The following is a 55,816-nucleotide window of genomic DNA, read 5'->3' as shown; positions in this document are numbered from 1 at the left end:
GTCGCCACCTGGGACGCTGTTGCCCAGTGCGAGTCCGGTGGCAACTGGTCCATCAACACCGGCAACGGCTACTACGGCGGCCTGCAGTTCTCGCAGTCCAGCTGGGCCGCCGCCGGTGGCCTCCAGTACGCCTCGCGCGCCGACCTGGCCACCAAGGCCCAGCAGATCGCCACCGCCGAGCGCCTCCTCGACATGCAGGGCCCCGGTGCCTGGGGCTGTGCCGGTGCCGGCGGCCTGACCAACGACGGTGTCGACCCGGGTGTCGACACCGGTTCGTCCTCGAACTCCTCCTCCGGCTCGACCGCCGGTTCCGGCGCCTCCGAGCAGCAGAGCGCCGCCCCGAAGAAGCAGGCGCAGCCGAAGCCGGCCGAGCGCACCGAGGCCCCCGCCGCCTCCCGCTCGGACCGCACCGAGGCCCCGCGTGCCGAGTCGAAGAAGACCGTCACCACCCCGACCGGCGAGAAGGTCAAGAGGGGTGACGGCGAGTACAAGGTCGTCACCGGCGACTCGCTGAGCAAGATCGCCGCCGAGAACGGCGTCAAGGGCGGCTGGCAGCGGCTGTTCGAGCTGAACGAGGACATCGTCAAGGACGCCGACCTGATCTACCCGGGTCAGCAGCTGCACCTGACGAAGTAACAGGGACTCTCTCCTCCCCGGCCGCCCCGGTCCGGCGCGCATCCCCCCGTGCGCACCGGACCGGGGCGCCCTCCTTTCCGGCCTCCCTCCGCTCGGTGGAGCGGGAAGGCGTTCAAGTGTTGTAGTTACCGGCCGGTAGGTTTTGGGCGGAATGCCCGGCAATGCGGTCTCTCGGGTCGTTTTTCGTCCCAGGGGTCGGGCGGTCGTGGGGACGGGCGGGCCGGGCCGGTTAGGCTCTTGTCGCAAGGCCAAAGCGACCCTGCGCCAACAGCGTCATATCCCAGAAGGAGATGCCACGTGCCGTCCATCGACGTCGTCGTAGCCCGGGAAATCCTCGACTCCCGCGGAAACCCCACGGTCGAGGTCGAGGTCGGCCTCGACGACGGCAGCACGGGCCGTGCTGCCGTTCCGTCCGGCGCCTCCACCGGCCAGTTCGAGGCCGTCGAGCTCCGTGACGGCGACCCCAACCGCTACCAGGGCAAGGGCGTCGAGAAGGCCGTCCTCGCCGTGATCGAGCAGATCGGCCCGGAGCTCGTCGGCTACGACGCCACCGAGCAGCGGCTGATCGACCAGGCGATGTTCGACCTGGACGCCACGGAGAACAAGGGCTCGCTCGGCGCCAACGCCATCCTGGGCGTCTCGCTGGCCGTCGCCCACGCCGCCTCCGAGGCCTCGGACCTGCCGCTCTTCCGCTACCTCGGCGGCCCGAACGCGCACCTGCTGCCCGTTCCGATGATGAACATCCTGAACGGCGGCTCGCACGCCGACTCCAACGTGGACATCCAGGAGTTCATGATCGCCCCGATCGGCGCGGAGTCCTTCTCCGAGGCCCTGCGCTGGGGCGCCGAGGTCTACCACACGCTGAAGAAGGTCCTGAAGGCCAAGGGCCTGTCCACCGGCCTCGGCGACGAGGGCGGCTTCGCGCCGAACCTGGACTCCAACCGCGCCGCCCTCGACCTCATCCTGGAGGCCATCAAGGAGGCCGGTTACGTCCCGGGCAAGGACATCGCGCTCGCGCTCGACGTCGCCGCGTCCGAGTTCTACAAGGACGGCGCGTACGAGTTCGAGGGCAAGTCCCGCTCGGCCGTCGAGATGACCGAGTACTACGAGGAGCTCGTCGCCGCGTACCCGCTGGTCTCCCTTGAGGACCCGCTGTTCGAGGACGACTGGGACGGCTGGAAGGTCATCACCGACAAGCTCGGCGCCAAGGTGCAGATCGTCGGCGACGACCTCTTCGTCACCAACCCGGAGCGCCTGGCCCGCGGCATCGAGGAGGGCTCCGCCAACGCCCTGCTCGTCAAGGTCAACCAGATCGGTTCGCTGACCGAGACCCTGGACGCCGTCGAGCTGGCCCAGCGCAACGGCTTCAAGTGCATGATGTCGCACCGCTCCGGCGAGACCGAGGACGTCACCATCGCCGACCTCGCCGTCGCCGTGAACTGCGGCCAGATCAAGACCGGTGCCCCGGCCCGCTCGGACCGCGTCGCGAAGTACAACCAGCTGCTGCGCATCGAGGAGATCCTCGACGACGCCGCGGTGTACGCCGGCCGCTCCGCCTTCCCCCGGTTCCGCTCCGCGGACCAGTAGGCACAGCGCTCCGCGGACCACTGGTCACGGCGCTCCGCGGAGCGGCAGGGCAGCGCTCCGCGGAGCGGTAGGCGCCGCGAACGGCCACGGCCTCCGTCCGTCCCCGCACTCGGTCCCGTACCGTGTGCGGGGACGGATGTGCGTAATGGGGAGGCGGAGAGATGGCCGCGAAGGACCGGGACCGGTTCTCCACCGCGACCCGGCTGCGGCTGCTCGGTGAGCAGACCGCCGCCCGCGTCTACCGTTCGCAGAGCCGCCGTCAGGCCCGCCGCTCGCGTCTCACCGGCCGGGCGGCCTTCCTGGCGCTCGTCGTCTGCTCCCTGGTGGTCGCGCTCGCGTACCCGATGCGCAGCTACGTCTCGCAGCAGGACGAGATCGCCGACCAGGAGCGCCTGGCGCAGCAGGCCAGGGCCCGTACCGAGGAACTGCGCGACGAGAAGGCGCGGCTCCAGGACGACGCGTACATCAGGCGGCTGGCCCGTACGCATCTGCACTACCTTCTTCCCGGGGAGACCGGTTATACGGTGATCGACCCGGACGCGGTCAAGGAGCGCGAGGGCAGGGCGGACGGGTCCGGCCGGCCGTGGCACTCCAATCTGTGGGACGGCGTCGACAGCGCCGACCGCGACTGACCTCCCTCGATCCAGCAGCACCGCATTTCGAGCAGACCCGATCAGAACCTAGGCAGGCATGGACACCCCCCCTCCCCAGACCGAGCCCACCGCGCCCACCGAGGCGGACATCGCCGCGTTCCAGCAGCAGCTGGGCCGCCCGCCGCGCGGTCTGCGCGCGATCGCGCACCGCTGCCCCTGCGGCAACCCGGACGTGGTCGAGACGCAGCCCCGGCTGGAGGACGGCACGCCGTTCCCGACGACGTACTACCTGACGTGCCCGCGTGCCGCCTCCGCGATCGGCACGCTGGAGGCGAACGGGGTCATGAAGGAGATGACCGAGCGCCTCGCCACCGACCCCGAACTGGCCTCCGCCTACCGGGCCGCCCACGAGGACTACATCGCCCGGCGCGACGCCATCGAGGTGCTGGAGGGGTTCCCGAGCGCGGGCGGCATGCCGGACCGGGTGAAGTGCCTGCACGTCCTGGTCGGCCACTCGCTGGCCGCCGGACCGGGCGTGAACCCGCTGGGCGACGAGGCGATCGCGATGCTGCCGGAGTGGTGGCGCAAGGGGCCGTGCGTCACGCCATGCGACGCGCCGGACGAGGGCTGACCGTCCTTCGAGGTCCCCATCCCGCTCCTCGTCCGCCGGAGGGGCCCGATTCCACAGGAGCAGCACCATGACCCGCGTGGCCGCCATCGACTGCGGTACCAACTCCATCCGCCTGCTCGTCGCCGACGCCGACCCGTCCACCGGTGAACTCGGTGAGCTGGACCGGCGGATGGAGATCGTCCGCCTCGGCCAGGGCGTCGACCGCACCGGCCGGCTGGCCCCCGAGGCCCTGGAGCGTACGTTCGCGGCGTGCCGCCAGTACGCGGCGGTGATCAAGGAGCACGGTGCGCAGCGGCTCCGCTTCGTCGCCACCTCCGCCTCCCGGGACGCGGAGAACCGCGACGACTTCGTCCGCGGGGTGGTCGGCATCCTGGGCGTCGAGCCCGAGGTGATCAGCGGTGACCAGGAGGCCGAGTTCTCCTTCACCGGGGCCACCCGGGAGCTCGCGGGCCACGAGCACCTGCCGAAGCCGTATCTGGTGGTCGACATCGGCGGCGGCTCCACCGAGTTCGTCGTCGGCGACGACCGGGTGAGCGCCGCGCGTTCCGTGGACATCGGCTGTGTGCGGATGACCGAGCGGCACCTGGTGCGCGACGGTGTCCTGACCGACCCGCCGACCGCCGGGCAGGCCGAGGCCGTCCGGGCCGATATCGAGGCCGCCCTCGACCTCGCGGGCCGGAGCGTCCCGCTCACCGGGGCCGCCACCCTGGTCGGCCTGGCCGGTACGGTCACCACGGTCGCCGCGATCGCCCTGGGGCTGGAGGCGTACGACTCGTCGGCGATCCACCACTCCCGGATCTCCTTCGAGCAGGTCGAGGAGATCACCGCCCGGCTGCTCGGTTCGACCCACGCCGAGCGGGCCGCGATCGGCGCGATGCACCCGGGACGGGCCGACGTGATCGTCTCCGGCGCGCTGATCCTGCTCGCCGTGATGAAGCGGACCGGGGCCCGGGAGGTCGTGGTCAGCGAGCACGACATCCTCGACGGCATCGCCTGGTCGATCGCGTAGCTCCGCCGGTTCTGGCGGTTCGGCACACCCAGGCACCCCCCGGCACCCACCCCCGGCGCCCCCGGCAGCTCCGGCGGATTCGCCCCCGGCCCTTCGAACACACCGCTCACGCGTACCTTGGCCTGCACCTTTGAGCCCTGAAGGGCCGTCCGGGCGGTGGTTCGAAGGGGGAGGGACGACGAAGTTCGTGAACTTCTTCACAAGGAATTCGGTCCCCGGAAGGGCCGTTCGGCCCCTTGCGGGTGTCCGGGGTCGCTCGCGAGGGTGTTGCACCTCCGCGCCGATGCTTTCCGGGCCGGCTTTCACGGGGTGTTCCGGGGGAGTGGTTCACCCGGAAAAAAGGGCCAAGAGCCAGCTCACAGGCGGTTCATAACGTCTGCGGCCGGGTCGTGGTTCCCCTGTGGCGCCATGACCTCGGTCACGTGGGCGGCGCAGTGTAACAGAGGGGCGCTCATACCTTGTGAAGGGGCGCACTAACCCACCCGCGCGCAGGGGTGGATACTCGATGCCATGAGCACCACGGAGCGTCCCAGGATCCTCGTTGTAGGCGGTGGGTACGTAGGCCTGTACGCAGCTCGACGCATTCTCAAGAAGATGCGCTACGGCGAAGCGACCGTCACGGTCGTGGACCCGCGCTCGTACATGACCTACCAGCCCTTCCTTCCCGAAGCTGCTGCAGGCAGCATCTCTCCCCGGCATGTCGTCGTCCCGCTGCGGCGCGTCCTGCCGAAGGCCGAGGTGCTCACCGGTCGCGTCACCACCATTGATCAGGACCGCAAGGTCGCCACGGTCGCGCCGCTCGTCGGCGAGGCTTACGAGCTGCCCTTCGACTACCTGGTCATCGCGATGGGCGCGGTCTCCCGCACCTTCCCGATCCCCGGCCTCGCCGAGCAGGGCATCGGCATGAAGGGCATCGAGGAGGCCATCGGCCTGCGCAACCACGTCCTGGAGCAGCTGGACAAGGCCGACTCGACGACCGACGAGGAAGTCCGCCGCAAGGCGCTGACCTTCGTCTTCGTGGGCGGTGGCTTCGCCGGTGCCGAGACCATCGGCGAGGTCGAGGACATGGCCCGCGACGCGGCCAAGTACTACACCAACGTGAAGCGCGAGGACATGCGCTTCATCCTGGTCGACGCCGCCGACAAGATCCTTCCCGAGGTCGGCCCGAAGCTGGGTGCCTGGGGCCGTGAGCACCTGGAGTCCCGTGGCGTCGAGGTCTTCCTCTCGACCTCCATGGACTCCTGCGTCGACGGTCACGTCGTCCTGAAGAACGGTCTGGAGGTCGACTCCAACACGATCGTGTGGACGGCCGGTGTGAAGCCGAACCCGGCGCTGGCCCGCTTCGGCCTGCCGCTCGGCCCGCGCGGTCACGTGGACACCTCCGAGAAGCTCCAGGTGCAGGGCACCGACTACATCTGGGCCGCGGGCGACAACGCCCAGGTCCCGGACATGGTCGGCCGCCGCGCCGGCAACCCGAACGCCTGGTGCCCGCCCAACGCCCAGCACGCGCTGCGGCAGGCCAAGGTCCTCGGCGACAACGTGATCTCCGGTATGCGGGGCTTCCCGCAGAAGGAGTACAGCCACGCCAACAAGGGTGCGGTCGCCGGTCTGGGGCTGCACAAGGGCGTCGCGATGATCGTCATGGGCAAGATGAAGATCAAGTTCAAGGGACGCCTCGCCTGGTACATGCACCGTGGTTACCACGGTCTGGCGATGCCGACCTGGAACCGCAAGATCCGCATCTTCGCCGACTGGACGCTCGCGATGTTCCTCAAGCGCGAGGTCGTCTCGCTCGGCGCCATGGAGACGCCGCGCGAGGAGTTCTACGAGGCCGCCAAGCCGGCCCCGGCCCCGGCCGCCGCGAAGGCCGAGGGCGAGAAGGCCAAGGCCTCCTAGCCCGCCCGCGGGCCCACTCGCCCGTGTCCTGCCCGAAGGGGCCGTCCGCCATCCGTGGTGCGGACGGCCCCTTCGGGCATTTCCAGATGCGTGTAGCGGGCAGCCTTTTTTGCCGTTCCGTTGCGTAGTGGCGGGATGACCGTGGCGGCATGGACTGTTGAGGGGTACGGACCTCGCCGAGGCGCACAGGTGTCCGGCGTGGTTGCATGCACGTTCGACCAGGTTTGGGCACATTGGAACCACCATCACGGAGGTGTGCGCCATGGCAGACGCCGCATTGCGGCTGACCGCTCTTGCCGAGGAATTTCTGGGAGAGAAGCTGCCGGTCCGTATCCGGGCCTGGGACGGCAGCCGGTCGGGTCCGCCCGGCGCCCCCGAACTGGTGATCCGGCACCGTCGCGCGCTGCGCCGGCTGCTCTGGAAACCGGGCGAACTGGGCCTGGCCCGCGCCTGGGTGGCCGGTGACCTCGATGTCGAGGGCGATCTCTACGAGGCCCTGGACCTGCTGGGCTCACTGATCTGGGAGCGGGAGCCGGGCGCCGGGGGCGCCAGGCTTCTGGACCCGGTCCGCGACCCGAAGGTACGGGCCTTCGCCAGGGGACTGCTGCGCCTGGCCGGGCCCTGGACCCCGCCGCCCCCGCCGGCCGAGGAGGTGCGCCGCCGCACCGGCCCGCTCCACACCAAGGGCCGCGACAAGGCCGCCATCAGCCACCACTACGACGTCGGAAACGACTTCTACGCCCTGGTCCTCGGCCCCTCCATGGTCTACTCCTGCGCCTACTGGGAGGACGACGGCACCCTGGAGGACGCCCAGCGCGACAAGCTCGACCTGGTCTGCCGCAAGCTCGGGCTGAAGGAGGGCGACCGGCTGCTCGACGTCGGCTGCGGCTGGGGCTCCATGGCCATCCACGCCGCCCGCGAGTACGGCGCCCACGTCACCGGAGTCACCCTCTCCGTCGAGCAGGCCGCCTTCGCCAGGAAGCGCGTCGCGGAGGAGGGCCTGTCCGACCGCGTCGAGATCCGCGTCCAGGACTACCGGGACGTCAGGGACGGCCCGTACGACGCGATCTCGTCGATCGGCATGGCGGAGCACGTCGGCTCGGTCCGCTTCCGTGAGTACGCCGACGACCTCTACGCCCTCCTGAAGCCGGGCGGCCGTCTCCTCAACCACCAGATCGCCCGCCGCCCGGAGCCGGACGAGGGCACGTACCACGTGGACGCGTTCATCGACGCCTACGTCTTCCCGGACGGCGAACTGGCCCCGCTGGGCCGGACCGTGGGCACCCTCGAAGAAGCCGGGTTCGAGGCCCGGGACGTCGAGTCGCTCCGCGAGCACTACGCGCTGACCCTGCGCCGCTGGGTCGCCAACCTGGAGCGGCACTGGGACCGGGCGGTACGGATGACCTCGCCCGGCCGGGCGAGGGTCTGGCGCCTCTACATGGCCGCCTGCGTCCTCTCCTTCGAGCACAACAGGATCGGCGTCAACCAGATCCTCGCGGTGCGCCCGGCGGCGGGAGGGGACTCCGGGCTGCCGCTGCGGGCCCGCGCCTGGACGGCCCCCGCGAACGGCTGACCCTCCCTTCCGGCTGCCCCGCGACGCGAAGGGGGTGCGGTGACGCGAACGGGGGCCGGTGCGCGCAGCGTACGTACGACTGCGCGCACCGGCCCCCGGCCGTGTTCCGCGGAACCCCGCGGGCCCGCTACTCGGTCTTGATCGCCGTCAGCATGTTGAGCTTCGCGGCATTGCGGGCCGGCCAGAGCGCGGCCAGCACGCCCACCGCCGCCGCCAGCGCCAGGAAGATCCCGATCCGGCCCCACGGGAGGACCAGCACGTACCCCGGGATCTCCGAGGAGAGGGTCTGTCCGATCGCCCAGCCGAGGAACACCCCGAGCCCGATGCCGACCACCGCGCCGAAGAGCGAGATGACCACGGCCTCCAGCCGGATCATGCGCTTCACCCGGCGGCGGTCCAGGCCGATGGCCCGCAGCATGCCGATCTCCTGCTGGCGCTCGAAGACCGACATCGCCAGGGTGTTGACGACCCCGAGGACCGCGATGATCAGGGCCATCGCCAGCAGTCCGTACATGATGTTCATCGCGAGGTTGACCGAGCCGCCGAACATGTTGCGGATGTCCTGGCGGTCCATGATGCTCATCGCCGGGTTGTTGCCCAGCGCGTCGACCACGGCCTGCTCGTTGGCGTCGGTCGCGCCGCCGTCCGTCGTCAGCCAGATCTCGCGGATGTTGGCGAGGCTGCCGTGCTGGTCCGCGATGTCCGTCGGGACCAGGACCGGCGAGAGGAAGGTGTTCTCCTCGAAGACGGCGCCGACCTTCAGCTCACCGCTCTTGTCGTCCTCGAACTTCACCCGCAGGGTGTCGCCGGTCTTCCAGCCGTTGGACTTCGCGGTCTTGTCGGAGACGGCGATCTCACCCTTGCCGAGCGAGTCGAGCGAACCGGAGACGGTCGTCAGCGCGAAGACCTGCTGCACGTCGCCGGGGGTGACGGCGGAGGCGGACTGGTACTCACCCCTGACCTCGAAGCCGGTGGCCTGCTGCGGCGAGACCGCGGAGATCTTGCCGCTCTTCTCCAGCGCGGTGAGCGCCGACTCGTCGAGGGCGTGGCCGTTCGCCATCGTCACCATGTAGTCGGCCTTGATGTTGTCCGTCGTCGCCCGGTCGACCGCCTGGCCGAGGGTGACGCCGAGCACCGAGATGCCGGTGACCAGGGTGAGGCCGATCGCCAGCGCGGAGGCGGTGGTGCCGGTACGGCGCGGGTTGCGGACCGCGTTCTGCGCGGCCAGCTTCCCGGCGACCCCGAACACCTTGCGCAGCAGCGGGCGGACCAGGGCGATCACCGGCCGCGAGAGCAGCGGGATCAGCACGATGACGCCGATCAGCGTGAGGAAGGCGCCCACGGCGATGACGGTCCGTCCGGTCGAGCCGGACTTGGCCGCGCCGCCCACGATGGCCGCCGCGCCCAGCAGGGTGATCACCGAACCGATCGAGTTGCGCAGCACCAGGGACTTCACGGTGGCCGTCGCGTGGACGCTGTTCATCGCGGCGACCGGCGGGATCTTGGCGGCCCGGCGGGCGGGCAGCCAGGCGGCCAGCAGGGTGACCACGACACCGACGGCGAAGGAGGCGCCGACCGCGGTGGGCGAGACGACCAGCGGACCGGCCGGGACCTTGGCGCCGAAGGCACCCATCGCGGAGCGCAGCGCGACCGCGAGGCCGAGTCCGAGGACGAAGCCGATGACCGAGGCGATCAGGCCGACGAAGGCCGCTTCGAGCAGCACCGAGCGCTTGACCTGGCGGCGGGAGGCGCCGACGGCGCGCATCAGGGCCAGTTCCTTCGTGCGCTGGGCGACCAGCATCGTGAAGGTGTTGGCGATGAGGAAGACGCCGACGAACAGGGCGATGCCCGCGAAGGCCAGCAGCATCGTGTTGAGGCCGCTGAGGCCCTCGGTGATGTCCTTGGCCTGCTCGTCCGCCAGCGCCTTGCCGGTCTTGGCCTCGGCGTCCTTGGGAAGCAGCGGCTTCACCTCGGCGAGCAGCTTGTCGGCGGAGGCGCCGGGGGCCGCCGAGACGGTGGCCTCGCGGAACACGCCGGGCCGCAGGTAGAGCTTCTGGGCGACCTCGGTGTCGAAGAGCACCAGGCTGCCGCCCGCGTTGACGGCGCCGTCCTCGGTGGTGAAGACGCCGGAGAGGGTGTACTCCTTCACCGGCCCGTTGGTGGCGACCCGGACCCGGTCACCGACGCGGTACTCGCCCTTCCGGGCGGTCTCCTCGTCGAGCGCGATCCGGTCGGCCGCGGTCGGCCCGTCACCGTCGCTGAAGGTGTACGCGGCGTCCTTGCCGTCCTTGCCGGGGAAGTAGTTCGCCCCGGTGTTCGACCAGCCGTTGCCGATCAGCTTGCCTTCGGGGTCGGCGACCCCGGCGAAGCCGGAGACCCGGCCGGTGGCGGTGCCGACGCCGTCCAGGCCCTGGATCTTCTCCAGGGTGGCGGTGGTGATGCCGGGGGTCTTCTCGTCGGTCTGGTCGGCATAGGTGGTGACGGCGACGGCGACGTTGTCGTAGCTCTTCGCCGACTGGTTGCGCAGGGCGTTGCCGAGGGTGTCGGTGAAGACCAGGGTGCCGGAGACGAAGGCCACGCCGAGCATCACGGCGAGGACGGTCATCAGCAGCCTGGCCTTGTGCGCGAGCACATTGCGCAGGGCGGTACGGAACATGTCTGTCAGTCCTGGGATCGGGAGGAAGTCCTGGGGTCGCGGGGAAGGGCGGACCTCAGCTGGTGCGGCCCTTGGCGTCGAACGCCTTCATCCGGTCCAGGACCCCGTCCGCGGTGGGGTGCATCATCTGGTCGACGATCCGGCCGTCCGCGAGGAAGATGACCCGGTCCGCGTAGGAGGCGGCGGCGGGGTCGTGGGTCACCATCACCACGGTCTGGCCCATCTCGCGCACCGAGTTGCGCAGGAAGCCCAGGACCTCGGCGCCGGAGCGGGAGTCCAGGTTCCCGGTCGGTTCGTCACCGAAGATGATCTCCGGCCGCGAGGCCAGGGCACGGGCCACCGCGACGCGCTGCTGCTGGCCGCCGGAGAGCTCCGTGGGCCGGTGGGTCAGCCGGTCGGAGAGCCCCACCATGTCGATGACCTGGCGCACCCACTCGGCGTCGGGCTTGCGGCCCGCGATGTCCATGGGGAGGGTGATGTTCTCGTACGCGGTCAGCGTCGGCAGCAGGTTGAACGCCTGGAAGATGAAGCCGATCTTGTCCCGGCGGAGCTGGGTGAGCTGCTTGTCCTTGAGCGCGCCGAGCTCCGTGTCGCCGATCCGCACCGAGCCGCTGCTGAAGCTGTCGAGACCGGCCACGCAGTGCATCAGCGTGGACTTGCCGGAGCCGGACGGGCCCATGATCGCGGTGAACTCGCCGCGCGGGAAGTCCACGGTGACGTGGTCCAGGGCCGTGACCCTGGTCTCGCCCTCCCCGTAGACCTTCGACAGGTCCGTGGCGCGTGCGGCCACCGTGGTGACGCTGGGTGCGGTGGAAAGGGTGGTCACGGGACTCTCCTGATTCGGGCTCCGGCCGAGCCTCGTCCGCATGTGTTCGGACGTGTTCGGGGACTGTTCGGTACCCCTCAATCCTCCTGGCCGTCACGGAGCCGATCGTCAGTCCGCATGCCCGTTCCTCGGGTCGTCTTGAGTCGCATAGGCGGCGCCGGGTGTCATCCTGCGGTATGACACCGTCCCCGAGGCGTGTCACTCGGGAGGGCTACTGCGCGGCGGGGTGGACGGGGCCCTTACCCGGTCGGGCGGCGCGCACGTGGCGAGAGCAGGCGCACGCCCGGCGGCTGCGCCGTCCAGGTGCGGCGACTTTACGTCAATTCGGAGAGCCCGCCGCCGTGTCCCATACCCTGGCCGGGCATGTGACGATGCCCTTTTCGGAGTGCTGACGACTCCTCAAACGGTCAATAAAATAAGACAACATCGCCCGAGAGATCCGCTGTTCGGGGGAGGTACCCCGATAGGGTCATGTGCCAACGCGGAGCCGCGCGCCAGCCTGGATGGTGGAATGCAGACACGGCGAGCTTAAACCTCGCTGCCCCTCGGGGGCGTACCGGTTCGAGTCCGGTTCCAGGCACCACTTCTCACCGGGCGGCCGGGCCGGCCGCCGCTTCTGCCACCCCTGTTCGGTTCCGCGTTCCCGTCTGTCGGTTCGCCCGTCCCGTCGACTCCATCCCGTGCGACTTTTGTTCGAGTGTGAACACGCCGTACCGGTTGGTCGGAACGTTACTGGACTGCGGGCCCGAGGGTAAGGGGCGATCCGGAATTCCGGGCGCGGGGAAGTGGGTGCGGCAGAGCTGCGACATCTATAAATTGCAAAATTATGCAATTAACTACATGCTTTGTTTTGAAGTGTCCGCCGCTGGCTGCGGGCGCGTCCGTGCCGAGCCGTGCCCCGGGGAGCTCCGGGGGTGAAGGGGGTCCGTGGTCGTGCCGGTTCCGGGAAGCCCAGGTCGTGACGGAGTACGTACTCCTCCTCTTTCCGCACTGCTCGCAGCGCGGGTGCGCGCACTGCTGCCCCGCCGCTCCGACATCGAGGCCATGCGCCGCGACCCGCGCCGCGATCTGCTGGCCGGGCTCACCGTCGCCATCGTGGCGCTGCCGCTCGCCCTCGGCTTCGGGGTCTCCTCCGGGCTCGGCGCCGAGGCGGGGCTCGCCACCGCGGTGGTGGCCGGTGCGCTGGCCGCGCTGTTCGGCGGCTCCAACCTCCAGGTCTCCGGACCGACCGGGGCGATGACGGTCGTGCTCGTACCGATCGTCGCCGAGTACGGGCCCGGCGGCGTGCTGACCGTGGGACTGATGGCGGGGGTCCTGCTGATCGGGCTGGCCCTGCTGCGGGCGGGCCGGTACATGCGGTACGTGCCGGCGCCGGTGGTCGAGGGCTTCACCCTGGGCATCGCCTGTGTCATCGCGCTCCAGCAGGTCCCGAGCGCGCTCGGCGTGCCCAAGCCCGAGGGCGAGAAGGTGCTGGTGGTGGCCTGGCGGGCGGCCGGGGAGTTCGCGACGGCGCCGAACTGGACCGCCGCGGGCCTCGCGGCCGGGGTGGCCGCCGTGATGCTGCTGGGCGCCCGGCTGCGGCCCACCGTCCCGTTCTCGATCGTCGCGGTGATCGCCGCGACCGTGGTCGTCGAGGTGTTCCGGCCGTCCGGGGCGCGGCCGATCGGCGCTCTCCCGTCCGGGCTGCCCGTCCCCTCGCTGGACTTCCTGGACACGGCGGCGCTGGGCACGCTGCTGGCGCCCGCCGTCGCGGTGGCCGCGCTCGCGGCGCTGGAGTCGCTGCTGTCGGCCACCGTCGCCGACGGGATGACGGTCGGCCAGCAGCACGACCCGGACCGGGAGCTGTTCGGCCAGGGCGTCGCGAACCTGGCCGCCCCGTTGTTCGGCGGCGTCCCGGCGACCGCCGCCATCGCCCGTACCGCGGTCAACGTCCGTACGGGGGCGAGCTCGCGGCTGGCCGCGCTCACCCACGCCGCCGTCCTCGCCGCCATCGTCTTCGCGGCGGCCCCGCTCGTCTCCCGCATCCCGCTCGCCGCGCTGGCGGGCGTCCTGGTGGCCACCGCGATCCGCATGGTCGAGGTCGGCTCGCTGCGGGCGATGGCCCGCGCCACCCGGTCGGACGCCGCGGTCCTCGTCCTGACGGCCGTCGCCACGCTCGTCCTCGACCTGGTCCAGGCGGTGATCATCGGTCTGGTGGTGGCCGGGGCGCTGGCCCTGCGGGCGGTGGCCGGTCAGGCCCGGATGGACCGGGTGGAGCTGCGCCCCGAACTGCTCGGCGACCACAGCGAGGAGGAGCACGCGCTGCTGGCCGAGCACATCGTCGCCTACCGGATCGACGGGCCGCTCTTCTTCGCCGGGGCCCACCGCTTCCTGCTCGGACTCTCCGAGGTCGCCGACGTCCGGGTGGTCGTCCTGCGGATGTCGCGGATCACGACCGTGGACGCCACCGGCGCCCTGGTGCTCAAGGACGCCGTGCAGAAGCTCAACCGGCGCGGCATCGCCGTACTGGCCTCCGGGATCAGGCCCGGCCAGCGCCGCGCGCTGGAGGCCGTCGGCGCGCTGGAACTGCTGCGGCCGGACGGGCGGGACTACGACACCACCCCGCAGGCCATCGCGGCCGCCCGCGCCCGGCTGCACCGCGCCGGGCCGGTCCCGGGGGAGGTGTCCGGGGCGTGACGGAACGCTTCGGCGCCCTGCCACTGCGCCATGTCCTGACCCTGCCCATGAGGGGCGCCGCCGTCCGCACGGCGCGTGAGACCACCGAGCGGGTGCTGGCCGAGTGGGGCATCGGGCCGCACCATCCCAGCGTCGGCCCGGCCCTGCTGATCCTCAGCGAGCTGGTCGCCAACAGCGTCCGGCACGCGGCCGTGGCCTCCGCGGACGTGACCGTGTTCTACGCGGCGGGCCCGGACACCTTCGTCTTCGGCGTCCACGACAGCCACCCGTACCGGCCCGCCCTGACCGCCCCGGCACCCGGCAGCGGCCTCGCCGCGGTCGCCGAACTCACGCACGGCCTCGGGGGCACCGCCGTGGTGCGCGGCGACGCGGAAGGGCCCGGGAAGAGCATCTGGGTCACCGTCCCGCTGCGCGACGCGTAGCGGGGCTCTCACGGGGGATGTTCTTCCTGGCTAAAGTTGGCAATTCACGAGGTCGGCATGGTGGGGCAGGCGCGCGAGGATGGCCCCATGGCGAAAAATTTTGGGTGGACGCGATGCACGGGACACGCACGGCCGCGACGGGCCGACCGGCCGGCCGGGGGCACGAGGCCGCTTCGATGAGCGCGCCGCTGTACCAACTGAAGGCGGAGTTCTTCAAGACCCTCGGCCACCCCGTACGCATCCGGGTGCTGGAGCTCCTGAGCGAGCGGGAGCACGCGGTCTCCGAGATGCTGTCCGAGATCGGCGTCGAGCCCGCCCACCTCTCCCAGCAGCTGGCCGTCCTGCGCAGGGCGAACCTGGTGGTCACCCGGCGGGAGGGCTCGGGGGTGTACTACTCCCTGGCCAACCCCCAGGTGGCGGAGTTGCTGAAGGTCGCCCGGACGATCCTGTCCGGCGTCCTCGCGGGCCAGGCGGAGCTGCTGGCGGACCTGCGCGCGACGGAGTAGCGCGCAGGCCGTGAGCGGAGTGGTGCGAGGGCCGGGGCGGAGCGCTCCCCGCCCGGCACTCCCGGGCCCACCGGCGGGAGACCGGCTCCGGGCGGCCAGGAGGACCGCCGCCGCTGTCCGCCGCCGCCGTCCGCCGCACGGCGTCCCGGGGCCTGGCGTCCCGGGGCCTGGCGTCCCGCGGGTGATGGGTGGCGTCAGCCTGGCGGGTACGCAAAGATCCTCCCCAAGCACTAGCCTGATTCTTTTGCCTACCCATTACTCTTGTGGGAAGGCCACGCTGGGTGGCCATGGAGGAGTGAGATGAGGAGCAGCAACCCGGTCTTCTCGCGACGGGGCTTCAGCCGCGACAACGGATACGCGGGCTTCAACACGGCGCCGCAGGCCGGGGCCCCCGCAACGGGCGCCAACCCGTACGCGCAGGGCACCGCCGCGAACCCGTACGCCACCAACCCCTACGCCCAGCCGGACGTCCAGCACGGCGCCCCGCAGGCACCGGCGCGCACCGGCGCCATGACGATCGACGACGTCGTCACGCGCACGGCCATCACGCTGGGCACCGTGGTGCTCGGCGCCGCGGCCGCCTGGTGGCTGCTGCCGGTCGACGAGGCGAACCTCGGCAAGTCGTACGGCATCGCGATCGGCGCCGCCCTGGTGGCGTTCGTCCTGTCGCTCGTCCAGTCCTTCAAGCGCAGGCCCGTTCCGGCGCTGATCGTCTCGTACGCGGCCTTCGAGGGCGTCTTCCTCGGGGTGATCTCCAGCGCGGTCAGCACCTACATCGGACCGGGCGTCGTGATGCAGGCGGTGATGGGCACCATGTGTGTCTTCGCCGGTGTCCTCGTCGCGTACAAGATGCGCTGGATCCGTGTCACCCGCCGGTTCTACGGCTTCGTGATGGCCGCGGCCATGGGCTTCATGCTCCTGATGATGGTGAACCTGCTGTTCGCCGTCTTCGGCGGCGGTGACGGCCTGGGCTTCCGCAGCGGTGGCCTCGGCATCCTCTTCGGTGTCATCGGCATCATCCTCGGTGCCTGCTTCCTGGCCCTGGACTTCAAGCAGGTCGAGGACGGCATCGCCTTCGGCGCGCCCCGCGAGGAGTCCTGGCTGGCCGCCTTCGGCCTCACCATGACGCTGGTGTGGATCTACCTGGAGATGCTGCGTCTGTTCTCCATCCTCAGCGGCGACGACTGATCCGTCGTCCCGCCCCGTACGACGGGAACGGCCCGCAGGCACACCGCCTGCGGGCCGTTCCCGCGTTCCGGGGCCGGTTGCCGGGCGGGTGCGCTGGCCAGGGTCCGGGCGGGGCGCGTAGGGTCGCCGGGTGCTCGATACGACCCCGCTGATCATCGCCGTCGACCGGTTCGCCGACCGGCTGCGTTCCGCCCCGCAGAGCCGCTTGCAGCGCGGCGCCGCCGCCGAGGGCCTGGCCGCGGCCCGGGAGCTGGCGCGGCGCGCCCAGCGGATCGAGGCGCCGGACCGGGAGCCGTACGTGCTGCCGGACGCCGGGCTCTTCACGGTCGGCGACCAGCTCGCCGTGGCCGGGCGGGATCTGGCCCTGGCACTGGAAACGGCCCCGTCGGCGGAGCTTGACGAGGCCGTGCACTGGGTGAACGAGGCCGCCGCGCGCGCGTTCGCGTAGCGGCGGGAAAGGAGCGTGGGGGCGCTCCGTCAGAACGAGGCGATGACCCGGTCGGCGAGGATGTAGACGTTCTCCGTGCCGCAGGAGAACGTCAGGGCGTACGCGCCGGAGACGCCGGAGCCGCCCAGCAGCACCGGGTGCTCACCGGCGCGCAGCGAGTCGGCCAGCCGCTCGGCCGTCTCGCGGTGACCGGGGGTCATACAGAGCGTGGTGCCGTCGGCGAAGACGTAGACATCGAGCGTGCCGAGCGGGCCGGGGCGCACATCGGCGAGTTCCGTACGGTTCTCGGCCAGCTCCTCCAGCCGGCGCACGGTGCGCTCGTGGTCCGTGACGACCGGGGTCCGCACCGGTACGAAGTCGGGGTGCGAGGGGTGGCGGCGGCGGGCGGCGGCCAGCTCCGGGGAGTCCTCGGCGACCTCCGCCGCACCGGGCAGCTCGGACAGCTCGGAGAAGTCCGACACCTCGGCCAGCTCCGCCAGCTCGTCGAGGGCCTCGGCGGTGTCGGCGTCGAGCGGGTCGAAGCCCACGAGGTCGGCCTGGCGGGGCAGGAAGAACGCGGCGTCCTCGCCCGCTCCGGCCAGCCCGCCCAGGAGGGAGGGGGCGTCGGTGGCGTCGCGTGCCTCCTGGGTGGCCCAGAAGGCACGGGCCTCGGCCAGCTCGCGCTCCCGCTCCTCGGCCAGCGCCTCGGCGACGGCCGCACGTATCTCGGCGACGGGAGTGGCGTGACAGCCGCGGTTCTGCGCGGGCACGGTGGCACCGTGCGTACGCGCCTCCTCGGCCAGTTCCGCACGGAGGGACTTCACCTGCCTCCGCAGTCCGTGAGCGGCATGCAGAGCGGCGGCGCCCACGGCCGTGGCGGCGGCGGTGGTCAGCAACAGGGCAAGAGACATGGCGCTCACTGACATACTCCCGGTTTCAATCGATCCCCGACGTTCCTACCCCAGCTTGTGCCCTGGCCGCGCCCCCTGTCAGTGCATTACGTCACGAATTGGACAGGTCTTTCGGCCTGGGGTTTAACCCTGTTCTACCTGTGACCTGGGCATATGCCACTCCCCCAGGAGGAAGGTCACATCCTGGGGGAGATTCGGTCACGTTCGGAACTCGGCTGGATCGGTCCGGACCGGACGGGATTCGGTCAGCGCACCGGCCGGGACGGGATCAGCTGAGCCGCTCGATGACCATCGCCATGCCCTGGCCGCCGCCCACGCACATGGTCTCCAGGCCGAACTGCTTGTCGTGGAACTGGAGGCTGTTGATCAGCGTGGTGGTGATCCGGGCGCCGGTCATGCCGAAGGGGTGGCCGACGGCGATGGCGCCGCCGTTGACGTTGACCTTCTCCAGCGGCAGGCCGAGGTCGCGGTAGGAGGGGATCACCTGGGCGGCGAACGCCTCGTTGATCTCGGCCAGGTCGATGTCGTCGATGGTCAGCCCGGCCCGCTTCAGCGCCTGCTTGCTGGCCTCGACCGGCCCGTAGCCCATGATCTCGGGGGAGAGGCCGCTGACGCCGGTCGAGACGATCCGGGCCAGCGGGGTCAGGCCCAGCTCACGGGCCTTGGTGTCGGACATGATCACGAGCGCGGCGGCGCCGTCGTTGAGCGGGCAGCAGTTGCCCGCGGTGATCAGGCCGTCCGGGCGGAACACCGGCTTCAGGCCCTGCACGCCCTCCATCGTGACGCCCGCGCGCGGACCGTCGTCCTTCGAGACGACCGTCCCGTCCGGAGTGGTCACCGGGGTGATCTCGCGCTCCCAGAAGCCCTTCTTCAGGGCCTCCTCGGCGAGGTTCTGCGAGCGGACGCCGAACTCGTCCATGTCCTGGCGGGTGACGCCCTTGAGCCGGGCCAGGTTCTCCGCGGTCTGCCCCATCGCGATGTACGCGTCCGGCACCAGGCCTTCCTCGCGCGGGTCGTGCCAGCCCTCGCCGCCCTGCTCCGCGCGGGCCGCGGTGCGGGCCTCGGCGTCGGCGAACAGCGGGTTGTGCGTGTCCGGCAGGCTGTCGGAGTTGCCCTTGGTGAAGCGGGACACCATCTCGACCCCGGCCGAGAGGAAGACGTCGCCCTCACCGGCCTTGATGGCGTGCAGTGCCATCCGGCTGGTCTGGAGCGAGGACGAGCAGTAGCGGGTGATCGTGCAGCCGGGGAGGTGGTCCATCCCCATCCGCACCGCGATGATGCGGCCCAGGTTGTTGCCCTGCTCGCCGCCGGGAAGGCCGCAGCCGAGCATCAGGTCGTCGATGTCCCTCGGGTCCAGCCCGGGGACCTTGGCCAGCGCGGCCTGGATGATCGTGGCGGTCAGGTCGTCCGCACGCAGATCCTTCAGCGAGCCCTTGAAGGCCCGGCCGATCGGGGAACGGGCGGCAGAGACGATCACGGCTTCGGGCATCACGCGGCTCCATGAGGGCTGGAAGGCGGGTTCTGGCAGGTGCTGCTGATGTGCTGCGGCAGGTACTGAAAGGGAAGTTACCCGTACGTACCGCGCGGGTCACCGGGGAGCGCGTGTGACGCCGACCTCTTTTCTAAGCGCTCGCTCAGTCGATCATCCGGCCGGGAGGTTGCGCGTGTCCCCGTGCGTCCCGTCATCGGTCTCCCCCGGCCGCTTCCTCCGCATCCCGCCATCGGTCTCCCCGGGCCGCTCCCTCCGCGTCCCGCTGTCCGGCATCGGGGGCGCGCCCGCCCCCGCCTCCGGCGCCGGGCCGGGATGCGGGTGCGGGTGCGGGGCGGGCTCCGTGGTGGCGGGCAGACGCCGCCGCCTGCGGTGCTTGAGCAACGCCCAGGGCGCCCGCGCCCCCGTGACCTCCGTGCCGGCCTCCCGGGCCGCCTGGGAAGCGGCCTTGGCCACCGGCAGCATGTCCTCGCGCCGTGCGCCGTCCAGCCGGTCGGACTCCGGCCACAGGCCCAGCACCGCGCAGAGCGTCGGCAGCAGGGCCATCGCCGCCGTGGCGTACCCCTCCGCCGACGGGTGGTAGTTGTCCGGGCCGAACAGCTCCCGCGGATTGGCCTCGAACTCCGGCCCGAGCAGATCGCCCAGCGACACCGTGCGTCCGCCCTGCTCCACCGAGCCGATCGTCTGCGCCGCGGCCAGTTGCCGGCTCGCCCGCCGGGCCAGCCAGCGCAGCGGCTGGTAGACCGGCTCGATCGTGCCCAGGTCGGGGCAGGTGCCGACGACCACCTCCGCCCCCGCCGTCCGCAGCCTGCGCACGGCGGTGGTCAGGCAGCGCACCGACTGGGTGGCGGGGATGCGGTGCGTCACGTCGTTCGCGCCGATCATGATCACGCAGACATCCGGAACCCCGGCGGCCTCGGAGAGAAGCAGCGAGACCTGCCGTTCCAGATCGTCCGACCGGGCCCCCGGCTGACCCACGTTGCGCAGGTCCACCGGCCGCTCGGACACCGCCGCGAGCCCCGAGGCGAGCAGCGCACCCGGGGTCTGCCCGGCCCGGCGCACCCCCTGCCCGACCGCCGTCGAGTCACCCAGCAACCCCAGCCGCAGGGGCTCCGCGGGCCCGGCGAACGCCACCCCGTACCGCCCGTCCGCGCTCGGCGGGACCGGTGCGATCCCGCCGCCCACCTGCCGCTTCGCCAGGTGGACCTCCGCCAGCAGTACGCCGACGGCCGCGGCGCCGAGCAGTCCGATGCTGCCTCCGCCGTAGGCCGCGCCCGCCGCGATCCGCCGTGCCACTCGCGCTCTTGACACAGTCCGGTCCACCTCCTCGTCGCCGTACCCCGTACATACAGCTAACTGCCCCGCGCGGACCGTTCCTCAATCGCCCGCCCGATCGCTTCGCCCGATCTCCCGCCCGTACGCATACGCTTGCCGGACCATTACGGAGACCCCGGAGTAGACGGTGCAATTCCACGATTCGATGATCAGTCTCGTCGGCAACACCCCGCTGGTGCGGCTGCGCAGTGTCACGGCCGGTATCCAGGCGACAGTCCTGGCCAAGGTCGAGTACTTCAACCCTGGAGGCTCGGTCAAGGACCGGATCGCCCTGCGCATGATCGAGGCCGCCGAGCAGAGCGGCGAGCTGAAGCCGGGCGGCACCATCGTCGAGCCGACCAGTGGCAACACTGGCGTCGGCCTGGCGATCGTCGCCCAGCAGAAGGGCTACAAGTGCATCTTCGTCTGCCCGGACAAGGTGTCCACGGACAAGATCAACGTGCTGCGCGCCTACGGCGCCGAGGTCGTCGTCTGCCCGACGGCCGTCGACCCCGAGCACCCCGACTCCTACTACAACGTCTCCGACCGGCTGGTCCGCGAGACGCCCGGAGCCTGGAAGCCTGACCAGTACTCCAACCCCAACAACCCGCGTTCCCACTACGAGACCACCGGTCCCGAGCTGTGGGAGCAGACGGAGGGGAAGATCACCCACTTCGTCGCGGGCGTCGGTACCGGCGGCACGATCAGCGGGACCGGCCGCTACCTGAAGGAGGTCAGCGACGGTGCGGTGAAGGTGGTCGGCGCGGACCCGGAGGGCTCGGTCTACTCCGGCGGCTCCGGGCGGCCGTACCTCGTCGAGGGCGTCGGCGAGGACTTCTGGCCGAGCGCCTACGACCGTACGGTGACGGACGAGATCGTCGCCGTGTCCGACAAGGACTCCTTCCAGATGACCCGCCGCCTCGCCAAGGAGGAGGGCCTGCTGGTCGGGGGCTCCTGCGGGATGGCGGTGGTCGGCGCGCTGGAGGTCGCCAAGCGGCTCGGCCCGGACGACGTGGTCGTCGTCCTGCTGCCGGACAGCGGTCGCGGGTACCTCAGCAAGATTTTCAACGACGAATGGATGGCGGACTACGGGTTCCTGGAGGACTCCGGTCCGTCGGCCCGGGTCGGGGACGTGCTCGACCACAAGGAGGGCCCGATTCCCACGCTCGTCCACATGCACCCCGAGGAGACCGTCGGCGAGGCGATCGACGTGCTGCGCGAGTACGGCGTCTCCCAGATGCCGATCGTGAAGCCGGGGGCCGGACACCCGGACGTGATGGCCGCGGAGGTCGTCGGTTCGGTGGTGGAGCGGGAACTGCTGAACGCGCTGTTCGCCCAGCGCGCCGCGCTCTCCGACCCGCTGGAGAAGCACATGTCGCCGCCGCTGCCGCAGGTCGGCTCCGGCGAACCGGTCGAGGACCTGATGGCGGCGCTCGGTGGCGCGGACGCGGCGGACGCGGCGATCGTGCTGGTGGAGGGCAAGCCGAAGGGCGTGGTCAGCCGCCAGGACCTGCTGGCCTTCCTCGCGAAGGAAGCGACGACCGGCAAGGCGTGAGAGGACCCCCAGGGCCCTCCTTCGCGAAATCGGTACGCGCGCGACACGTGCGCGCAGCACCGGCTTAACACGGGTCAGGCAGATTGGCGGGTGCTGGCGGGGAAGCCCGCCGGCACCCGGAACGGCGACACGGACTACGGAGCGGCTCCCGGACCTCCACCGTCGCCAGGACGCGGTACCGGCCCTGGCCGGGCCGCGTGCGTTGCGGGGACCGCCGTCGTCCCGCCCCCTGGGCTTCCCGGGGGTGCGGCGGTCCCCGCGTCGGTTCCCCGGTCCCGGGCCCGCGGCCGTGGTCCTTGGGCCCGGCTCCCGGTCCGTGGCCCCGGTGCTCAGTCCTCCCAGCCGGAGTCCGCGCGGCGCGCGGGGCCCGGGTGGCTGCGGAGCGCGTGCACCGCGTTGACCGCGAAGATCCCGAGCCAGGCGACGATCAGGCCCCCGGTGCGGGCGGTCGAGGCGCCGATGGCCGACAGCGGGACGGCCAGGACCAGCGAGACGATCCCGAAGCCGTACCGTTCGCCGAATCCCGTCAGGGGGCGCGGATGGCGTTCCTGGCGGGCGACGCCCACCCGCTGCTCGGCGAGATGGCGCCGTACGCGGCGGTCGAGCGTCCGGTCCATCCGCTGGTCGACCTTCTCCAGGAAGGACTCCACGAGCGCGGGCTCGTACTCCGGCCCCAGCTCTTTACGGGCTTGCAGGGCGGCGTCGAGCTCGCTCCTGAGCTCGGGGTCTCCGGATGTCATGCCCCTCACGCTAGGAGCCGACGGCCCCGCGCGCAGTGGGGCTGTCCCCCCTCTTTCCCGGGGGGAATGCCTCACGGGAAAGAGGCGGCCGGGGAGACGGCCACGGCCCGGACGGAGAAGACCCCCGGGCGGCCCCGCGCCGCGGGCCTTCACACGGCGGTGGCGTTCCTGGCCCTCGGCCGTCGAGGTGGTCGAGGTGCTGGAGGGCGGTTCCTGAGCGGCGGTCGGCCCGCTGGGCTCCGGCACCCCGGCTGCATATGGACATGCAGATGCCATCCTGACTGAATGGATGTGTCGGCGCCGGATCATCCGGATCATGGTGCGCCGGATCGACCGAGGGGACAGCATGAGCGGGAGCGGCCCGGCCGCGCGGTTGCAGCGGCTCTTCGAGGGGCACCGGCTCACCCCCACCCAGCGCCGTATCGCGCACTCGATGGTGCGCAGGGCGGGGGACGTGCCGTTCCTGTCCAGCGTGGAGCTGGCCGAGCTCGCCGGGGTCAGCCAGCCGTCCGTCACCCGGTTCGCCGTGGCGCTCGGCTTCGACGGCTACCCGGCGCTCCGCAAGCACCTGCGGGAGCTCGCCCCCGCCGGAGCCGGGCCGGGCGAGGGGGACGACGCGCCCAACGAGTACCAGCAGGCGGTGCTCGGAGAGATGGAGAACCTCCGGCACCTGGCCGAACTGCTCGCCGACCCGGGGCCCATCGAGCACGCGGGCAGGCTGCTGGCGGCCTCGCGCCCGCTGCCGGTGCTCGGGCTGCGGGCCGCCTCCTCGCAGGCGCGCGGCTTCGGGTACTTCGCGGCCAAGGTCCACCCCGACGTCCGGGTGCTCGACGAGGGCGGCAGCATGCTCCAGGACCGGATCGACGCGGCCCGGCGCGCGGGTGCCACCGCCCTGATCTGCTTCGCGCTGCCCCGGCACCCGAAGGAGGTCGTGGACGCCCTCGCGTACGCCCGTGAGCAGGGGCTGACTGTCGTCTCGGTCGCGGACTCCGCTTTCGCGCCCGTCGCCGGGCACAGCGATCTGCTGATCCCCGCCGCCGTCGGCACCGGGCTCGCCTTCGACACCGCGTGCGCCCCCATGCTGCTGGGGCGGGTCCTGCTGGAGGCGATGTGCGACGCCCTGCCCGGCGCACAGGCCCGGCTGGAGGAGTTCGACGCCCGAGCGGCGGCGCGGGGACTGTTCGTCGAGTAGGCCGCCGGGACCGGCGGTGCCCCCGGGTGCAGGGGCCTGCGACGGGCCGGGAGAATCGGGTCATGCTGGAACTGCTGCCGGGGATCGGTGCGGAGCTGCCGGGCGGGGTGGGAACGCTCCGGTTCGGAGCGGGGCCCGAGGAGGCCCGGACCCTGCTGGAGGCCGCCGCGGCCCGGACGTACTGGGGGTTGCAGTGCAGCGCGCTGACGCTCCCGGAGTACGCCGAACTGCGCCATGCCCATGACGCCTGGTTCTCCGGCTATCTCCACCAGCCGGGCTGGAACGTCGTCGCCGAGTTCGACGGGGTGCAGGTGACCCTGGACGGCGGGGGCCCGGACGCCGCGGACCGGCTCGCACGGATCAGGATCACCCGGACACGGCAGGCGCCCGGCGCGGAGGGCACGGGGGTGGTGTGGGACGGCGTCGACCTGTTCGGACACCCCTGCGAGGAGATCCTCGCCGTGCTCCCGGAGCCGGTCCGGCCACCGGAGGCGCGGGGGTGGGCGGCCGTGCCGCGGCTCTCGCTCTGCCTGGGCGGGGAGAACGTCCCCGCCGGTGAGCCGTGGCGAGACCTCGCCCTCGCGGGGGACGGGCACGCGGGCTGGTCGCGCTGCTGCGCGGGCCGGTTCGGCTGCGCCGCGGGCGGCAACGGCCTGGTCGGGCTCATGTTCTGACGGCCGTACCGCCACGGTCCGGGGCGCCGCGCCCGGTGGGGCGCGGCGCGCACGCGGGGATCCGCTGCGGCCCGGTCGGCCGTACGCCGTTACGGCCGGGGCGGCTGCGGGGGCAGATGGCGGGGGGAGGGCGCCGAAGGTGTGGTGGGCGGCGGGTAGGCGACGTGGTGCGCCGGGGCGTCGATCAGCGCGCCGATCCGGGCAGCCGCGCGGCGGCCCTCGGCGCGGAGGCGGTCGATGTCGATCCGGTCCTCCGCGAACAGGGTGAGCACGGCCGAGTCGCCCGCCGCGTACGCCGCCAGACAGCCGGACTCGCCGCGCACGAGGAACTCGCCGAAGCCGCCCCGGTCGGCCGCTTCCGTCATCCGGACCGCGACGCCGAGGGCGCTCGCGGTCAGCGCGGCGACGGTGTCGGGCTCTATCTCGGGGGCGTCATGGGCCAGTACGAGACCATCGGTACCGGCGACCAGAGAACCGGACACCAGCGGTAATCCGGTACGTAATCGGCGGAGTTCGGCCAGCACGTCACGCGGCCCGGACTCGGGCGCCGGTGGCTGCTTCGTCCCGGCGCGCAGTCTGAGTGCTCGGATCACAGGAGCCTCCCATGGGGTTCGAACCGGTCCGCGAAGGGCACCCGAGACAGGCGGACACCCGCCCCGGACCGGGATTCGGTGTGACCATGAGGCTACGCATCGTGCATCCTCCGGGTGAGGATCCGGGCAAATTCCACCGGCACATGCACCGGGGCACAGGTGTGCGTGGAGGGCGCGCGGTGGGGGCTGCGGGGCGATCCGTGCGCGGGGCGGAAGTGTGCGCCGCCCGTGTGTGACGGCGCGCGACTGTTGACTACAACTATTCAGGCCCCCAGGATGTGAATGGAGAGTTTACAGTCGCGAGGAGGCATCGCCATGTCAGGACCCCGCCCCGTACGGGCACCGCGCGGTACGGAACTGAGCGCCCTGGGGTGGCAGCAGGAGGCCGCCCTGCGCATGCTCCAGAACAACCTGGACCCCGAGGTCGCCGAGCACCCCGACCAGCTCGTCGTCTACGGCGGCACCGGGAAGGCGGCCCGCGACTGGCGCTCCTTCGACGCGATGGTGCGCACGCTGCGGACGCTCAAGCAGGACGAGACGATGCTCGTCCAGTCCGGCCGCCCGGTCGGCGTCATGCAGACCCACGAGTGGGCGCCGCGCGTCCTGATCGCCAACTCCAACCTGGTCGGCGACTGGGCGAACTGGGAGGAGTTCCGCCGCCTGGAAGCGCTCGGGCTCACCATGTACGGCCAGATGACCGCCGGTTCCTGGATCTACATCGGCACCCAGGGCATTCTCCAGGGCACGTACGAGACCTTCTCCGCCGTCGCCGCGAAGAAGTTCGGCGGGACGCTGGCGGGCACGATCACCCTGACCGCCGGGCTCGGTGGCATGGGCGGGGCCCAGCCGCTCGCGGTGACCATGAACGACGGCGTCGCGATCTGTATCGACTGCGACCCGCGCGCCATCGAGCGCCGGATCGAGCACCGCTACCTGGACGTGCGCGCCGACTCCCTGGAGCACGCGCTCCAGCTCGCCACCGAGGCCCGGGACGCCCGCCGCCCGCTCTCCATCGGCCTGCTGGGCAACGCGGCGGAGCTGCTGCCCCGGATGCTCGCCGAGGGCGCCCCCATCGACATCGTCACCGACCAGACCAGCGCGCACGACCCGCTGGCGTACCTCCCGCTCGGCGTCGACTTCGACGAGATGGCGACGTACGCGGCCAAGGACCCGGCGGGCTTCACCACCCGCGCCCGCGAGTCGATGGCGCGGCACGTCGAGGCGATGGTCGGCTTCATGGACGCCGGGGCCGAGGTCTTCGACTACGGCAACTCCATCCGCGGCGAGGCCCAGCTCGCCGGGTACGAGCGGGCGTTCGCCTTCCCCGGCTTCGTGCCCGCCTACATCCGGCCGCTGTTCTGCGAGGGCAAGGGCCCCTTCCGCTGGGCCGCCCTGTCCGGCGAGGCGTCGGACATCGCGAAGACCGACCGGGCGATCCTCGACCTCTTCCCGGAGAACGAGTCGCTGCACCGCTGGATCGGCATGGCCGGTGAGCGGGTCCGCTTCCAGGGCCTGCCCGCCCGGATCTGCTGGCTCGGCTACGGGGAGCGCGACCGGGCCGGTGAGCGCTTCAACGACATGGTGGCGAGCGGCGAGCTGGCCGCGCCGCTGGCCATCGGGCGCGACCACCTGGACTGCGGCTCCGTGGCCTCCCCGTACAGGGAGACCGAGGCCATGCTCGACGGTTCCGACGCGATCGCCGACTGGCCGCTGCTCAACGCCATGGTCAACGTGGCCTCCGGGGCCTCCTGGGTCTCCCTCCACCACGGCGGCGGCGTCGGCATGGGGCGCTCCATCCACGCCGGGCAGGTGACCGTCGCCGACGGCACGAAGCTCGCGGGCGAGAAGATCCGCCGGGTGCTCACCAACGACCCGGGCATGGGCGTCATCCGGCACGTCGACGCCGGGTACGACAGCGCGGAGACGGTCGCCGCCGACAAGGGCGTACGGGTGCCGATGAAGGAGGACGGCCAGTGAGCCTGCCTTCCGGGGACGGCAGGGAGGCCGGGGCGGAGCGGGGCCCCCGGCCTGAGGCCGACACGGCTCCCCGGCCCGGGGCCGGTCCGCCGCCGTCGTTCCAGGAGATGTGGCGGGAGCTGCTGCCGGTCGGCCGGAACGAGGACAGCGGCGGCTACCGCCGTTACGCCTGGAACGGCGCCGACGCCGACTGCCGCGCCTGGTTCCGCGCCCAGGCCGAGACCCGTGGGCTCACCTACGAGGTGGACCGGAACGGCAACCAGTGGGCCTGGCTCGGCGACCCCCTCGCCGGGGACGCCGTCGTCACCGGGTCGCACCTGGACTCCGTACCGGACGGCGGCGCCTTCGACGGGCCGCTCGGCGTGGTCTCCTCCTTCGCCGCGCTCGACGAACTCCGCCGCAGGGGAGCGGAGTTCGTCCGGCCGCTGGCCATCAGCAACTTCGGCGACGAGGAGGGGGCCCGCTTCGGGCTCGCCTGCGTCGGTTCCCGGCTCGCCGCCGGGCAACTGACCGCGGAGGCGGCGCACCTGCTCCGCGACGGCGACGGCATCACCCTGCCGCAGGCCATGGAGGCGGCCGGATACGACCCCGAGGCCATCGGCCCGGACCCCGAACGGCTCGCCCGCATCGGCGCGTTCGTCGAACTCCACGTGGAGCAGGGGCGCGCCCTCGGCCTCACCGGCGACCCGGTCGGCATCGCCTCCGCGATCTGGCCGCACGGCCGCTGGCGGTTCGACTTCCGGGGCGAGGCCAACCACGCGGGCACCACCCGCCTCGCCGACCGGCGCGACCCGATGCTCACGTACGCCGAGACCGTGCTGGCCGCCCGCCGCGAGGCGGAGCTCGCCGGAGCCGTCGCCACCTTCGGCAAGGTCGCCGTGGAGCCCAACGGCGTCAACGCCATCCCGTCCCTGGTACGCGGCTGGCTCGACTCCCGGGCCGCCGACCAGGCCGCGCTGGACGCCGTCGTCACCGGCGTCGAACGGGCCGCGCGGGAGCACGCCGGGCGGGCCGGGATCGACCTCGACGTCGTACGCGAGTCCTTCACGCCCGTCGTCGAGTTCGAACACGCCCTGCGCGACGAACTCGGCCGGATCCTCAAGGGGCGCGGCGGCGACGCGGACGGCCGCCCGGTCCCCGTCCTGGGCACCGGCGCCGGACACGACGCGGGTATTTTGTCCGCGTCGGTCCCCACCGCCATGCTGTTCGTGCGGAACCCCACCGGGATCTCGCACTCGCCCGCCGAACACGCCGCCGAAGACGACTGCGCGGCCGGGGTCGCCGCACTCGCCGACGTACTGGAAGGTCTCGCGTGCAGCTGACAACCCCACCGGCCGCGGCCGGGACAGCGACAGCCGGGCCGGCCGCCCCGCCGGCCGCGTCCGGACCGGCGGCGGTGCGGCCCGCGGCGCGGGCCGAGGCGGCCGGCCGTCCCGCCCCCGTGACGTACTGGCTCTCCCACGCCTGGCTCGGCACCCACGTCGAGCCGGGCGTCGCCCTGGACGTCTCCGACGGGCTGATCGCAGGCGTCCGCACCGGTGTCCCCACCCCGCCGCCCGGCGCCACCGTGCTGCGCGGGCTCACCCTCCCCGGGCTCGCCAACACCCACTCGCACGCCTTCCACCGAGCCCTGCGCTCCACCGTCCAGGTCGGCTCCGGCACCTTCTGGACCTGGCGCGAGACGATGTACCAGGTCGCCTCCCGGCTCACCCCCGACTCCTACTACGACCTCGCCCGCGCCGTGTACGCGGAGATGGCGCTGGCGGGCATCACCGGCGTCGGCGAATTCCACTATCTGCACCACGCACCCGGCGGTACCCCCTACGACAACCCGAACGCCATGGGCGAGGCGCTGATCGCGGCGGCGGCCGAGGCGGGCATCCGGATCACCCTGCTGGACACCGCCTACCTCTCCGCGGGCTTCGGCGACCGTCCCGCCCAGTACCGCGAGCCCGACCCGCACCAGCTCCGCTTCTCCGACACCACCGCCGAGGCCTGGGCCGAACGCGCCTCCCTCCTCAAGGGCGGTGGCCACGCCCTGATCGGTGCGGCCGTCCACTCCGTGCGCGCGGTGCCCGCCGACCAGCTCGCGACCGTGGCCGCCTGGGCGGAGGAACGGCAGGCCCCCCTCCACGTCCACCTCTCCGAGCAGACCGCGGAGAACGACGCCTGCCTCGCCGCCCACGGCCGCACCCCCGCCCGGCTCCTCGCCGACCACGGGGTTCTCGGCCCGCGCACCACCGGCGTCCACAACACCCACCTCACCGCCGAGGACATCGCCCTCATCGGCTCCACCACGACGGGTACCTGCATGTGCCCCACCACGGAACGCGACCTCGCCGACGGGATCGGCCCCGCCGCCGCCCTCCAGCGGGCCGGATCGCCGCTCTCCCTCGGCAGCGACAGCCACGCCGTGATCGACCTCTTCGAGGAGGCGCGGGCGATGGAGCTGAACGAACGGCTGCGCACCCGGACCCGCGGCCACTGGACCGCCGCCGCCCTGCTGCGCGCCGCGACCGCCGACGGCCACGCGGCGCTCGGCCGCGCCGGGGCGGGCGTCATCGAACCCGGGGCGCCCGCCGACCTGGCGACCGTCGCCCTGGACTCGGTCAGAACCGCGGGACCGGCGCCCCGGCTCGCCGCCGAAGCGGCCGTATTCGCCGCCTCCGCGGCCGATGTGCGGCACACGGTCGTGGCGGGCCGCCACATCGTCCGCGACGGGCGGCACGTGCTTGTCGAGGACGTACCCGCGGCACTGGCCTCGGCCATCGCCGCACTCCACCGCTGACGCCGGACCCCCGCGAGGAGAACAGCCCCCCGATGACGACGACCGCCATCACCCACATCACCACCCTGATCACCAACGACCCCTCCCGCGGCGCGGACTCCCCCCTGGGACCGATCAGGGACGCGGCCGTCGTCATCGAGGGCGACCGGGTCGTCTGGACCGGTGAATCAAGCAGAGCACCCGCCACGGACAACGCCGTCGACGCGGGCGGCCGGGCGATGATCCCCGGCTTCGTCGACTCCCACTCCCACCTGGTGTTCGCGGGCGACCGCACCGAGGAGTTCAACGCCCGGATGTCCGGCCGCGCCTACAGCGCCGGTGGCATCAGGACCACGGTCGCCGCCACCCGCGCCGCCACCGACGAGGAACTCGACGCCAACGTCACCCGCTACCTCGCCGAGGCGCTGCGCCAGGGCACCACCACCCTCGAGACCAAGTCCGGCTACGGACTCACCGTCGAGGACGAGGCCCGTGCGCTGCGCATCGCCGCCCGGCACACCGAGGAGGTCACCTACCTCGGCGCCCACATCGTCCCCCCGGACCACGCCGACGACCCGGCCGGATACGTCGGCCTGGTCACCGGGAGGATGCTCGACGCCTGCGCCCCGTACGCCCGCTGGATCGACGTCTTCTGCGAGCGGGGCGCCTTCGACGGCGACCAGGCCCGCGCGATCCTCACCGCGGGCCTGGCGAAGGGCCTGCACCCCCGCGTCCACGCCAACCAGCTCGGCCACGGTCCCGGCGTCCAGCTCGCGGTGGAACTCGGCGCCGCTTCCGCCGACCACTGCACCCACCTCACCGACGCCGACGTCGATGCCCTGGCCCAGGGCACCACCGTCGCCACCCTGCTCCCCGGCGCCGAGTTCTCCACCCGCGCCGCCTGGCCGGACGCCCGCCGCCTGCTCGACGCGGGCGCCACCGTCGCCCTCTCCACGGACTGCAACCCGGGCTCGTCGTTCACCTCCTCCGTGCCCTTCTGCATCGCACTCGCCGTACGCGACATGGGCATGACGCCGGACGAGGCCCTCTGGTCCGCCACCGCGGGCGGCGCCGCGGCCCTGCGCCGTACGGACATCGGCCGCATCGCCCCCGGGGCCCGCGCCGATCTGGTGCTCCTGGACGCGCCCAGCCACGTCCACCTGGCCTACCGGCCGGGCGTGCCGCTGGTCCACGCGGTCTGGCGGCACGGCCGACGCGTCGTCTGACCCGCGCACGGTCCGGGCGCGCCGCGAGGCGTTCCGGGCACGCGGAAGGGCCCGTCCCCCACGGCTGATGCCGAGGAACGGGCCCTTCCGCACGTCCGGCGTACCGTACGCCCGCTCACTCCTCCAGCGTCAGTCCCTTGCGGAGCCTGACCAGGGTGCGGGAGAGCAGCCGGGACACGTGCATCTGCGAGATGCCCAGCTCCTCACCGATCTCCGACTGCGTCATATTGGCGACGAACCGGAGCGAGAGGATGCGGCGTTCGCGCCGCGGCAGGGACGCGATCATCGGCTTCAGCGACTCGACGTACTCGATGCCCTCGAGTCCGTGGTCCTCGTAGCCGATCCGGTCCGCCAGCGTGCCCTCGTGCTCGTCCTCCTCGGGCTTGGCGTCCAGCGAGCTCGCGGTGTACGCGTTGCTCGCGGCCATGCCCTCGACCACTTCGTCGTGGGTGATGCCGAGGCGGTCGGCGAGCTCGCCCACAGTGGGCGAACGGTCCAGTTGCTGGGCGAGCTCGTCGCCCGCCTTGGCCAGGTCGAGCCGGAGTTCCTGAAGGCGGCGCGGGACGCGCACGGACCAGCTGGTGTCGCGGAAGAAGCGCTTGATCTCGCCGACGATGGTCGGCATCGCGAACGTGGGGAACTCCACGCCGCGGCTGAGCTCGAACCGGTCGATCGCCTTGATCAGACCGATCGTGCCGACCTGGACGATGTCCTCCATCGGTTCGCTGCGGGAGCGGAACCGGGAGGCGGCGAACCTGACCAGCGCCAGGTTCAGTTCGACGAGCGTGTTGCGGACGTACGCGTACGCGTGGGTTCCCTCTTCGAGGGATTCCAGCCGTTTGAAGAGTGTCTTGGACAGCGCCCTGGCGTCCAGCGGATCCACCTCGTCGAACGGCGGGATCTCGGGAAGTCCTTCGAGGCCGCTGTCGGCGGCGGGAGAGCCCGCGGCGGGGGATTCCGCGGCGAGGGAATCCGCGACAAGGGTGCCTGCGGCAGGGAAGCCGGCCGGGGTCGTCTTCTGAGGACATGCTGACGTCGCGTTGTGGGGACGCGTTCCGTCGAGCCGGGGTGACATGGGTCTCCTCCATCGTTCTCGGCATATGGCTGCCGATGCCCATACGTGTGCCTGCGGTGAAGCGGCGCCTCCGAAGCCGGTCGTGTCGGGTGGGTGTTCTCTACCCTTACCCGTTCCGGACAGGCAGTTACAAGCGCCAATTGCCGCTATATGTCCGGTTTGTTGGGGTCCTTGGGTATCGCGTGGCACACAGACCGCACGCGAACCGCGTAATCTTTCAAGAACGTCAGAGACAGCACCTACGCATCCGTGCACACAGCGGCGCGGGCAGTGACGAACGGCGAAGAGGGGCGGCATGGACCGCGGGACGGTCGGCAGTGCGAATCGGGGTCGACTTCAGGTCGGGGTCCGGACCGAAGGGCGCAGTGAGGTCGTGACGCCCGTGGGTGAGCTCGATCACCACACGGCGGACCTTCTGCGAGAGCCCCTGGAGCATGCGGTCGAGCAGGGCCGGGCGCGCCTGGTGGTCGACTGCTCGGGGCTCGAATTCTGTGATTCCACCGGGCTCAATGTGCTGCTCGGTGCCCGCCTGAAGGCGGAGGCGGCCGGGGGAGGCGTCCATTTGGCCGGGATGCTGCCGGTGGTGGCGCGGGTCTTCGAGATCACCGGCGCCGAGGCGGTCTTCACCGTCCACGACTCCCTGGAAGCGGCCCTGGAGACGTGACCGGGACGCGTGGCGTGGTCCCGGGCGCCCCTGGTGTTGCCCGTGTCACGCGATCCGCGCGGACGAAGCGGGTGTTGTCACGATTCGGCCGGGCAGAAGACATCCGGCGGGGCGATGGACGACCCGAACGCTCCGTAGCGGTACCTGTACCCGTATCCGTATCCAGATCCGTGACGGCACATGCAACTGCAACTGGAACTGCCGAGCTGTTTCGGCGGCGACATGGCGAATCGGTGAGGTGAAGCGCTGATGAGCACCACCCGGCAGCATCCGCCGGGCGACCTCGGCCGCGAGCCGCAGGGCGTCGGCACGGATGCGGAGGCGAGCGCCGCCGCACCCGCACCCGAGCCCCCGCCCGAGCCCGCCGAGCGGCAGTGGCGCACCCTGGCGCTGCGCGGTGTCCCCGGAGTCGTGCCGGCCGCCCGGGACTTCGCCCGGCAGTCGCTGTACGCGTGGGGCTGGCTCCCCGCCTCCGGCGCCGACGCCCGCGCCGCCGCCGAGGACGTCCTGCTGGTCGTCTCCGAGCTGGTCACCAACGCCTGCCTGCACGCCGAGGGCCCGGAGGAGATCCGGATCGCCCGCACGGCGAAGGTGCTGCGGGTGGAGGTCGTCGACTCGGGCGCCGGGCAGCCCGCGCCCCGTACGCCGCACCGCGCCGGACGGCCCGGCGGCCACGGCATGTTCATCGTGCAGCGGCTCTGCCTGGACTGGGGCGTCCTGCGGGTGCCCGGCAGGTCCGGCAAGACCGTCTGGGCGGAGCTGGCCGCACCCGCGTAGGCCCCGTTCATCCCACCGTCGAGGAGCGCGCCGGATCGGCGCGCTCTTTGTCTTCCCTCCATAAGGCGCCGGGCGTACCTTGAGCGCCCGATCTGATGTGTCGTCAGTAACTTGCGTCGGCGGCAACCGGCGTGCGGCGACTACCTGCATGAGGGGAACTCAGGTGTCCTACCAGAAGCGAACAGCTCTCGCGCTGGCGTCCGCGCTGGCGGGCACGGTGGTGCTGATGGCCGCGCCCGCCGCCCACGCCACGGTCGTGGATGTCAACTACAAGTGCAAGACCCCGATCGGCGACAAGGCCGCCGTCTCGCCCATCGACATCAAGAGCGTCAAGAGCGGCGGGGGGTACCGGCTCACGATGTCCTTCCAGAAGGGCGTCTCGTCCAGCCCCGTCGAGCTGGGCAAGGGCGCGATGAACCCCAGCGCCGTCATCACGGTGGGCGGGGCCGATTCCGGCCAGGTGCAGGTCTCCGGCGCGGCGAACTCCGCCGCGATACCCGCCAACACCCCCATCAAGATCAGCGACCTGTCGGGTACGTACACCCCGAAGAAGAGCGGCAAGGTCGACTTCACCGCCGGAGTGCTCACCATCAAGGCGCTCGGTACGACGACGACCTGCACCCCCGGCAACAACCCGGGCCCCTCGCTCCAGCTCGACGTGAAGGCCTCCGGCGCGCCGCAGGGGACCTCGGACGACGGGGGAGGCCAGCTGCCGAAGACCGGCCCGCTGGACTCGGCGGTGGCCCTCGGCACGCTGGGCGGCACGGTGCTGCTGGCCGGTGCGGCTGGGGTGCTCTGGCTGACCCGGCGCGGTCAGGGTCAGGGCGCCGCGGGGCGCTGAGGTACTGAGCCCCCCGCCGCCGCCGTCACGTCCAGGGAGCCGCCCATGCCGTCGCCGCCCGGTCATGCCGCCCGACTCGTCCTCGCCGTCATGCTGTGCGCCCTCGTCCTTGCTCCGGCCCCGGCGGCCGGGGCCGTGCCGGAGCCCTCCGGGCCGCCGGCCGCCGCCTCGTGGACGGCGCGGCCCGCGGTGAACGGCTCCGGCACGGGCGGCAGACCGTACGTCTACCTGGAGGGTCCGCCCGGGGCCGTGCTGCACGACGGGCTCTCGGTCACCAACCCGGGCCGGTCCCCGGTCACCGTACGGCTGAACGGTTCGGGCCTCGGGGGGCGGCTGCGTACGGCCGCCGCCGAGGTGACCGTCCCGGCCCGCACCCGGGCCGACGTGCCGTTCACCGTGACGGTGCCGGACACGGCGACGCCCGGCGAGCACCCCGGCGCGATCGTGGTGCGCGGCGGGGGCCGCTCGGTGGACGTACGGGTCCGGACGCGGGTCGTCGGGCCGACGCTGGCCGCGCTCACCGTGGAGGACGTCGCCGTGTCCGGGGGGCTCATCCGCTACACGCTGGTCAACCGCGGCACCGCGGACCTCGCCCCGCGGCTCGCGGTCCGGGCCGACGGGGTGTTCGGGACGCTGCTGCGGCGCGAGGTCCGCACCCTGCCGGTACGGGTGCGGCCCGGCCAGCGGATCAGCCTCACCGAGCCGTGGGGGGACCGCCCCGCGTTCGACTCGGCGACCGTACGGCTGAACGTCACCGCGGCGGGCGGGGCGCACGACGAGGCGACGGCCCGCGCGGTCTTCGTGCCGTGGCTGCCGCTGACCGCCGGGGCGCTGCTGGTCCTGACCGGCGCGGGCGCGGGCGCGTACGCCCTGCGCCGAAGGCGGGCGCGTGGGCGGCGCCCGGATGACGACGCGGGGCGGCACCCGGATGACGACGCGGGGCGGCGCCCGGACGGCGAGGACGCGGCACAGCGGTCGGACGACGACAGGGAACAACGGCGGCGGGACGGCCGGCAGCACCTCAGGAGCGGACACGTGGCGAAGGCGGGAGCGGAATCGTGACTGGACAGGCCGGACCGGTAGCACTCCGCGGCGGCGGTCACCCCTGGGCAGCCGCGGTGCTGTGCACCGCGCTGCTCATGGCCCTGCTGACCGCCCTGCCGGTGCTTCCCCCGACGACGACGGCCTCGGCGAGCGCCGCCGAGGCGAAGCCCGCCGTCTCCCTTTCCGAGCAGCAGGCGGGCAAGGGCGGTGACATCACCGTGAAGGGCAGCGGCTGGCGCCCCCGTGCCCTGCTGATGATGCTGATCTGCGGCCGGTCCACGACGGACCGGGGCGTGATCGGCGGCACCAACTCCTGCGCCAACGCCGAGGGCCGGGCCGTCACCACCGACGCCCGGGGCGCCTTCCGGAAGAAGCTGCCGGTCTCCGAACCGCCGGTGCCCTGCCCCTGCGTGGTGCACGTCGCGACCGTCACCGGCGAACCCGCCACCGCCGACGCCGCGTTCGTCGTCGCCGGGCACCCGATCGCCGCGCTGCCCAAGGAGGGCGCGGGCGGGCGGCTCGCGGTGCTCGCCACGCCCCGGCTGGAGGGCGAGAGCGGCGTCCTCACCTGGTTCGGCGCCCCGCCGGCCCGGCGGCTGGCCCTCACCGTGGGCAACCTGGGCTCCACCCCGGTCAAGGACCCGGTCTTCGAGGTCGGCACCGCGCACGGCGTCTTCGCCCCGCAGTGGGAGGAGCGGCAGTGGCGGGGCACCATCCCGTCCGGCCGCAAGGCGCGGATCGAACTCCCCGTCGAACTGACGGCGGGCGCCCACGGCGACTACCAGGTGTCGTTGCGGTACGGCGGCAAGGTGCTGGCCGAGCAGCCGTGGGGGGTCGGCCGTCCCTGGGGCGTCACGCTCTTCTGGGTCCTGCTGTGCCTGGTCGTCCCGGCCGCCGTGTTCCGGATCGGCATGGCGATCGTCGACAAGGTGCGGCCCCGCGCCGCGCGGCCCGCGAAGCGCACCCGGAAGCCCCCCGCGAAGCGCACCCCGAAGCCCGGCCGGGAGCGCGGCCCCGGCCGGGGCCCCCAGCACGGCCCGGAGCACGGCGCCGCCCCCGACCGGCCCACCGGACCGGGCGGGGGCTCCGGGCCCGCCGGCTCCCCGGCCACCACCACGGCCGCGCTGCCGTGGTTCACCCCCGATTCCGCACCGTCAGAGAACAGACCGACGAAGGGACATTCGTGAGGACGCAACGCAGGACCGTCGCGACCGGGGTCGCGATGATGCTCGGCGGCGCGGGCATGCTGCTGGCCGCGAGTCCGGCGCAGGCCGCCGACGTCTCGTACGCCACGGAGTGCATTCCGCCGCCCATCTCCGGGCTGCCGCCCGTACAGGGCACCACCCAGGTGCAGGTGACCGCGCCCGCCGAGGCGAAGGTCGGGGACACCGTCGAGGTGGTCTGGAAGACGGTCCAGGCCGCTTCCAAGAACCCGGACATGATCGATCTGGAGAAGGACACGGTCAAGCCGACCGGCACCCTGAAGGTGGGCGGCGCCGCCACCGGCACCGTACAGATGGAGGGGCCGCGGCAGAACCCGCCGATCCCGAAGAACAGCGCCATGGTGCTGCCCGAGATGAAGGGCACGCTGAAGCTGGAGAAGGCCGGTGAGATCACGCTGACGCCGGACGCGTACAGCATCAACGTCTCCAAGCCGCTCTCCACGGACACCAAGTGCACCCCGAAGGCGGCCGTGCAGCCGGGCGCGACCATCAAGGTCACCGAAGGCGGCGGCTCGACGACCGGCGGTACGACAACGGCGGGCGGCACGACCTCCGGTTCCACGGCCGCGGGCGGTACGACCTCGGGCTCCACGGCCTCGGGCGGCTCCACCTCCGGTTCCACCTCGGGCTCCACGGCCTCGGGCGGTTCCGCCTCCGGCTCCGCCTCGGGCTCCGGTGGCGGCAGCGGCCAGACCGACTTCCCGGGCAAGGAGGTCGCCGTCCGCTTCACCTGTACCTCCCCGGGACCGGCGGACATCGGCTCCAAGGTCACGGTCAACGCCAAGAAGAGCGGCGGGAGCTACGCCCTCACGGTCAAGACGGCCAAGGGCGTGATGGACAGCCCGGCCGATCTGCCCGCCGGTGCGCTCAAGCCGTCCATGGACGTCGCCCTCGGCGGCTCCGACAAGGGCTCGGTGAAGGTCACCGGACCCGCCAACACCGAACCGCTGAAGCTGGGCAAGCCGGTCGACCTGGCCGACATGACCGGTACGTACAAGCCTGGCGCGTCCGGCAAGTCCACCCTCAGCCCCGGCACCCTGACGATCGACGTCACGCTGGGCGGCCAGAAGCTCAGCATCCCGTGCAAGGTGAAGGGCTCGGCGGCCGTGTCGCTGGAACTCGACACCACCGCGCAGGAGGGCGGCGCCACCGGCTCCGCCGCCTCGGGCTCCGGCGCCTCCGGTGCCGCGGCTGGCGGTACGGCCTCCGGCGGCGGGCTGGCGGCCACCGGGGCCGAGGACACCGGCACCCTGCGCGCCCTCGGCCTGGTCGCGGGCACCGCGATCCTGCTCGGCGGCGCGGTCTTCACCTTCACCCCGTGGCGCAGGCTGCGCGGCACCCGGTGACGGCCCGGCTCCCGTAACCGGCGTACGCCGGAGCCCGGAGCACGGCGGTCCGGAGCACGGCGGTCCGGACACGCGGCAGGGCCCGCCGCACCGTTTCGACGGTGCGGCGGGCCCTGTGCACGCGAGGCCCGTGCGTCAGCGCACGTCGCCCATGAGCGCGCTGACCTTCTTGCGGTACATCCAGATCGCGAACGCGGCGACCACCGCCAGCGTCGCCTCCAGGGCCACGATCCCGGTCCTGTTCAGGTCCACCCCCGCCAGCGAGAGCAGGCTGGTGGTGCAGTCGCCCGCGGTGACCGCGAGGAACCAGACCCCCATCATCTGGCTGCCGTACTTCGCCGGGGCCATCTTCGTGGTGACCGACAGGCCGACCGGGGAGAGGCAGAGCTCACCGACGGTCTGCAGGAAGTAGATCGACACCAGCCACATCGGGCTGACCTTGTCGCCGTCCGAGGCCATGGTCAGCGGCAGCATGAAGACGAAGAAGGAGACACCGACCAGGAAGAGGCCCGAGCCGAACTTCACGACCGTGCTCGGCTCCTTGCCGCGCCGGTTCAGCGCCAGCCATATCCAGGCGACGACCGGGGCCAGCGCCATGATGAAGACCGGGTTGATCGTCTGGTACCAGGAGGTCGGGAAGTCCAGGCCCAGCACGCTGTTGGTGGTGGAGGACTCACCGAACAGTGACAGCGTGGAACCGCCCTGGTCGTAGATCATCCAGAACACGGCGGCCGCGACGAAGAACCAGATGTAGCCGGACATCCTCGACTGCTCGGTCTTCGACAGGTCGCGGTCGCGCTTGATCCGCACCAGCACCGCGATCGGGATCACCAGACCGGCGACGGTGATCGGGACCAGCGCCCAGTTCAGCGTGTAGACGTCGGTGGCGACGACCACACCGTAGAAGACGACCGCGGCGGCCAGCCAGAGCAGGCCCTTGCGCAGGGTGGAGCGGCGCTCCACGTCCGACAGCGGCTTCGGTACGACGCTGCTGCGCGGGCTGAGGTGACGGGTGCCGATGAGGAACTGGGCCAGGCCCAGCGCCATGCCGACCGCGGCGATGGCGAAGCCGAGGTGCCAGTTCACCTTCTCGCCGACGGTGCCGATGATCAGCGGCGCGGCGAAGGCACCGAGGTTGATGCCCATGTAGAAGACGGTGAAGCCGCCGTCGCGCCGCGGATCGTCCGGACCCTTGTAGAGGTGGCCGACCATCGTCGAGATGTTGGCCTTCAGCAGGCCCGAGCCCAGCGCGACCAGCGCCAGACCGATGAAGAACGTGCCGGAGCCGGGCAGGGCGAGCGTGAGGTGGCCCAGCATGATGATCGAGGCCGAGACGGTGACCGTCTTGCGCGGCCCCCAGACCCGGTCGCCGAACCAGCCGCCGGGCATGGCGAGCAGGTACACCATCGCCATGTAGATGGAGTAGATCGAGGTGGCCGTGGCCGCGTTCATGTGCAGGCCGGACCCGGAGACCAGGTACAGCGGCAGAAGGGCCCGCATGCCGTAGAAGCTGAACCGCTCCCACATCTCGGTCATGAAGAGAGTGGCCAGGCCGCGGGGGTGGCCGAAGAAGGCCTTTTCGGAACCAGAAGTACTGGCCGGGTCCTTCGTCAGGCTGGACGCCATGGTCGATCCTTGTGTGCTCGGGACGCGACGCCTTGTGAGCGTGGTGCGCCCGGTGGGGGGAGGCCGGCACCGGCGCGCGCCGGTCCCGCCCCTCACGCCCGGGAGGGGAGGCCGTCCCGCCCGCCGGACCCGAGAGGGAACCGGACGGAAGGGACGGGGACCGACCGCGCCGGGATCCACGCCCGGCACGCGTTCTCGCGCTCCGGGCCCGGCCACAGGTCATTCACTGAAAGTCCGCGGCTGGCGGGTACCAGCCGGCCAACAAAAGAGACCCTCGGCGCTAAAAGCTGCCCAAGGGTCCTTGAGTCGTGCAACAGGCGTCAAGCAACCATACGGCACGACAGGGTCCGATATGAAAGGACTTGAGAGATGGATCACAGGTTAAGAGGGGGTTGTATTCCCATATTCGAAGGCGCTTGCCCGCCTGTCTCGCAGACCCGCAGGGCTTTTGGATCACCTCCCGGCAGCGCCCCCGCGCGGACTACCATCAGTCCATGACCCGTGTACTGCTCGCCGAGGACGACGCATCCATCTCGGAGCCGCTGGCCCGCGCCCTCCGCCGGGAGGGATACGAGGTCGAGGTCCGTGAAGACGGTCCGACCGCGCTCGACGCCGGTCTCCAGGGTGGAATCGACCTGGTCGTACTCGACCTGGGACTGCCCGGGATGGACGGCCTCGAAGTGGCCCGCAGGCTCCGTGCCGAGGGTCACGCCGTGCCGATCCTGGTGCTGACCGCCCGCGCCGACGAGGTCGACACCGTCGTCGGTCTCGACGCCGGTGCCGACGACTACGTCACCAAGCCCTTCCGCCTCGCCGAACTGCTCGCCCGCGTCCGGGCCCTGCTCCGCCGCGGTGCCGCGGAGCCCGCGCCGCAGCCCGCCACGCACGGCGTCCGGATCGACGTCGAGTCGCACCGCGCCTGGATGGGCGAGGAGGAACTCCAGCTCACGGCCAAGGAGTTCGACCTGCTGAGGGTCCTGGTCCGCGACGCCGGCCGGGTCGTCACCCGCGACCAGCTGATGCGCGAGGTCTGGGACACCACCTGGTGGTCGTCCACCAAGACCCTCGACATGCACATCTCCTGGCTCCGCAAGAAGCTCGGCGACGACGCCGCCAATCCCCGCTACATCGCGACCGTGCGGGGCGTCGGCTTCCGCTTCGAGAAGAGCTGACCCCGGGCGGAAGCGCCGGGGACGGAAACGCCGAGGGCGAAGACCGGGGGCGGGGACATCGAGGACGGAAGCACCCAGCATCCATGCGCCGCAGACTGATCAACTCCACGCTCGCCGTGGTGCTCGTGGTGATCGGCGTCTTCGGCGTCTCCCTCGTCATCGTCGAGACCCGCACCATCAGCAACAGCGCCCAGGAGAGCGTCGACTCCGAAGCGCTGCGGCTGATCAGCGTCGTCGAGAGCCGCCTCCTGGAGGACGAGCGGATCACCTCGGCGCTGCTCGCCCAGCAGATCGACAGCAAGCGCTACGCCCTGATCGAGATCCCCGGCCGCGCCCCCATCGAACTCGGTGAGCAGCCGTCCGGCAGCGTGATCAGCAGCACGGCCGAGGGGGAGCGCGGCGAGCGGGTCACCGTCGAGCAGTCCCGTTCGGCGGTCACCCGTGAGGTCGGCCGTACGTTGATGATCATCGGTGCGGTGGCGCTGCTGGCCATCGTCTCCGCCGTACTCCTGGCCGTACGCCAGGCCAACCGGCTCACCTCACCGCTGACCGACCTGGCCGAGACCGCCGAGCGCCTCGGCTCCGGCGACCCCCGCCCGCGTCACAAGCGGTACGGGGTGCCCGAGCTGGACCGGGTCGCCGACGTCCTGGACGCCTCCGCCGAGCGGATCGCCCGGATGCTGACCGCCGAGCGCCGGCTGGCCGCCGACGCCTCGCACCAGCTCCGTACCCCGCTCACCGCGCTCTCCATGCGGATCGAGGAGATCTCCGTCACCGACGACCCGGAGACGGTGAAGGAGGAGGCGAACATCGCCCTCACCCAGGTCGAGCGGCTCACCGACGTGGTGGAGCGGCTGCTGACCAACGCCCGCGACCCGCGTACCGGCTCCGCCGTCGTCTTCGACCTGGACGAGGTCGTCAAGCAGCAGATCGAGGAGTGGCGCCCGGCGTACCGCAGCGCGGGCCGTGCCATCGTCCGCTCCGGCAAGCAGGGGCTCCAGGCGGTCGGTACTCCCGGCGCGGTCGCCCAGGTGCTGGCGGCGCTGATCGAGAACTCCCTCATGCACGGCGGCGGCACCGTCGCCCTGCGCACCCGGGTCACCGGGAACCAGGCGGTCATCGAGGTCACCGACGAGGGCCCCGGCGTCCCCGCCGACCTGGGCGCCCGGATCTTCGAGCGGACGATCAGCGGCCGCAACTCCACGGGCATCGGCCTCGCCGTGGCCCGGGACCTCGCCGAGGCGGACGGCGGCCGTCTCGAACTGCTCCAGCAGCAGCCCGCGGTCTTCGCCCTCTTCCTCAGCCGGACGGCCCTGAACCGGCAGGAACCGGAACGCCCGGTGCGCTGAGCCCCCGGCGTGCCCGGACCGCGCGGCTACCGCCGTACCGCCGCATCGGCCGCGACCCGCTCCGTCCGGCCCTGCTTCAGCACCTCGGGCTCGCCCGCGGCGGGCTTCGCCGCGGGCAGGGCCTTGAACACCCACGTCCGGTAGGACCAGAAACGGAACAGGGTCGCGATGCCGATCCCGAGGATCTTGAAGACATTGCTCTGGACCGGGGTGTTCCATCCGAACCCGTACGTCGCCACGTACAGCACACCGGTCTCGATGACCGCTCCCACCGCGCTGAACAGCAGGAACAGCGTCAGCTCGCGGGTCCGGCCGCTCTTGTCGCGGTCCCGGTACGTCCAGTAGCGGAAGCCGAGGTAGTTGCCGAGGATGGCGACGAAGGTGGCCAGCAGACCCGCCCGTACCGTCGGGATCGGGGTGTACCGCCAGAGCAGGTTGGACACCCCGATGTTGACCACCAGGCCGACCGCCCCGACCGCGCCGAACTTGGCGACTTCCCGGGCCAGCAGCTCCAGCCGTGCCCGCAGTGCGCCCTGTTGGCTCATGGTGATCGTTCAGCCCGTCTGTCGTTCGTGCTGGGGGTCATGTGGTCGCGTGTCGTGTACGTCAACTCCGTCAACCCGGTCATGCTAACCAGCCCGCCACCGGGCCGCCCCCGGGCGTTGGGCGGGACGTGGTGATGCCGTGGCAGGGGGCCGGTCCGGCAGGGGGCGGAGGGTGTCCTGGGGAGCCCGCGGGCGCGGCGGATACCCTGGAGGCGTGACGTTCCCGGTAGTCGGCATGGTCGGTGGCGGTCAGCTCGCCCGTATGACCCACGAGGCGGGTATCCCCCTCGGCATCAAGTTCAAGCTCCTCAGTGACACCCCCCAGGACTCGGCGGCCCAGGTGGTGAGCGAAGTCGTCGTGGGCGACTATCGCGACCTGGACACGCTGCGCGCCTTCGCGCGCGGCTGTGACGTGATCACGTTCGATCACGAGCACGTGCCCACCGAGCACCTGCGGGCGCTGGAGGCGGACGGCATCCCCGTGCGCCCCGGCCCCGACGCCCTGGTGCACGCCCAGGACAAGGGGGTGATGCGCGCGAAGCTCACCGAGATCGGCGCGCCCTGCCCCCGCCACCGCATCGTGAAGGACCCGGCCGACGTGGCCGCCTTCGCGGAGGAGGGCGGCGGTTTCCCCGTCATCCTCAAGACGGTCCGCGGCGGCTACGACGGCAAGGGCGTCTGGGTGGTCCGCTCCGAGGCCGAGGCGGCCGAGCCCTTCCGGGCCGGTGTCGCGGTTCTCGCGGAGGAGAAGGTCGCCTTCGTACGGGAGCTGGCGGCCAACATCGTCCGCTCGCCGCACGGCCAGGCCGTCGCCTACCCGGTCGTCGAGTCGATCCAGGTCGACGGCGTCTGCGACACGGTCATCGCCCCCGCCCCGGATCTGGACGAGGCCCTGGCCGGTGAGGCCCAGCAGCTGGCCCTGCGGATCGCCGCCGAGCTCGGTGTCGTCGGCCACCTCGCGGTCGAGCTCTTCGAGACGCGGGGCCCCGGCGGGAAGCCCGGCATCCTCGTCAACGAGCTGGCCATGCGTCCGCACAACTCCGGCCACTGGACCCAGGACGGCGCGATCACCTCGCAGTTCGCCAACCACGTCCGGGCCGTGCTCGACCTCCCGCTCGGCGACCCCCGCCCGCGCGCCGCCTGGACGGTCATGTGCAATGTCCTCGGCGGTGACTACCCGGACATGTACCAGGGCTACCTGCACTGCATGGCCCGTGACCCGCGGCTCAAGATCCACATGTACGGAAAGGACGTGAAGCCCGGCCGTAAGGTCGGCCACGTCAACACCTACGGCGACGACCTGGCGGACGTGCGGGAGCGCGCCCGGCACGCGGCCGACTACCTGCGAGGAACGATCACCGAATGACCTCCCCCGCGCCGCTCGTCGGCATCGTCATGGGCTCGGACTCCGACTGGCCCGTCATGGAAGCAGCGGCCAAGGCCCTCGACGAGTTCGAGATCTCCTACGAGGTCGACGTCGTCTCCGCCCACCGCATGCCGCGCGAGATGATCGCGTACGGCGAGCACGCGGCGGAGCGCGGCCTCAAGGCGGTCATCGCGGGCGCGGGCGGCGCCGCCCACCTGCCGGGCATGCTCGCCTCCGTCACCCCGCTGCCGGTCATCGGCGTGCCGGTGCCGCTGAAGTACCTGGACGGCATGGACAGCCTGCTGTCCATCGTGCAGATGCCCGCCGGGGTGCCGGTCGCGACCGTCTCGGTCGGCGGCGCGCGCAACGCGGGCCTGCTCGCCGTCCGGATCCTCGCCGCCCATGACGCCGAGCTGCTGACCCGGATGCGGGAGTTCCAGCAGGAGCTGAACGACCAGGCGACGGACAAGGGCAAGCGCCTGCGCAGCAAGGTCAAGGGAGCCGACGCCTTCGGCTTCGGCAAGTAGCTTCGGCAGACGGCTTCGGCAGACGGCTTCGGGAAACAGCCTCAGGAAACAGTTCCGGGAAACAGGGGGACCGCACCGGTGGAGCAGGCACAGCAGGACCAGCAGGAGGAGAGGGCGAGGGAACTCCTCGCCGAGTACCCCGTCGTCGACGGTCACAACGACCTGCCGTGGGCGTTGCGCGAACAGGTCGGCTACGACCTCGACGCCCGCGACATCGCCAGCGACCAGTCCGCCCACCTGCACACCGACATCCCCCGGCTGCGCGCGGGCGGCGTCGGAGCCCAGTTCTGGTCGGTCTACGTACGGACCGACATGGCGGGCGACGAGGCCGTCAGCGCCACCCTGGAACAGATCGACGTCGTCACCGAGCTGCTCGCCCGGTACCCCGCCGACCTGCGGCGCGCCCTGACCGCCGACGACATGGAGGCGGCCCGTACCGAGGGCCGCATCGCCTCCCTGATGGGCGCCGAGGGCGGCCACTCCATCAACAACTCGCTGGGCACCCTGCGCGCCCTGCACGCGCTGGGCGTCCGCTACATGACGCTCACCCACAACGACAACATCGCCTGGGCGGACTCGGCGACCGACGAACCGGGCGTCGGCGGCCTCTCGCCCTTCGGCCACGAGGTCGTACGCGAGATGAACCGCACCGGGATGCTGGTCGACCTCTCCCACGTGGCGGCCTCCACGATGCGCGACGCGCTGGACACCTCCACCGCGCCGGTGATCTTCTCGCACTCCTCCTCGCGCGCGGTCTGCGACCACCCGCGCAACATCCCCGACGACGTCCTTGGCAGGCTCCCCGCCAACGGCGGCATCGCCATGGCCACCTTCGTGCCGAAGTTCGTCCTGCCGGAGGCCGTCGCCTGGACGCTGGCCGCAGACGAGAACCTGCGCGCCCACGGACTGCACCACCTCGACACCACCGCGCGGGCCATGGAGATCCACGCCGCCTTCGAGGCGGCCCACCCGCGCCCGGTGGCCACCGTGGCGACCATCGCCGACCACCTCGACCACATGCGCGACGTCGCCGGGATCGACCACATCGGCATCGGCGGCGACTACGACGGCACGGCCTTCCTCCCCGACGGCCTGCGGGACGTCGCCGGGTACCCGAACCTGATCGCGGAGCTGCTGCGCCGCGGCTGGTCCGCCGCCGACCTCGCCAAGCTCACCTGGCGCAACGCCGTACGGGTGCTGCGCGACGCCGAGGACGTCGCGCGCGAGCTGCGGACCCGCCGCGGTCCCTCGCACGCCACGATCGGGCAGCTCGACCACTGAGCGCACGGGGCGCCCCCCCGGGGGGGCGCCCCGCTCTCCTCCGTTACCCCGCGCAGAGGCAGAACGGGTGCCCCGCCGGGTCCGCGTACACCCGGAAGGTCCGCTCCCGGTCCGCCGCGTCCAGCACCGTCGCGCCCAGCGCCAGCGCCTCCTTCTCCGCCGCGTCCAGATCCGGCACGGTCAGGTCCAGATGGGACTGCTGCGAGGCCTCCGGGCTCGGCCACCGCGGCGGTACGAGACCGGGCGCCGCCTGGAAGGCGATCACCGTGCCCCCGACCCCGGTCAGCTCCACCCAGTCCTCCCCGCCGGGCACGATCTCCCCGCCCAGCAGTCCCGCGTAGAACGCGGCGAGAGCGGCCGGGTCGGGACAGTCCAGAACGACAGAACCCAGTGTGGCGACAGCCATGACACAGTCCTCCTCCGAGACGTGGTTACCGCTACATCGGCTTAACCGGTAACCGTTACTGCATGCTCCCGCATAGGAGGTAACGTCGCAACCATGATTGAGAAGGAACATGAGTGAGAAGGACGCCGCACCCGGGGCGCTCGCGCTGATCGAGTCCCTGGTCAACACCCTGGACGTGGAGACGGGCGCGGACACGCTCGATACGGCGGACGGCCGCGCCGCCTTCGGCCTGACCGAGGCCGAGGTCCCGGACGCCCGCGCCCTGCGCGAGGCGCTCCGTACCGCCTGCCTGGCCCACGCGGGCCACCGCCCGCCGCAGGGCGCCGCCTCCCCGCTGGACCGGCTGCTGGCCGAGGCGCCGCTCAGGGTCACCGTGGACGAGGCGGGAGCCGCCGCCCTGCGCCCCGCCGCCGAACCGGCCGGGCTGACCGCCCGCGTCGCGTCCGCCATCGCCCAGGCGGCGGCGGACGGCACCTGGACCCGACTCAAGGCCTGCGAGGCCGAGGACTGCCAGTGGGCCTACTACGACCGCAGCCCGGCGGGGCGCCGCCGCTGGTGCTCCATGGCGGTGTGCGGCTCCCGCGCCAAGATGCGCACCTACCGCGCGAAGCGCGGCTGAGGAGAGCCGGAACGTAACGAGGGCGGGCCCGGATCAGGCCGTCGGGCGCCCCATGGCCCGGAACGTCCATCCGGCCGCGCGCCACAGGCCGGCGTCGAGCGCGTTCCGGCCGTCCAGGACGATCCGCTGCGACACGGCCTCGCCGAGCGCCGCCGGGTCCAGCTCGCGGAACTCCCGCCACTCGGTCAGGTGCAGCACCACATCGGCGCCGCGCACCGCGTCCAGCGCCGTCTCCGCGTACCCCAGGGTCGGGAAGAGCCGCCGGGCGTTGTCCATGCCCTTCGGGTCGAAGACCGTGACCTGGCCGCCCTGCAACTGGATCTGCCCCGCCACGTTCAGCGCGGGCGAGTCCCGTACGTCGTCCGAGTCCGGCTTGAACGTCGCGCCCAGCACCGCCACCCGCTTGCCGAGGAACGATCCGCCGCCCACCGCCTCCCGGGCCAGCTCCACCATGTGGCCGCGGCGCCGCATGTTCACGGAGTCGACCTCGCGGAGGAAAGTCAGCGCCTGGTCCGCGCCCAGCTCACCGGCGCGCGCCATGAACGCCCGGATGTCCTTCGGCAGGCAGCCGCCGCCGAAGCCGATCCCGGCCCGCAGGAACTTCGAGCCGATCCGCTCGTCGTGCCCGATCGCCTCGGCCAGCTTCACCACATCGCCGTCGGCGGCCTCGCAGACCTCCGCCATGGCGTTGATGAACGAGATCTTCGTGGCCAGGAAGGAATTGGCCGCGGTCTTGACCAGTTCGGCCGTCGGGAAGTCCGTCACCACGAACGGCGAGCCCTCGGCGACCGGCGTCGCGTACACCTCGCGCAGCAGCTTCTCGGCGCGCTCGCTCGTCACCCCGACGACGATCCGGTCCGGGTGCAGGGTGTCCTGCACCGCGAAGCCCTCACGCAGGAACTCCGGGTTCCAGGCCAGCTCCGCGTCGGTGCCCGCCGGGGCCAGCTCCGCCAGCCGCGCCGCCAGCCGGGCCGCCGAGCCCACCGGGACCGTCGACTTGCCGACGACCAGGGCGGGCCGGGTCAGGTGCGGGGCCAGCGACTCGAACGCGGAGTCCACGTAGCTCATGTCACAGGCGTACTCACCGTGCTTCTGCGGAGTGTTCACGCAGACGAAGTGGACATCGCCGAAGTCCGCCACCTCTTCGGGCGAGGTGGTGAACCGCAGCCGCCCGGTGGATCCCTCGATGCCCGCGACGTGCTTGCGCAGCAGCTCCTCCAGGCCCGGTTCGTACATCGGGACCGTGCCGGTGCCGAGCATCTCGATCTTCTCGGCGACGACGTCGTAGCCGAGCACTTCGAACCCCAGCTCCGCCATGGCCGCGGCGTGGGTGGCGCCGAGGTAGCCGGTGCCGATCACAGTGATCCTGAGGGCCATGAAGTGCTCCTGGGAGATGCGGACAGACGTGCGGTGAACGAGCATAGTCCTGCTTCCGAAGGCCCGGATTCCGGCTGCCCGCACTGCCTGCGCCCCCTTCCCGACCCCCTGTCGTGAAGCTCACGCGGGCTTTGCGTAGGCCATCGCGGGCCGGGCGTCCTAAAATTGGGTTACTTAACGGTAGTTAGCGTCTGGGGAGTGAGCGTCTTGGCGGGTTCGACCGATTTCGACCTGTACCGTCCGGCCGAGGAGCACGATCTGCTCCGCGAGACGGTGCGTGCGCTCGCCGAGGCGAAGATCGCCCCGCACGCGGCGGCGGTCGACGAGGAGGCGCGCTTCCCGCAGGAGGCACTGGACGCCCTGACCGCGGCGGACCTGCACGCGGTCCACGTACCCGAGGAGTACGGCGGCGCGGGCGCCGACGCCCTCGCCACGGTCATCGTGATCGAAGAGGTGGCCCGCGCCTGCGCCTCCTCCTCGCTCATCCCGGCCGTGAACAAGCTCGGCTCGCTCCCGGTGATGCTCTCCGGTTCCGAGGCCCTGAAGAAGAAGTACCTGGGCCCGCTCGCCAAGGGCGACGCGATGTTCTCGTACTGCCTCTCCGAGCCCGACGCGGGTTCGGACGCGGCGGGCATGAAGACCCGGGCCGTGCGCGACGGCGACTTCTGGGTCCTCAACGGTGTGAAGCGCTGGATCACCAACGCGGGCGTCTCCGACTACTACACGGTCATGGCCGTCACGGACCCGTCCAAGCGCTCCAAGGGCATCTCCGCCTTCGTCGTCGAGAAGTCGGACGAGGGCGTCTCCTTCGGCGCCCCGGAGAAGAAGCTCGGCATCAAGGGCTCGCCGACCCGCGAGGTCTACTTCGACAACGTCCGCATCCCCGCCGACCGCATGATCGGCGAGGAGGGAACCGGCTTCGCCACCGCGATGAAGACCCTGGACCACACCCGCATCACCATCGCGGCCCAGGCCCTCGGCATCGCCCAGGGCGCCCTCGACTACGCCAAGGGCTACGTCCAGGAGCGCAAGCAGTTCGGCAAGCCGATCGCCGACTTCCAGGGCGTCCAGTTCATGCTCGCCGACATGGCCATGAAGCTGGAGGCGGCCCGCCAGCTCACCTACTCGGCCGCCGCCAAGTCCGAGCGCGTCGACAGCGACCTCACCTTCTTCGGTGCCGCCGCCAAGTGCTTCGCCTCCGACGTCGCGATGGAGGTCACCACCGACGCGGTCCAGCTCCTCGGCGGCTACGGCTACACCCGGGACTACCCGGTGGAGCGCATGATGCGCGATGCCAAGATCACCCAGATCTACGAGGGCACCAACCAGGTCCAGCGCATCGTCATGGCCAGGAACCTCCCCTAACCGGGTCTTGCAGGGCAGAGGCTATTTCGAGGGTCCGAGAGGACAGCTTTGGCTTTCTGTCCGTTGCGGCCTGACCAGGCCCGTTCCAGGGCGTCATGCTGGGCGGATGCCGGGCTGGAAACAGCCGCTGACCTGCACAGACAACACAGCCCCCGGCGTGATGCCGGGGGCTGCTGCCGTACATCGATCAGGCGACCTCTGACGCCTCCGCATTCCGCGGGAGCACTTCCCGGCACGAGGAGTCAGTGCCGACCCAGCGGAACGTAACGGAAAGCAACGGAACCAACGTCGTCCTTCTCGACGCCTATCGTCCGATCCCCACATCCCCGGAGCCGCACCCGAACCGAAGTGGTCGGAATCGGTGTGCGATTCCAACCCCTTCCGTGCATTGCTCTCACCAACCAATGCAGGAGCCCCGGCCACTGGCCGGGGCTCCTTTGTTGCTTCGGCTACGGGACAGCCCTTACCTGACAGAGCAGGCCAGTTCGGGCATCGAGCGATTCGGGGAACACGTCACGACGGCCAGGGACAGGTACGAGGGTCGTTCGAGGTAGAAGCCGTGGGACACATCACCGCCCGCCCTCAACCGCTCAGCGGCGGAGCTCACGAGCAGCGGCAGATGGATGGTGCCCCGCTCCGCCTCCGACGCGAACCGGGGTGCGTACTCCGCCAGCCGCTCCCCGAGCCAGGCCGCAGCTTCCTTCGCCTCATCCCATGTGCCACGAACTAACGAATGCGGCTTGACCAGCCAATACGCGGTTTCCAGCGGCGGCAAGTCAACGGTTGCGAACTCCGCCGCTACTTCCCGGTAGCGCTGGATCTGTTCCGGCTTGCTTCCGGCCGGGGGCGGCTCGGGATGCGGTGGCCGCCGCAGCGCTTCCTCGTCGAAACGTTCTTTCGGGCCAGTCCACAGATAGCCGTGATGGTGCACCAGTCGTTCCCGTTTCAGTTTTCTTGAGAGGCGAAGGGCCAGCCGGTCCCGACCCGATGGAGGGGGTGGGGCGGGACCGGCTGGAGAGGGGTGGATCAGACGGACGCGCCGAACCGGGCCGGGTCGATACCCGCCGCGTCCAGCTCCGCCGTGGTGAACCGAAGCGGCTCCGCGTCCGGCCGCTTGCTGTCACCGAGTGCCCAGGCGTCCTCGCCGATCCGGGCCAGAGTCACACACCCCTCGGTGCAGGGGCCGCCGCACGCCTTCACGAACGAGGCCCCGTCGATGTCGAGCACGTACAGGTCGGTTCCGTTCAGCATCACTGCACCTTCCTGCTCAACTGATCGCGGCCATGGCTGACCGCCGCCGCCCGTGTCGGGCGGGAGTCCATGGAGGAGAGGGAGAGGCTTCAGCGCCTGGAACCTTGGCCGCAGTCCGTGCAGCGCCAGCACTCGCATGGCGGCCAAGCGCTTGTGAGCAGTGGCGGAAGGTCGTCCGTCGTGGCGACAGCCTGCTCCGGCCCCCAGGTCTGCCCTGAGTCGCGAGAGACCCGCATGGTTATCAGGGGGCGGTCGGCGAAGAGCCTTGAGCCAGCTCCCCTGCTCATGACGCGTACGCCTCTGCGTGCTGCTGGCGCATTTGTGCGTTGGCGTCGGATACGGAGCTGTAGTCGAACGTGGAGCGAGCGTTCTCTCGGGCTACCGATATGGGAAGGCAGCCAGCGCAATCGGCTTTGGGTGACGACTCGCGCGGTGGCTCCGACAGGCACAGCCCTGCTGGCGTGTTGGTTCCATGATCGGAAGTTCCCTTTTCACTCTCCATGCCGCAATTTTCGGCGGGCCGCGGAGGCAGCTCTAGCCTGTTTCCTGTTCCCGCAAAAAGTCGTCTCGGATTCCTTCGACCAGGCCTCGCATGCGGTCGCCAGACAATGTCACTCGTTCGAATCCCTCGAACTTTTCGACGTAGAGACCGACGTCCCTTGGGTCCGTTACCACTACCTCGGCGTGGACGGTTTCAACCGTGACCATTCGATCATCGCGGATGACGAACGCATGATTCGCAATGTCGCGCTGCTGAATCCGCAAAGGGACTATGTGGATGTCCACATGCGGCAGGCGGGAAATGGAAACGATTCGGTCGAGCTGTGCCGCCATCATCTGTGGCGGAACAATACGCCACCGTAGGACAGGCTCTGTCATTATGAACCGCAGCGACTTGGCGTTGTCGTAGAGGATCGCTTGTCGTTCAAGCCTGCCGTTGATCGTTCGGGAGAGAGAGTCCTCACTCAGATCGTGCCGTTGGAGAACGGCACGGATGTACTCCGGCGTCTGGAGCAAGCCTGGCACCAGGGCTGGTTGGAACAGCCGGAGCGTGGACATCTGGGATTCAAGGGCCTTGGCGGCTTGCTGGCCCTTGTGGACTCCGATGCGCTTCAACAGGCGCCAGGCCGTTGCCTCCGTCGCGGATGCCCGCGCGGCCTCGGTGTACTCCACCTTGACCTCGTCCGAGACACCGATGGCGGTCAGGATGCGCTCTACGTCCGTCGCGCTCGCCGCGAGCCTCGCGTTTTCAATCTTGGACAGCTTGGACGGAGACATGAGGGCGCTGCGGGCCACCGCTTTGGCCTCCTTGCCGGAAGCTGCTCGCAGGGCCCGCAGTGCGGCCCCAAGCTGTGCTCTGTTCACGCCCCGTACTTGACCCACCATTCCGTGAACGGTTCCGCGTGGGTGAGTGCCGCGTCACGGTGCCCGGAAAATTCTGCTGCTCTTTCCGGTGGCAGGACTTCCGAGCCCAGGTATGTTCCGGCGCCGTCGTAGTTCATCACGGCCACGGAATCGGAGTCGAAGAGCCAGAAGTCAGGTACGTTTTCCAGGGGGTTCGGCCTGCCGGTGATGTCCAGAATGAAGAACTCCTCATCGCCGGACATGTTCTTCTGGTACCCCCACCCGAGTTCGAATCTAAGGTAGTGCGTGAGCGGGCGGCGCAGAATGTGAACCCGGTAGACTCGTTTCCCTTTTCCGGTGTGCGAGCGTAGTTCTTCGACCCATCCGGCGTTGTAGTCGTCCGGCTGCGGCTCGCCGGCCAGGAACGCGTGATAGGCGTCGACGTTCCCGGATTTGCTGTAGTCGTCGAGGGTTTCTAGCCGGAAGGCTTCGCGCCGGAACGTGTCGAAGAGGTCCCCGAGGGTCCTAGATGAGGTTGTCACGGATGGCCTTCTGGATCAGTTCCATCGGGATCTCGACCAGGGTTTCGTGAGCGGGAACCTGAAGCCCGTGGTCGGTCGGAGTCTCCCCCTGGACCAAGAGCGTGCCACGATCCGTTGCGTAGATTGTTGGGCAGTCCTTGATGTCACACGTGCTGACCAGCTTGGTGACCTTCATGGTCTGGGTTTCCCTCCCTCGTGCCGCTGCCAGTACCCCGCATCTGGGTTGATGCTCCCGAGGGTGGGATGCGCCGGTCAAGCGATCACGGTTGACGGAACGGGAAACCGCGCGACCCGCGCCGGACCTGTTCGTTTGGCGCGTGACGGGTGACGGCCGGTGCTTCTCTGGTGCCGGTGCCGGTGCCGGTGCCGGTGCCGGTGCCGGTGCCGGTGCTGGTCCTGGCGTCGGCTCACGGGGCGAGGGAGAGGAGGAGAGGGCACTGAGTAGCCTGGACGCTCGTGGACTGTTCGACGCGGGGAGTGGCGTGAAGCATCAGCAGGTGCTGGACAAGCTGGCCGCGAGAGGACACGTCCAAGCGCTGGACGAGGAACTGGCGCGCTGGGTGAACTGGCGGATGAGCACCCCGCCGCCCACGCACGAGGAACTCACCCGTCAGGTGACCGGCCCCGTGCTCACCCGTTGGCGTTGCCTGCTCGACTGCGACGACGCGCGTCCCGCGACGAAGAACGTGGTGTGGGTGGCGCTTGCCACGGTGCTGCACAAGTACGGCTTCCAGGACGCGGATGTCACCGCGCGCGCGATCAGGGCGGTCGATGAGCTCAACCGCGATGTCGTGCTCTCCGACGCCTTCGAGCGCCAGTCGGAGGACATCAAGAGGTTCCTGTCCGCGGCCCCCTCTCCGCTGACCCGCAAGCCGAGCGTCCCCCGCTCCCTCACGTTCCTGCGTGCGGGTGACGTCCTGTCCATCGAGGTGAGCGGGCGCTTCCACGCCGCGTACGTGTGGAAGGTGACGGACCTCAACGAGGCGCCCGTGATCGAGTTCTACGAGGGCACGTTCAGCCAGCCGCCCACCATGGCCGAACTGGCGGGCCGCGGGGCGGCTCGGCCAGCGGCGCAGGCCCGTTTCCGCGTCACCGGTCTCACGTACCTGCCGGACCCGGCCCACCAGGTCAGGGCGGTCGCGGCGGCGCACGCGGACGGGCCGCGCGGCGGGGAACCCGTCCCCGGTCAGGGCTTGTACGAGGTGACGGACGTGATGACGCTCCAGCGGCGGATGGCGGACCTGTTCGGGCCGGTCGCCGTCTGATCAGCGGGAGAGCCCGGGGAGTCGGCCGGGCCGGGCGTCACGGTCGCCTCGGCCACCGCGCGGCACACCCCGTGCTTCCCGTGCTTCCTGTACTTCCCGTGCTTCCCGTGCTTCCCGCGCGTCCTGCCCGTTCCGACGCATCCGAAGTCAGCCGTTGACGAGGTGGTCGATGTGGTGGTCGAGCACGCGTCGGGCGGCATCCGGCGAGCGGTACCCAAGAGCGACGTCCACGCCGAGGCTCGTGGCGAGCGACCAGCAGATGTCGGCGTCCATGAGCGCTTCCTCACGCGGCTGGGAGCCTCGCTCCTGCCGGGCCGCGGTGATGAGCCCGGCGGTGAAGGAGAGCAGTTCGTCACTGCCCGGAGCCAGGACGTTGGTCATGGCCGGGTCGGACACGGACCGCCCCGCCACAGCCAGGCAGAAGCGCATGAGCCGCGTGCTCTTCTCGTCGGAGCTGATCAGAGCGTGGAGGCATGCGCGAAGCACGGCTTTCGGGGCGGGCTCGCCGACCGCGCCGATCGCGTTCTCGATATGGGCGTTCACCGCCCCGACGGCCCGGTCGAGCGCGTCGCGGATCAGGGCCTGCATCGAGGAGTAGTAGTGCTGTACGTGTCCCATGGAGACGCCTGCCTCGTCGGCGACCTTGCGTAGCGTCACCTGTTCGATGCCGCCTCGCATCGCCAACTCCCAGACAGCCTCGACCAATCGCCGCCGACGCCCCTCGGCATCCACGATCTTCGGCATGGCGCCTCCGTCCTCCATCTTTTGCCATGCAACTGCATTGCGAAACATGTCCGCGGCCTTTTACAGTGCAGGTGCACCGTAACCGTCCCGGCGGCCGTGGACGTGCGACCGCCCCAGGCGGCGCTTCTGTGCGGCAGCGACGCTCCCGGACCTGGAAGGCATCACATGAAGTACGGCATCCTGCAGGCCCTCGGTGTGGGTCTTCTCGTCCTGGGGGCCAAGGGGGCGATCCGCCAGCTCTTCGACCACGACAACGCCGGACTGCTCGCCTGGCTGCCGGGCGGGTTCGCGGTCAGCATCACCGTCCACGTTCTCGCCGCCGCGGGCGGTGTGGCCCTCGCGGGCTGGGCCCGCACCGCGGCGAAGGCGGCCGACCGCGCCAGCTGAGGGTGGACGCGCGCACCAGGTCCCTTCCGGTGCCGCGTCCGCCCGCTGAGACCTTCACTTCCCCGCTGTCGAACCACTCTCCATGGGTTCGACGAAGGGGGTCCGCCACTCCGGGCGCGGGTCGGCGCCAAGGCTCGTCCAGTACTCCCTCCCGCGGACAATCCGTCCGTCGTGGACGGACCAGAACGAGACGGCGCGGAACACCCCGATGCCTTCATGCGGAACCTCGACCTCGGAGACGGCCTCATCGCCGTCGGCCACGATCCGCAGCACGCGAATCGACCAGCCCTCCAGGTACTCACGGTTCACCGCGACGTAGTTCTCCCGGCCCACGATGCGTTCACCGCTGACCGGCCACTCGATGACGGCATCCTCTGCGACCAGTGCGCCGACGCCATCCCAGTCCCGTGCCTGCATCCGGTCCCACAGCGCCTCGATTACTTCTGAATTCTCCATAAAGCGGAATCCTGTCAGGCACGTCTGACACTCGCCCTCGGGCCGCTGTCGTCCCGGCTCGTGGCTTGTCAGGCGGCTGTGTGGTGTGGGGTGCGGCAGTCGCGGCAGTGGCCGGGGTGGGGGGAGCGGAAGGCGCGGTCGCAGCCGTCGCAGTTCTGGA

Annotated in this window: 53 protein-coding genes and 1 tRNA gene (1 of these 54 cut by a window edge); 35 read left to right on the top strand and 19 right to left on the bottom strand. The window is 71.3% G+C overall.

Annotated elements, in window-relative coordinates; translation table 11 throughout:
• The 7 genes from ACFVWY_RS31120 to ACFVWY_RS31090 form a co-directional block, all read left to right on the top strand.
• A protein-coding gene (locus tag ACFVWY_RS31120; RefSeq protein ID WP_389878204.1) for a transglycosylase family protein crosses the window boundary here: on the top strand, window positions 1-636 show its 3' portion. The gene continues 129 nt to the left of window position 1, outside the view; the window shows 636 of its 765 coding nt (coding positions 130-765); the start codon falls outside the window, past its left edge; its stop codon occupies window positions 634-636.
• Window positions 637-933: 297 nt separating this feature from the next.
• Complete coding sequence (eno, locus tag ACFVWY_RS31115; RefSeq protein WP_389878203.1) at window positions 934-2,223, top strand: phosphopyruvate hydratase; 1,290 nt, start codon at window positions 934-936, stop codon at window positions 2,221-2,223.
• A gap of 161 nt (window positions 2,224-2,384) precedes the next feature.
• Window positions 2,385-2,855: a septum formation initiator family protein gene (locus ACFVWY_RS31110; protein ID WP_389878202.1), complete on the top strand. Its 471-nt coding sequence runs from the start codon at window positions 2,385-2,387 to the stop codon at window positions 2,853-2,855.
• Window positions 2,856-2,913: 58 nt separating this feature from the next.
• Window positions 2,914-3,447 carry a DUF501 domain-containing protein gene (locus ACFVWY_RS31105; RefSeq protein WP_389878200.1) on the top strand — a complete coding sequence of 178 codons (534 nt, stop codon included), beginning with the start codon at window positions 2,914-2,916 and terminating at the stop codon, window positions 3,445-3,447.
• Window positions 3,448-3,514: 67 nt separating this feature from the next.
• Window positions 3,515-4,456, top strand: a complete 942-nt coding sequence (locus tag ACFVWY_RS31100; RefSeq protein WP_389878199.1) for an exopolyphosphatase — start codon at window positions 3,515-3,517, stop codon at window positions 4,454-4,456.
• Window positions 4,457-4,966: 510 nt separating this feature from the next.
• Window positions 4,967-6,352 carry an NAD(P)/FAD-dependent oxidoreductase gene (locus ACFVWY_RS31095; protein ID WP_389878198.1) on the top strand — a complete coding sequence of 462 codons (1,386 nt, stop codon included), beginning with the start codon at window positions 4,967-4,969 and terminating at the stop codon, window positions 6,350-6,352.
• Between the two features lie 262 nt (window positions 6,353-6,614).
• Window positions 6,615-7,925 carry a class I SAM-dependent methyltransferase gene (locus tag ACFVWY_RS31090; protein ID WP_389878197.1) on the top strand — a complete coding sequence of 437 codons (1,311 nt, stop codon included), beginning with the start codon at window positions 6,615-6,617 and terminating at the stop codon, window positions 7,923-7,925.
• A gap of 127 nt (window positions 7,926-8,052) precedes the next feature.
• Here the strand turns inward: ACFVWY_RS31090 and ACFVWY_RS31085 are convergent, their stop codons facing one another.
• Window positions 8,053-10,581: an ABC transporter permease gene (locus ACFVWY_RS31085; protein ID WP_389878196.1), complete on the bottom strand. Its 2,529-nt coding sequence runs from the start codon at window positions 10,579-10,581 to the stop codon at window positions 8,053-8,055.
• 55 nt (window positions 10,582-10,636) lie between these two features.
• Window positions 10,637-11,407 (bottom strand): ABC transporter ATP-binding protein, encoded by a 771-nt coding sequence (locus ACFVWY_RS31080; protein ID WP_389878194.1) that lies wholly within the window; start codon window positions 11,405-11,407, stop codon window positions 10,637-10,639.
• A gap of 497 nt (window positions 11,408-11,904) precedes the next feature.
• Here ACFVWY_RS31080 and ACFVWY_RS31075 point away from each other — a divergent pair.
• The 6 genes from ACFVWY_RS31075 (at window position 11,905) to ACFVWY_RS31050 (ending at window position 16,647) form a co-directional block, all read left to right on the top strand.
• Window positions 11,905-11,990: transfer RNA gene (locus ACFVWY_RS31075), tRNA-Leu, on the top strand.
• Window positions 11,991-12,451: 461 nt separating this feature from the next.
• Window positions 12,452-14,083: a SulP family inorganic anion transporter gene (locus tag ACFVWY_RS31070; protein WP_389878249.1), complete on the top strand. Its 1,632-nt coding sequence runs from the start codon at window positions 12,452-12,454 to the stop codon at window positions 14,081-14,083.
• Window positions 14,084-14,130: 47 nt separating this feature from the next.
• Window positions 14,131-14,505, top strand: a complete 375-nt coding sequence (locus ACFVWY_RS31065; RefSeq protein ID WP_389878248.1) for an ATP-binding protein — start codon at window positions 14,131-14,133, stop codon at window positions 14,503-14,505.
• Between the two features lie 176 nt (window positions 14,506-14,681).
• Window positions 14,682-15,011: an ArsR/SmtB family transcription factor gene (locus tag ACFVWY_RS31060; RefSeq protein ID WP_389878193.1), complete on the top strand. Its 330-nt coding sequence runs from the start codon at window positions 14,682-14,684 to the stop codon at window positions 15,009-15,011.
• A gap of 300 nt (window positions 15,012-15,311) precedes the next feature.
• Window positions 15,312-16,199 (top strand): Bax inhibitor-1/YccA family protein, encoded by an 888-nt coding sequence (locus tag ACFVWY_RS31055; RefSeq protein WP_389878191.1) that lies wholly within the window; start codon window positions 15,312-15,314, stop codon window positions 16,197-16,199.
• Between the two features lie 130 nt (window positions 16,200-16,329).
• A complete protein-coding gene (locus tag ACFVWY_RS31050; protein WP_389878190.1) occupies window positions 16,330-16,647 on the top strand; it encodes a hypothetical protein in 318 nt (105 codons plus the stop codon).
• A gap of 29 nt (window positions 16,648-16,676) precedes the next feature.
• On the opposite strand, the gene ACFVWY_RS31045 is transcribed toward ACFVWY_RS31050, so the two are convergent.
• The 3 genes from ACFVWY_RS31045 to ACFVWY_RS31035 all read right to left on the bottom strand — a co-directional run bounded on the left by ACFVWY_RS31045 (window position 16,677) and on the right by ACFVWY_RS31035 (window position 20,322).
• Window positions 16,677-17,537, bottom strand: a complete 861-nt coding sequence (locus ACFVWY_RS31045; RefSeq protein ID WP_389878189.1) for a hypothetical protein — start codon at window positions 17,535-17,537, stop codon at window positions 16,677-16,679.
• 268 nt (window positions 17,538-17,805) lie between these two features.
• Entirely contained in the window at window positions 17,806-19,026 is a 1,221-nt protein-coding gene (locus ACFVWY_RS31040; RefSeq protein WP_389878188.1) for an acetyl-CoA C-acetyltransferase, read from the bottom strand.
• A 153-nt stretch (window positions 19,027-19,179) separates the two neighbouring features.
• Window positions 19,180-20,322, bottom strand: coding sequence for an SGNH/GDSL hydrolase family protein (locus ACFVWY_RS31035; RefSeq protein WP_389878247.1), 1,143 nt, complete (start codon window positions 20,320-20,322; stop codon window positions 19,180-19,182).
• Window positions 20,323-20,488: 166 nt separating this feature from the next.
• On the opposite strand from ACFVWY_RS31035, the gene ACFVWY_RS31030 reads away from it, so the two are divergent.
• Window positions 20,489-21,895 (top strand): cystathionine beta-synthase, encoded by a 1,407-nt coding sequence (locus ACFVWY_RS31030; RefSeq protein WP_389878187.1) that lies wholly within the window; start codon window positions 20,489-20,491, stop codon window positions 21,893-21,895.
• 329 nt (window positions 21,896-22,224) lie between these two features.
• On the opposite strand, the gene ACFVWY_RS31025 is transcribed toward ACFVWY_RS31030, so the two are convergent.
• Entirely contained in the window at window positions 22,225-22,635 is a 411-nt protein-coding gene (locus tag ACFVWY_RS31025; RefSeq protein ID WP_389878186.1) for a hypothetical protein, read from the bottom strand.
• Between the two features lie 346 nt (window positions 22,636-22,981).
• Between ACFVWY_RS31025 and ACFVWY_RS31020 the strand changes: the two genes are divergently transcribed.
• Together ACFVWY_RS31020 and ACFVWY_RS31015 are read left to right on the top strand one after the other, a co-directional pair.
• Complete coding sequence (locus ACFVWY_RS31020) at window positions 22,982-23,827, top strand: MurR/RpiR family transcriptional regulator (RefSeq protein ID WP_389878185.1); 846 nt, start codon at window positions 22,982-22,984, stop codon at window positions 23,825-23,827.
• A gap of 62 nt (window positions 23,828-23,889) precedes the next feature.
• Window positions 23,890-24,501 carry a hypothetical protein gene (locus ACFVWY_RS31015; protein WP_389878184.1) on the top strand — a complete coding sequence of 204 codons (612 nt, stop codon included), beginning with the start codon at window positions 23,890-23,892 and terminating at the stop codon, window positions 24,499-24,501.
• An 89-nt stretch (window positions 24,502-24,590) separates the two neighbouring features.
• Here ACFVWY_RS31015 and ACFVWY_RS31010 read toward each other — a convergent pair whose 3' ends face one another.
• A complete protein-coding gene (locus ACFVWY_RS31010; protein WP_389878245.1) occupies window positions 24,591-24,986 on the bottom strand; it encodes a roadblock/LC7 domain-containing protein in 396 nt (131 codons plus the stop codon).
• A 423-nt stretch (window positions 24,987-25,409) separates the two neighbouring features.
• Between ACFVWY_RS31010 and hutU the strand changes: the two genes are divergently transcribed.
• From hutU to hutI, 4 genes are all read left to right on the top strand, one after another.
• Window positions 25,410-27,071, top strand: coding sequence for a urocanate hydratase (gene hutU / locus ACFVWY_RS31005; RefSeq protein ID WP_389878182.1), 1,662 nt, complete (start codon window positions 25,410-25,412; stop codon window positions 27,069-27,071).
• Window positions 27,072-27,073: 2 nt separating this feature from the next.
• Window positions 27,074-28,393, top strand: coding sequence for an allantoate amidohydrolase (locus ACFVWY_RS31000; protein ID WP_389878244.1), 1,320 nt, complete (start codon window positions 27,074-27,076; stop codon window positions 28,391-28,393).
• Window positions 28,394-28,467: 74 nt separating this feature from the next.
• Window positions 28,468-29,859, top strand: coding sequence for a formimidoylglutamate deiminase (locus tag ACFVWY_RS30995; protein WP_389878242.1), 1,392 nt, complete (start codon window positions 28,468-28,470; stop codon window positions 29,857-29,859).
• Window positions 29,860-29,891: 32 nt separating this feature from the next.
• Entirely contained in the window at window positions 29,892-31,064 is a 1,173-nt protein-coding gene (gene hutI, locus ACFVWY_RS30990; RefSeq protein ID WP_389878181.1) for an imidazolonepropionase, read from the top strand.
• Window positions 31,065-31,179: 115 nt separating this feature from the next.
• On the opposite strand, the gene ACFVWY_RS30985 is transcribed toward hutI, so the two are convergent.
• Window positions 31,180-32,139: an RNA polymerase sigma factor SigF gene (locus ACFVWY_RS30985; RefSeq protein ID WP_389878180.1), complete on the bottom strand. Its 960-nt coding sequence runs from the start codon at window positions 32,137-32,139 to the stop codon at window positions 31,180-31,182.
• Between the two features lie 295 nt (window positions 32,140-32,434).
• Here ACFVWY_RS30985 and ACFVWY_RS30980 point away from each other — a divergent pair, with 295 nt between their 5' ends.
• From ACFVWY_RS30980 to ACFVWY_RS30955, 6 genes are all read left to right on the top strand, one after another.
• Window positions 32,435-32,803 carry an STAS domain-containing protein gene (locus tag ACFVWY_RS30980; protein WP_389878178.1) on the top strand — a complete coding sequence of 123 codons (369 nt, stop codon included), beginning with the start codon at window positions 32,435-32,437 and terminating at the stop codon, window positions 32,801-32,803.
• Window positions 32,804-33,052: 249 nt separating this feature from the next.
• Window positions 33,053-33,580 carry an ATP-binding protein gene (locus tag ACFVWY_RS30975; protein WP_389878176.1) on the top strand — a complete coding sequence of 176 codons (528 nt, stop codon included), beginning with the start codon at window positions 33,053-33,055 and terminating at the stop codon, window positions 33,578-33,580.
• A gap of 163 nt (window positions 33,581-33,743) precedes the next feature.
• On the top strand, window positions 33,744-34,421 hold the full coding sequence (locus ACFVWY_RS30970; protein ID WP_389878240.1) for a peptidase: 678 nt from the start codon (window positions 33,744-33,746) through the stop codon (window positions 34,419-34,421).
• A gap of 45 nt (window positions 34,422-34,466) precedes the next feature.
• Window positions 34,467-35,483 (top strand): hypothetical protein, encoded by a 1,017-nt coding sequence (locus ACFVWY_RS30965; protein WP_389878175.1) that lies wholly within the window; start codon window positions 34,467-34,469, stop codon window positions 35,481-35,483.
• Window positions 35,480-36,652, top strand: coding sequence for a hypothetical protein (locus tag ACFVWY_RS30960; protein WP_389878173.1), 1,173 nt, complete (start codon window positions 35,480-35,482; stop codon window positions 36,650-36,652). The genes ACFVWY_RS30965 and ACFVWY_RS30960 overlap by 4 nt, the downstream gene beginning before the upstream one ends.
• A 38-nt stretch (window positions 36,653-36,690) precedes the next feature.
• Window positions 36,691-38,034 (top strand): hypothetical protein, encoded by a 1,344-nt coding sequence (locus ACFVWY_RS30955; protein WP_389878239.1) that lies wholly within the window; start codon window positions 36,691-36,693, stop codon window positions 38,032-38,034.
• A gap of 135 nt (window positions 38,035-38,169) precedes the next feature.
• Here ACFVWY_RS30955 and ACFVWY_RS30950 read toward each other — a convergent pair whose 3' ends face one another.
• On the bottom strand, window positions 38,170-39,660 hold the full coding sequence (locus ACFVWY_RS30950) for a peptide MFS transporter (protein ID WP_389878171.1): 1,491 nt from the start codon (window positions 39,658-39,660) through the stop codon (window positions 38,170-38,172).
• A 494-nt stretch (window positions 39,661-40,154) separates the two neighbouring features.
• On the opposite strand from ACFVWY_RS30950, the gene ACFVWY_RS30945 reads away from it, so the two are divergent.
• Together ACFVWY_RS30945 and ACFVWY_RS30940 are read left to right on the top strand one after the other, a co-directional pair.
• Window positions 40,155-40,832: a response regulator transcription factor gene (locus tag ACFVWY_RS30945; RefSeq protein ID WP_352277000.1), complete on the top strand. Its 678-nt coding sequence runs from the start codon at window positions 40,155-40,157 to the stop codon at window positions 40,830-40,832.
• A gap of 83 nt (window positions 40,833-40,915) precedes the next feature.
• Complete coding sequence (locus ACFVWY_RS30940; protein WP_389878169.1) at window positions 40,916-42,181, top strand: ATP-binding protein; 1,266 nt, start codon at window positions 40,916-40,918, stop codon at window positions 42,179-42,181.
• A 26-nt stretch (window positions 42,182-42,207) separates the two neighbouring features.
• Here the strand turns inward: ACFVWY_RS30940 and ACFVWY_RS30935 are convergent, their stop codons facing one another.
• Window positions 42,208-42,726 (bottom strand): GtrA family protein, encoded by a 519-nt coding sequence (locus tag ACFVWY_RS30935; protein WP_389878168.1) that lies wholly within the window; start codon window positions 42,724-42,726, stop codon window positions 42,208-42,210.
• 214 nt (window positions 42,727-42,940) lie between these two features.
• Here ACFVWY_RS30935 and ACFVWY_RS30930 point away from each other — a divergent pair, with 214 nt between their 5' ends.
• From ACFVWY_RS30930 to ACFVWY_RS30920, 3 genes are all read left to right on the top strand, one after another.
• Window positions 42,941-44,092, top strand: coding sequence for a 5-(carboxyamino)imidazole ribonucleotide synthase (locus ACFVWY_RS30930; RefSeq protein WP_389878167.1), 1,152 nt, complete (start codon window positions 42,941-42,943; stop codon window positions 44,090-44,092).
• Window positions 44,089-44,619, top strand: a complete 531-nt coding sequence (gene purE / locus ACFVWY_RS30925; protein WP_389878165.1) for a 5-(carboxyamino)imidazole ribonucleotide mutase — start codon at window positions 44,089-44,091, stop codon at window positions 44,617-44,619. The genes ACFVWY_RS30930 and purE overlap by 4 nt, the downstream gene beginning before the upstream one ends.
• A 78-nt stretch (window positions 44,620-44,697) precedes the next feature.
• On the top strand, window positions 44,698-45,900 hold the full coding sequence (locus ACFVWY_RS30920) for a dipeptidase (protein ID WP_389878163.1): 1,203 nt from the start codon (window positions 44,698-44,700) through the stop codon (window positions 45,898-45,900).
• Between the two features lie 43 nt (window positions 45,901-45,943).
• Here the strand turns inward: ACFVWY_RS30920 and ACFVWY_RS30915 are convergent, their stop codons facing one another.
• A complete protein-coding gene (locus ACFVWY_RS30915; RefSeq protein WP_389878161.1) occupies window positions 45,944-46,306 on the bottom strand; it encodes a VOC family protein in 363 nt (120 codons plus the stop codon).
• Window positions 46,307-46,415: 109 nt separating this feature from the next.
• Here ACFVWY_RS30915 and ACFVWY_RS30910 point away from each other — a divergent pair, with 109 nt between their 5' ends.
• Complete coding sequence (locus ACFVWY_RS30910; protein WP_389878159.1) at window positions 46,416-46,925, top strand: CGNR zinc finger domain-containing protein; 510 nt, start codon at window positions 46,416-46,418, stop codon at window positions 46,923-46,925.
• Between the two features lie 33 nt (window positions 46,926-46,958).
• Here the strand turns inward: ACFVWY_RS30910 and ACFVWY_RS30905 are convergent, their stop codons facing one another.
• Complete coding sequence (locus ACFVWY_RS30905; RefSeq protein ID WP_389878157.1) at window positions 46,959-48,302, bottom strand: UDP-glucose dehydrogenase family protein; 1,344 nt, start codon at window positions 48,300-48,302, stop codon at window positions 46,959-46,961.
• A gap of 207 nt (window positions 48,303-48,509) precedes the next feature.
• Between ACFVWY_RS30905 and ACFVWY_RS30900 the strand changes: the two genes are divergently transcribed.
• Entirely contained in the window at window positions 48,510-49,667 is a 1,158-nt protein-coding gene (locus tag ACFVWY_RS30900; protein ID WP_389878237.1) for an acyl-CoA dehydrogenase, read from the top strand.
• Between the two features lie 463 nt (window positions 49,668-50,130).
• Here ACFVWY_RS30900 and ACFVWY_RS30895 read toward each other — a convergent pair whose 3' ends face one another.
• From ACFVWY_RS30895 to ACFVWY_RS30875, 5 genes are all read right to left on the bottom strand, one after another.
• Window positions 50,131-50,598 carry a hypothetical protein gene (locus ACFVWY_RS30895; RefSeq protein ID WP_389878155.1) on the bottom strand — a complete coding sequence of 156 codons (468 nt, stop codon included), beginning with the start codon at window positions 50,596-50,598 and terminating at the stop codon, window positions 50,131-50,133.
• Window positions 50,599-50,693: 95 nt separating this feature from the next.
• Complete coding sequence (locus ACFVWY_RS30890; RefSeq protein ID WP_389878153.1) at window positions 50,694-50,918, bottom strand: DUF397 domain-containing protein; 225 nt, start codon at window positions 50,916-50,918, stop codon at window positions 50,694-50,696.
• 534 nt (window positions 50,919-51,452) lie between these two features.
• A complete protein-coding gene (locus tag ACFVWY_RS30885) occupies window positions 51,453-52,283 on the bottom strand; it encodes a helix-turn-helix domain-containing protein (RefSeq protein ID WP_389878151.1) in 831 nt (276 codons plus the stop codon).
• A complete protein-coding gene (locus ACFVWY_RS30880; protein ID WP_389878149.1) occupies window positions 52,280-52,804 on the bottom strand; it encodes a DUF6879 family protein in 525 nt (174 codons plus the stop codon). The genes ACFVWY_RS30885 and ACFVWY_RS30880 overlap by 4 nt, the downstream gene beginning before the upstream one ends.
• Window positions 52,788-52,979, bottom strand: coding sequence for a hypothetical protein (locus ACFVWY_RS30875; protein WP_389878148.1), 192 nt, complete (start codon window positions 52,977-52,979; stop codon window positions 52,788-52,790). Before ACFVWY_RS30875 ends, ACFVWY_RS30880 begins: the two co-directional genes overlap by 17 nt.
• A 307-nt stretch (window positions 52,980-53,286) precedes the next feature.
• On the opposite strand from ACFVWY_RS30875, the gene ACFVWY_RS30870 reads away from it, so the two are divergent.
• Entirely contained in the window at window positions 53,287-54,069 is a 783-nt protein-coding gene (locus ACFVWY_RS30870) for a hypothetical protein (RefSeq protein WP_389878146.1), read from the top strand.
• 147 nt (window positions 54,070-54,216) lie between these two features.
• Here the strand turns inward: ACFVWY_RS30870 and ACFVWY_RS30865 are convergent, their stop codons facing one another.
• Window positions 54,217-54,813: a TetR/AcrR family transcriptional regulator gene (locus ACFVWY_RS30865; RefSeq protein ID WP_389878144.1), complete on the bottom strand. Its 597-nt coding sequence runs from the start codon at window positions 54,811-54,813 to the stop codon at window positions 54,217-54,219.
• Between the two features lie 165 nt (window positions 54,814-54,978).
• On the opposite strand from ACFVWY_RS30865, the gene ACFVWY_RS30860 reads away from it, so the two are divergent.
• Complete coding sequence (locus ACFVWY_RS30860; RefSeq protein WP_389878142.1) at window positions 54,979-55,200, top strand: hypothetical protein; 222 nt, start codon at window positions 54,979-54,981, stop codon at window positions 55,198-55,200.
• 54 nt (window positions 55,201-55,254) lie between these two features.
• Here the strand turns inward: ACFVWY_RS30860 and ACFVWY_RS30855 are convergent, their stop codons facing one another.
• Window positions 55,255-55,656 (bottom strand): nuclear transport factor 2 family protein, encoded by a 402-nt coding sequence (locus ACFVWY_RS30855; protein ID WP_389878140.1) that lies wholly within the window; start codon window positions 55,654-55,656, stop codon window positions 55,255-55,257.
• Between the last annotated feature and the right edge of the window lie 160 nt (window positions 55,657-55,816).

Origin of the sequence: Streptomyces sp. NPDC058195 (assembly GCF_042883525.1) — a bacterium.
Lineage (GTDB): Bacteria > Actinomycetota > Actinomycetes > Streptomycetales > Streptomycetaceae > Streptomyces.
This window is presented reverse-complemented; position numbering and strand designations above follow the sequence as displayed.

What these genes read in the sequence shown, in the direction of transcription:
- hutU (WP_389878182.1), top strand. Translation starts at nt 25,410, where the DNA reads ATGTCAGGACCCCGCCCCGTACGGGCACCGCGCGGTACGGAACTGAGC.
- purE (WP_389878165.1), top strand. Translation starts at nt 44,089, where the DNA reads ATGACCTCCCCCGCGCCGCTCGTCGGCATCGTCATGGGCTCGGACTCC.
- ACFVWY_RS30975 (WP_389878176.1), top strand. Translation starts at nt 33,053, where the DNA reads ATGAGCACCACCCGGCAGCATCCGCCGGGCGACCTCGGCCGCGAGCCG.
- ACFVWY_RS30915 (WP_389878161.1), bottom strand. Translation starts at nt 46,306, where the DNA reads ATGGCTGTCGCCACACTGGGTTCTGTCGTTCTGGACTGTCCCGACCCG.
- ACFVWY_RS30965 (WP_389878175.1), top strand. Translation starts at nt 34,467, where the DNA reads ATGCCGTCGCCGCCCGGTCATGCCGCCCGACTCGTCCTCGCCGTCATG.
- ACFVWY_RS30945 (WP_352277000.1), top strand. Translation starts at nt 40,155, where the DNA reads ATGACCCGTGTACTGCTCGCCGAGGACGACGCATCCATCTCGGAGCCG.
- ACFVWY_RS31110 (WP_389878202.1), top strand. Translation starts at nt 2,385, where the DNA reads ATGGCCGCGAAGGACCGGGACCGGTTCTCCACCGCGACCCGGCTGCGG.
- ACFVWY_RS31025 (WP_389878186.1), bottom strand. Translation starts at nt 22,635, where the DNA reads ATGACATCCGGAGACCCCGAGCTCAGGAGCGAGCTCGACGCCGCCCTG.
- ACFVWY_RS31055 (WP_389878191.1), top strand. Translation starts at nt 15,312, where the DNA reads ATGAGGAGCAGCAACCCGGTCTTCTCGCGACGGGGCTTCAGCCGCGAC.
- ACFVWY_RS30955 (WP_389878239.1), top strand. Translation starts at nt 36,691, where the DNA reads ATGCTCGGCGGCGCGGGCATGCTGCTGGCCGCGAGTCCGGCGCAGGCC.
- ACFVWY_RS31015 (WP_389878184.1), top strand. Translation starts at nt 23,890, where the DNA reads ATGCTGGAACTGCTGCCGGGGATCGGTGCGGAGCTGCCGGGCGGGGTG.
- ACFVWY_RS31070 (WP_389878249.1), top strand. Translation starts at nt 12,452, where the DNA reads ATGCGCCGCGACCCGCGCCGCGATCTGCTGGCCGGGCTCACCGTCGCC.
- ACFVWY_RS30950 (WP_389878171.1), bottom strand. Translation starts at nt 39,660, where the DNA reads ATGGCGTCCAGCCTGACGAAGGACCCGGCCAGTACTTCTGGTTCCGAA.
- ACFVWY_RS31095 (WP_389878198.1), top strand. Translation starts at nt 4,967, where the DNA reads ATGAGCACCACGGAGCGTCCCAGGATCCTCGTTGTAGGCGGTGGGTAC.
- ACFVWY_RS30940 (WP_389878169.1), top strand. Translation starts at nt 40,916, where the DNA reads ATGCGCCGCAGACTGATCAACTCCACGCTCGCCGTGGTGCTCGTGGTG.
- ACFVWY_RS31060 (WP_389878193.1), top strand. Translation starts at nt 14,682, where the DNA reads ATGAGCGCGCCGCTGTACCAACTGAAGGCGGAGTTCTTCAAGACCCTC.
- ACFVWY_RS31065 (WP_389878248.1), top strand. Translation starts at nt 14,131, where the DNA reads ATGAGGGGCGCCGCCGTCCGCACGGCGCGTGAGACCACCGAGCGGGTG.
- ACFVWY_RS31105 (WP_389878200.1), top strand. Translation starts at nt 2,914, where the DNA reads ATGGACACCCCCCCTCCCCAGACCGAGCCCACCGCGCCCACCGAGGCG.
- ACFVWY_RS30910 (WP_389878159.1), top strand. Translation starts at nt 46,416, where the DNA reads ATGAGTGAGAAGGACGCCGCACCCGGGGCGCTCGCGCTGATCGAGTCC.
- ACFVWY_RS31085 (WP_389878196.1), bottom strand. Translation starts at nt 10,581, where the DNA reads ATGTTCCGTACCGCCCTGCGCAATGTGCTCGCGCACAAGGCCAGGCTG.
- ACFVWY_RS30865 (WP_389878144.1), bottom strand. Translation starts at nt 54,813, where the DNA reads ATGCCGAAGATCGTGGATGCCGAGGGGCGTCGGCGGCGATTGGTCGAG.
- ACFVWY_RS31020 (WP_389878185.1), top strand. Translation starts at nt 22,982, where the DNA reads ATGAGCGGGAGCGGCCCGGCCGCGCGGTTGCAGCGGCTCTTCGAGGGG.
- ACFVWY_RS30875 (WP_389878148.1), bottom strand. Translation starts at nt 52,979, where the DNA reads ATGAAGGTCACCAAGCTGGTCAGCACGTGTGACATCAAGGACTGCCCA.
- ACFVWY_RS30855 (WP_389878140.1), bottom strand. Translation starts at nt 55,656, where the DNA reads ATGGAGAATTCAGAAGTAATCGAGGCGCTGTGGGACCGGATGCAGGCA.
- ACFVWY_RS30905 (WP_389878157.1), bottom strand. Translation starts at nt 48,302, where the DNA reads ATGGCCCTCAGGATCACTGTGATCGGCACCGGCTACCTCGGCGCCACC.
- ACFVWY_RS30980 (WP_389878178.1), top strand. Translation starts at nt 32,435, where the DNA reads ATGGACCGCGGGACGGTCGGCAGTGCGAATCGGGGTCGACTTCAGGTC.
- ACFVWY_RS31040 (WP_389878188.1), bottom strand. Translation starts at nt 19,026, where the DNA reads ATGCCCGAAGCCGTGATCGTCTCTGCCGCCCGTTCCCCGATCGGCCGG.
- ACFVWY_RS31090 (WP_389878197.1), top strand. Translation starts at nt 6,615, where the DNA reads ATGGCAGACGCCGCATTGCGGCTGACCGCTCTTGCCGAGGAATTTCTG.
- ACFVWY_RS31045 (WP_389878189.1), bottom strand. Translation starts at nt 17,537, where the DNA reads ATGTCTCTTGCCCTGTTGCTGACCACCGCCGCCGCCACGGCCGTGGGC.
- hutI (WP_389878181.1), top strand. Translation starts at nt 29,892, where the DNA reads ATGACGACGACCGCCATCACCCACATCACCACCCTGATCACCAACGAC.
- ACFVWY_RS30935 (WP_389878168.1), bottom strand. Translation starts at nt 42,726, where the DNA reads ATGAGCCAACAGGGCGCACTGCGGGCACGGCTGGAGCTGCTGGCCCGG.
- ACFVWY_RS31100 (WP_389878199.1), top strand. Translation starts at nt 3,515, where the DNA reads ATGACCCGCGTGGCCGCCATCGACTGCGGTACCAACTCCATCCGCCTG.
- ACFVWY_RS30860 (WP_389878142.1), top strand. Translation starts at nt 54,979, where the DNA reads ATGAAGTACGGCATCCTGCAGGCCCTCGGTGTGGGTCTTCTCGTCCTG.
- ACFVWY_RS30985 (WP_389878180.1), bottom strand. Translation starts at nt 32,139, where the DNA reads ATGTCACCCCGGCTCGACGGAACGCGTCCCCACAACGCGACGTCAGCA.
- ACFVWY_RS30890 (WP_389878153.1), bottom strand. Translation starts at nt 50,918, where the DNA reads ATGCTGAACGGAACCGACCTGTACGTGCTCGACATCGACGGGGCCTCG.